General features: G+C 73.7%; 48 protein-coding genes and 7 pseudogenes (2 of these 55 cut by a window edge). 27 read left to right on the top strand and 28 right to left on the bottom strand.

Annotated features, from left to right (window positions below; translation table 11 throughout):
• A protein-coding gene (locus tag OJ254_RS19755; RefSeq protein ID WP_265363385.1) for a penicillin acylase family protein crosses the window boundary here: on the bottom strand, window positions 1–1,080 show its 5' end (the start). Its footprint begins 1,743 nt before the window's first position; the window shows 1,080 of its 2,823 coding nt (coding positions 1–1,080); it begins with the start codon at window positions 1,078–1,080; its stop codon lies off the left edge, out of view.
• Between the two features lie 255 nt (window positions 1,081–1,335).
• Here OJ254_RS19755 and OJ254_RS19750 point away from each other — a divergent pair, with 255 nt between their 5' ends.
• Together OJ254_RS19750 and OJ254_RS19745 are read left to right on the top strand one after the other, a co-directional pair.
• A complete protein-coding gene (locus OJ254_RS19750; RefSeq protein WP_265363384.1) occupies window positions 1,336–1,950 on the top strand; it encodes a hypothetical protein in 615 nt (204 codons plus the stop codon).
• Between the two features lie 118 nt (window positions 1,951–2,068).
• On the top strand, window positions 2,069–2,824 hold the full coding sequence (locus tag OJ254_RS19745; protein ID WP_265363383.1) for a 3-keto-5-aminohexanoate cleavage protein: 756 nt from the start codon (window positions 2,069–2,071) through the stop codon (window positions 2,822–2,824).
• A 67-nt stretch (window positions 2,825–2,891) separates the two neighbouring features.
• Here OJ254_RS19745 and soxR read toward each other — a convergent pair whose 3' ends face one another.
• The gene (gene soxR, locus OJ254_RS19740; RefSeq protein WP_265363382.1) at window positions 2,892–3,488 is read right to left on the bottom strand and encodes a redox-sensitive transcriptional activator SoxR; all 597 of its coding nucleotides are present in this window, start codon (window positions 3,486–3,488) and stop codon (window positions 2,892–2,894) included.
• Window positions 3,489–3,641: 153 nt separating this feature from the next.
• Between soxR and OJ254_RS19735 the strand changes: the two genes are divergently transcribed.
• Entirely contained in the window at window positions 3,642–4,103 is a 462-nt protein-coding gene (locus OJ254_RS19735) for a MaoC family dehydratase (RefSeq protein WP_261952355.1), read from the top strand.
• 26 nt (window positions 4,104–4,129) lie between these two features.
• Here OJ254_RS19735 and OJ254_RS19730 read toward each other — a convergent pair whose 3' ends face one another.
• The 3 genes from OJ254_RS19730 to OJ254_RS19720 all read right to left on the bottom strand — a co-directional run bounded on the left by OJ254_RS19730 (window position 4,130) and on the right by OJ254_RS19720 (window position 6,683).
• Complete coding sequence (locus OJ254_RS19730) at window positions 4,130–4,624, bottom strand: NUDIX hydrolase (protein ID WP_265363381.1); 495 nt, start codon at window positions 4,622–4,624, stop codon at window positions 4,130–4,132.
• Between the two features lie 153 nt (window positions 4,625–4,777).
• Complete coding sequence (locus tag OJ254_RS19725) at window positions 4,778–5,401, bottom strand: TetR/AcrR family transcriptional regulator (RefSeq protein ID WP_265363380.1); 624 nt, start codon at window positions 5,399–5,401, stop codon at window positions 4,778–4,780.
• A 130-nt stretch (window positions 5,402–5,531) separates the two neighbouring features.
• On the bottom strand, window positions 5,532–6,683 hold the full coding sequence (locus OJ254_RS19720) for an acyl-CoA dehydrogenase family protein (protein ID WP_265363379.1): 1,152 nt from the start codon (window positions 6,681–6,683) through the stop codon (window positions 5,532–5,534).
• An 80-nt stretch (window positions 6,684–6,763) separates the two neighbouring features.
• Here OJ254_RS19720 and OJ254_RS19715 point away from each other — a divergent pair, with 80 nt between their 5' ends.
• Both OJ254_RS19715 and OJ254_RS19710 read left to right on the top strand, forming a co-directional pair.
• Entirely contained in the window at window positions 6,764–7,423 is a 660-nt protein-coding gene (locus OJ254_RS19715; protein WP_265363378.1) for a TetR/AcrR family transcriptional regulator, read from the top strand.
• A 54-nt stretch (window positions 7,424–7,477) separates the two neighbouring features.
• The gene (locus OJ254_RS19710) at window positions 7,478–8,449 is read left to right on the top strand and encodes an urea transporter (RefSeq protein ID WP_265363377.1); all 972 of its coding nucleotides are present in this window, start codon (window positions 7,478–7,480) and stop codon (window positions 8,447–8,449) included.
• Window positions 8,450–8,468: 19 nt separating this feature from the next.
• On the opposite strand, the gene OJ254_RS19705 is transcribed toward OJ254_RS19710, so the two are convergent.
• The 5 genes and pseudogenes from OJ254_RS19705 to OJ254_RS19685 all read right to left on the bottom strand — a co-directional run bounded on the left by OJ254_RS19705 (window position 8,469) and on the right by OJ254_RS19685 (window position 15,000).
• On the bottom strand, window positions 8,469–9,548 hold the full coding sequence (locus OJ254_RS19705) for a zinc-binding dehydrogenase (protein WP_265363376.1): 1,080 nt from the start codon (window positions 9,546–9,548) through the stop codon (window positions 8,469–8,471).
• Between the two features lie 67 nt (window positions 9,549–9,615).
• The gene (locus tag OJ254_RS19700; protein ID WP_265363375.1) at window positions 9,616–11,010 is read right to left on the bottom strand and encodes an aldehyde dehydrogenase family protein; all 1,395 of its coding nucleotides are present in this window, start codon (window positions 11,008–11,010) and stop codon (window positions 9,616–9,618) included.
• A gap of 126 nt (window positions 11,011–11,136) precedes the next feature.
• A pseudogene (locus OJ254_RS31895) lies at window positions 11,137–11,978 on the bottom strand (NAD(P)-dependent oxidoreductase).
• 352 nt (window positions 11,979–12,330) lie between these two features.
• A pseudogene (locus tag OJ254_RS19690) lies at window positions 12,331–13,769 on the bottom strand (CitMHS family transporter).
• Between the two features lie 595 nt (window positions 13,770–14,364).
• Entirely contained in the window at window positions 14,365–15,000 is a 636-nt protein-coding gene (locus OJ254_RS19685) for a TetR/AcrR family transcriptional regulator (protein WP_265363374.1), read from the bottom strand.
• A 102-nt stretch (window positions 15,001–15,102) separates the two neighbouring features.
• Between OJ254_RS19685 and hmgA the strand changes: the two genes are divergently transcribed.
• Window positions 15,103–16,428: a homogentisate 1,2-dioxygenase gene (gene hmgA, locus OJ254_RS19680; protein ID WP_265363373.1), complete on the top strand. Its 1,326-nt coding sequence runs from the start codon at window positions 15,103–15,105 to the stop codon at window positions 16,426–16,428.
• Between the two features lie 16 nt (window positions 16,429–16,444).
• A complete protein-coding gene (locus OJ254_RS19675) occupies window positions 16,445–17,194 on the top strand; it encodes a GntR family transcriptional regulator (RefSeq protein ID WP_265363372.1) in 750 nt (249 codons plus the stop codon).
• On the opposite strand, the gene OJ254_RS19670 is transcribed toward OJ254_RS19675, so the two are convergent.
• Window positions 17,169–18,095 (bottom strand): LysR family transcriptional regulator, encoded by a 927-nt coding sequence (locus tag OJ254_RS19670; protein ID WP_265363371.1) that lies wholly within the window; start codon window positions 18,093–18,095, stop codon window positions 17,169–17,171. The genes OJ254_RS19675 and OJ254_RS19670 overlap by 26 nt on opposite strands.
• Before the next feature lie 160 nt (window positions 18,096–18,255).
• Here OJ254_RS19670 and OJ254_RS19665 point away from each other — a divergent pair, with 160 nt between their 5' ends.
• Both OJ254_RS19665 and OJ254_RS19660 read left to right on the top strand, forming a co-directional pair.
• Window positions 18,256–19,134 carry an SDR family oxidoreductase gene (locus OJ254_RS19665; RefSeq protein WP_265363370.1) on the top strand — a complete coding sequence of 293 codons (879 nt, stop codon included), beginning with the start codon at window positions 18,256–18,258 and terminating at the stop codon, window positions 19,132–19,134.
• Complete coding sequence (locus OJ254_RS19660; RefSeq protein ID WP_265363369.1) at window positions 19,134–19,445, top strand: putative quinol monooxygenase; 312 nt, start codon at window positions 19,134–19,136, stop codon at window positions 19,443–19,445. The genes OJ254_RS19665 and OJ254_RS19660 overlap by 1 nt, the downstream gene beginning before the upstream one ends.
• Window positions 19,446–19,472: 27 nt before the next feature.
• Here the strand turns inward: OJ254_RS19660 and OJ254_RS19655 are convergent.
• Window positions 19,473–20,863, bottom strand: a pseudogene (locus tag OJ254_RS19655) (MFS transporter).
• Between the two features lie 250 nt (window positions 20,864–21,113).
• Here OJ254_RS19655 and OJ254_RS19645 point away from each other — a divergent pair.
• Window positions 21,114–22,391, top strand: a complete 1,278-nt coding sequence (locus OJ254_RS19645; RefSeq protein ID WP_265363367.1) for a type ISP restriction/modification enzyme — start codon at window positions 21,114–21,116, stop codon at window positions 22,389–22,391.
• Between the two features lie 76 nt (window positions 22,392–22,467).
• On the opposite strand, the gene OJ254_RS19640 is transcribed toward OJ254_RS19645, so the two are convergent.
• From OJ254_RS19640 to OJ254_RS19625, 4 genes are all read right to left on the bottom strand, one after another.
• On the bottom strand, window positions 22,468–23,196 hold the full coding sequence (locus OJ254_RS19640) for a TetR/AcrR family transcriptional regulator (protein WP_265363366.1): 729 nt from the start codon (window positions 23,194–23,196) through the stop codon (window positions 22,468–22,470).
• Window positions 23,197–23,390: 194 nt separating this feature from the next.
• Window positions 23,391–23,654 (bottom strand): hypothetical protein, encoded by a 264-nt coding sequence (locus OJ254_RS19635; RefSeq protein ID WP_030415749.1) that lies wholly within the window; start codon window positions 23,652–23,654, stop codon window positions 23,391–23,393.
• 285 nt (window positions 23,655–23,939) lie between these two features.
• Window positions 23,940–24,746, bottom strand: a complete 807-nt coding sequence (locus OJ254_RS19630) for an SGNH/GDSL hydrolase family protein (RefSeq protein ID WP_265363365.1) — start codon at window positions 24,744–24,746, stop codon at window positions 23,940–23,942.
• A 157-nt stretch (window positions 24,747–24,903) separates the two neighbouring features.
• Window positions 24,904–25,614 (bottom strand): YoaK family protein, encoded by a 711-nt coding sequence (locus OJ254_RS19625; RefSeq protein WP_265363364.1) that lies wholly within the window; start codon window positions 25,612–25,614, stop codon window positions 24,904–24,906.
• Between the two features lie 218 nt (window positions 25,615–25,832).
• On the opposite strand from OJ254_RS19625, the gene OJ254_RS19620 reads away from it, so the two are divergent.
• The 9 genes and pseudogenes from OJ254_RS19620 to OJ254_RS31105 all read left to right on the top strand — a co-directional run bounded on the left by OJ254_RS19620 (window position 25,833) and on the right by OJ254_RS31105 (window position 34,098).
• Entirely contained in the window at window positions 25,833–26,264 is a 432-nt protein-coding gene (locus OJ254_RS19620; RefSeq protein ID WP_265363363.1) for a hypothetical protein, read from the top strand.
• A 39-nt stretch (window positions 26,265–26,303) separates the two neighbouring features.
• Complete coding sequence (locus OJ254_RS19615) at window positions 26,304–27,398, top strand: GNAT family N-acetyltransferase (RefSeq protein WP_265363362.1); 1,095 nt, start codon at window positions 26,304–26,306, stop codon at window positions 27,396–27,398.
• A gap of 486 nt (window positions 27,399–27,884) precedes the next feature.
• Window positions 27,885–28,699: pseudogene (locus OJ254_RS19610) on the top strand (glycosyltransferase family 2 protein).
• 28 nt (window positions 28,700–28,727) lie between these two features.
• Window positions 28,728–29,795, top strand: coding sequence for a glycosyltransferase family 2 protein (locus tag OJ254_RS19605; RefSeq protein ID WP_265363361.1), 1,068 nt, complete (start codon window positions 28,728–28,730; stop codon window positions 29,793–29,795).
• On the top strand, window positions 29,792–30,598 hold the full coding sequence (locus OJ254_RS19600; RefSeq protein WP_265363360.1) for a polysaccharide deacetylase family protein: 807 nt from the start codon (window positions 29,792–29,794) through the stop codon (window positions 30,596–30,598). The genes OJ254_RS19605 and OJ254_RS19600 overlap by 4 nt, the downstream gene beginning before the upstream one ends.
• Window positions 30,599–30,759: 161 nt before the next feature.
• Window positions 30,760–32,253 (top strand): lipopolysaccharide biosynthesis protein, encoded by a 1,494-nt coding sequence (locus tag OJ254_RS31120; protein WP_341483630.1) that lies wholly within the window; start codon window positions 30,760–30,762, stop codon window positions 32,251–32,253.
• Entirely contained in the window at window positions 32,178–32,972 is a 795-nt protein-coding gene (locus OJ254_RS31115; protein WP_341483629.1) for a hypothetical protein, read from the top strand. The genes OJ254_RS31120 and OJ254_RS31115 overlap by 76 nt, the downstream gene beginning before the upstream one ends.
• Window positions 32,945–33,940, top strand: a complete 996-nt coding sequence (locus OJ254_RS31110; RefSeq protein WP_341483628.1) for a hypothetical protein — start codon at window positions 32,945–32,947, stop codon at window positions 33,938–33,940. The genes OJ254_RS31115 and OJ254_RS31110 overlap by 28 nt, the downstream gene beginning before the upstream one ends.
• Entirely contained in the window at window positions 33,937–34,098 is a 162-nt protein-coding gene (locus tag OJ254_RS31105; RefSeq protein ID WP_341483627.1) for a hypothetical protein, read from the top strand. The genes OJ254_RS31110 and OJ254_RS31105 overlap by 4 nt, the downstream gene beginning before the upstream one ends.
• Before the next feature lie 51 nt (window positions 34,099–34,149).
• Here OJ254_RS31105 and OJ254_RS19590 read toward each other — a convergent pair whose 3' ends face one another.
• Window positions 34,150–35,481, bottom strand: coding sequence for a glycoside hydrolase family protein (locus OJ254_RS19590; protein WP_265363359.1), 1,332 nt, complete (start codon window positions 35,479–35,481; stop codon window positions 34,150–34,152).
• A 230-nt stretch (window positions 35,482–35,711) separates the two neighbouring features.
• On the opposite strand from OJ254_RS19590, the gene OJ254_RS19585 reads away from it, so the two are divergent.
• The 3 genes from OJ254_RS19585 (at window position 35,712) to OJ254_RS19575 (ending at window position 38,336) form a co-directional block, all read left to right on the top strand.
• Complete coding sequence (locus tag OJ254_RS19585) at window positions 35,712–36,113, top strand: SH3 domain-containing protein (protein ID WP_265363358.1); 402 nt, start codon at window positions 35,712–35,714, stop codon at window positions 36,111–36,113.
• 140 nt (window positions 36,114–36,253) lie between these two features.
• Window positions 36,254–37,312, top strand: coding sequence for a phage baseplate protein (locus OJ254_RS19580; protein WP_265363357.1), 1,059 nt, complete (start codon window positions 36,254–36,256; stop codon window positions 37,310–37,312).
• Window positions 37,313–37,466: 154 nt separating this feature from the next.
• Window positions 37,467–38,336, top strand: a complete 870-nt coding sequence (locus OJ254_RS19575; protein WP_265363356.1) for a helix-turn-helix domain-containing protein — start codon at window positions 37,467–37,469, stop codon at window positions 38,334–38,336.
• Window positions 38,337–38,552: 216 nt separating this feature from the next.
• Here OJ254_RS19575 and OJ254_RS19570 read toward each other — a convergent pair.
• The 5 genes and pseudogenes from OJ254_RS19570 to asnB all read right to left on the bottom strand — a co-directional run.
• Window positions 38,553–39,095: pseudogene (locus OJ254_RS19570) on the bottom strand (GIDE domain-containing protein); the annotation flags it as partial.
• A 213-nt stretch (window positions 39,096–39,308) separates the two neighbouring features.
• Window positions 39,309–40,274: a pirin family protein gene (locus OJ254_RS19565; RefSeq protein ID WP_265363355.1), complete on the bottom strand. Its 966-nt coding sequence runs from the start codon at window positions 40,272–40,274 to the stop codon at window positions 39,309–39,311.
• 92 nt (window positions 40,275–40,366) lie between these two features.
• Window positions 40,367–41,143, bottom strand: a complete 777-nt coding sequence (gene ddaH / locus OJ254_RS19560; RefSeq protein WP_265363354.1) for a dimethylargininase — start codon at window positions 41,141–41,143, stop codon at window positions 40,367–40,369.
• Window positions 41,144–41,223: 80 nt separating this feature from the next.
• The gene (locus tag OJ254_RS19555) at window positions 41,224–41,613 is read right to left on the bottom strand and encodes a GntR family transcriptional regulator (RefSeq protein ID WP_265363353.1); all 390 of its coding nucleotides are present in this window, start codon (window positions 41,611–41,613) and stop codon (window positions 41,224–41,226) included.
• A 129-nt stretch (window positions 41,614–41,742) separates the two neighbouring features.
• Window positions 41,743–43,593 (bottom strand): asparagine synthase (glutamine-hydrolyzing), encoded by a 1,851-nt coding sequence (gene asnB, locus OJ254_RS19550; RefSeq protein WP_265363352.1) that lies wholly within the window; start codon window positions 43,591–43,593, stop codon window positions 41,743–41,745.
• A 247-nt stretch (window positions 43,594–43,840) separates the two neighbouring features.
• Here asnB and OJ254_RS19545 point away from each other — a divergent pair, with 247 nt between their 5' ends.
• Window positions 43,841–44,848 (top strand): GNAT family N-acetyltransferase, encoded by a 1,008-nt coding sequence (locus OJ254_RS19545; protein ID WP_265363351.1) that lies wholly within the window; start codon window positions 43,841–43,843, stop codon window positions 44,846–44,848.
• Here the strand turns inward: OJ254_RS19545 and OJ254_RS19540 are convergent.
• Complete coding sequence (locus OJ254_RS19540) at window positions 44,797–46,008, bottom strand: methyltransferase domain-containing protein (RefSeq protein WP_265363350.1); 1,212 nt, start codon at window positions 46,006–46,008, stop codon at window positions 44,797–44,799. The genes OJ254_RS19545 and OJ254_RS19540 overlap by 52 nt on opposite strands.
• A 334-nt stretch (window positions 46,009–46,342) precedes the next feature.
• Here OJ254_RS19540 and OJ254_RS19535 point away from each other — a divergent pair.
• Window positions 46,343–47,364 (top strand): annotated as a pseudogene (locus tag OJ254_RS19535) (lytic polysaccharide monooxygenase auxiliary activity family 9 protein).
• A 98-nt stretch (window positions 47,365–47,462) separates the two neighbouring features.
• Here the strand turns inward: OJ254_RS19535 and OJ254_RS19530 are convergent.
• Window positions 47,463–47,930: an Lrp/AsnC family transcriptional regulator gene (locus OJ254_RS19530; protein WP_265363349.1), complete on the bottom strand. Its 468-nt coding sequence runs from the start codon at window positions 47,928–47,930 to the stop codon at window positions 47,463–47,465.
• An 80-nt stretch (window positions 47,931–48,010) separates the two neighbouring features.
• Between OJ254_RS19530 and OJ254_RS19525 the strand changes: the two genes are divergently transcribed.
• A complete protein-coding gene (locus OJ254_RS19525) occupies window positions 48,011–49,303 on the top strand; it encodes an APC family permease (RefSeq protein ID WP_265363348.1) in 1,293 nt (430 codons plus the stop codon).
• A 6-nt stretch (window positions 49,304–49,309) separates the two neighbouring features.
• Here OJ254_RS19525 and OJ254_RS19520 read toward each other — a convergent pair whose 3' ends face one another.
• Window positions 49,310–49,792 carry an SRPBCC family protein gene (locus OJ254_RS19520; RefSeq protein WP_265363347.1) on the bottom strand — a complete coding sequence of 161 codons (483 nt, stop codon included), beginning with the start codon at window positions 49,790–49,792 and terminating at the stop codon, window positions 49,310–49,312.
• A gap of 121 nt (window positions 49,793–49,913) precedes the next feature.
• Between OJ254_RS19520 and OJ254_RS19515 the strand changes: the two genes are divergently transcribed.
• Window positions 49,914–50,501 carry a TetR/AcrR family transcriptional regulator gene (locus OJ254_RS19515; protein ID WP_265363346.1) on the top strand — a complete coding sequence of 196 codons (588 nt, stop codon included), beginning with the start codon at window positions 49,914–49,916 and terminating at the stop codon, window positions 50,499–50,501.
• A gap of 66 nt (window positions 50,502–50,567) precedes the next feature.
• Here the strand turns inward: OJ254_RS19515 and OJ254_RS19510 are convergent, their stop codons facing one another.
• Window positions 50,568–51,419, bottom strand: coding sequence for an esterase/lipase family protein (locus OJ254_RS19510; RefSeq protein WP_265363345.1), 852 nt, complete (start codon window positions 51,417–51,419; stop codon window positions 50,568–50,570).
• Window positions 51,420–51,846: 427 nt separating this feature from the next.
• Between OJ254_RS19510 and OJ254_RS19505 the strand changes: the two genes are divergently transcribed.
• Window positions 51,847–52,422 (top strand): pyridoxamine 5'-phosphate oxidase family protein, encoded by a 576-nt coding sequence (locus OJ254_RS19505; protein WP_265365234.1) that lies wholly within the window; start codon window positions 51,847–51,849, stop codon window positions 52,420–52,422.
• 35 nt (window positions 52,423–52,457) lie between these two features.
• Here OJ254_RS19505 and OJ254_RS19500 read toward each other — a convergent pair whose 3' ends face one another.
• Both OJ254_RS19500 and OJ254_RS19495 read right to left on the bottom strand, forming a co-directional pair.
• A complete protein-coding gene (locus tag OJ254_RS19500; RefSeq protein WP_423835925.1) occupies window positions 52,458–53,564 on the bottom strand; it encodes a DNA polymerase Y family protein in 1,107 nt (368 codons plus the stop codon).
• Window positions 53,561–55,905 (bottom strand): annotated as a pseudogene (locus OJ254_RS19495) (DNA polymerase III subunit alpha) (it continues 1,200 nt past the right edge of the window). The gene OJ254_RS19500 and the pseudogene OJ254_RS19495 overlap by 4 nt, the downstream one beginning before the upstream one ends.

The raw sequence follows: 55,905 nt of genomic DNA, 5'->3' as shown, positions 1-55,905 counted from the left end.
CCGGTCGAAGACCAGGGGCTCGGGGGTGACCGAGCCACGGTCGGGCAGTGCCGTGCCCTTGGCCTTGGCCGGTTTGACGGCGTAGGGGAAGCTCTGGCCGTCGTGCAGGGTCTTGGCGGCCTCGGGGTCGTTGCGCTCCCGGAAGGACTCCCAGACCTCGGTGCCCTTCTGGACGCCGTACTTCTGCTGGGCGGCGAGCAGGGACAGGGCGTTGGTGACCTCGCCGCCCCCGCCGTTGCCGAAGAGGCCGCCGACGACGGAGGCCAGGGCTATCAGGTCGGTGAGCTTGAAGGGCTGGATCTCCCCGGCGTTGGTGATCGCGTCGATGTGGCCGGTGAGAACGTATTCGCCGGGGAAGTAGCGGCCGTTCTTGGACTGTTCGCGGTAGGCGTTGATGCCGTCGACGTACGCCTGGGCGTCCGCCATGGCCTGCTTGCCGCGCTCCCCGTTGTGGTCCCTGATGTAGTCGACCTGCTCCTGGAGGTCCTGCTCGGTGTACGGCGCCTGCGGCCAGAACTCCTGCTCCAGGCCCTGGTTGGCGGGCGCGCCACCGGCGAAGGAGGTCAGCTCGCCGCGGCCGATGTGGCGGAAGAGGTCCATCAGCCAGAGCCGGTCCTGGCCCGCCGCGTAACCGGCGCCGAACTCGGTGCCGTAGCGGGTGGTGCCCTTGATGTGCGGCACACCGGTCTTCTTGTCGCGGGTGATGGTCACGTCGTCGCGGGGCGTGGTGACCTTGCCGACCTGTTCCGCCGGGACGCCGAAGGACGCGTCGTTGAAGAAGTTCGTCAGGGTGGCGTCGGTGAGCGACTGGTAGCCGCCGGCCAGGGCGGCGTACGGGCCGAGCTGGTCGGTGGAGTGCTCGGGGTGGGTGCCGAACAGCTTGTTGCCGAGGATCTCCACCAGGGTGGCGTTGCCGGTGGCGCCGGGCGGCAGGATGTCGGCGCACTGGCCCTGGCAGTAGTCGTGGGTCTCGTCGGCCGTGGTGGCGGTCGCGGTGGGGGGTGGCGCCATGAGCGTGGCACCCAAGGCGCACAGGGCTGCCACCGCGGCAGTCCTGAGCCGTCCGGTACGTCGTCGCATTCCTGCTCCTCGATGGGGGTCTCCCCCTCCTCGCAGGCGCGGGGGAGAGAGGGTGGGCGGGACGTTACCGGCGGTTATCCCCGGCCGGAAGATGAACAACCGTCATCTTTTCTTCTTCCCCACAGACACCGGCCGTTGACTGCCCGACACGTCGGAACATGGTTCGCGAAACCGCAAAAAAATTCGAGGGATCCGGGTGATGATCGGCTACGTCCCATCCCCGTCCAGTCGGGTCCTCCCCGGAGGTGGGATGAAATGGCCGGTTTCAGAGCCCTCGCAGAACAGGTCCGCAATCCACGACTCGTCGCGGCCCAGCGCCGCACCGCCCTGCGCAAGTGCCTTGAGCGGTTCGCCCCTTACGGGCACCGCGCCACCTGGCACCATCTGTGCACCCGGGCCGGTATCGCGACCCAGGACCGCGATCCGGACCCGGAGCGGCTGGTCGCCGCGCTCACCGAGCTGGAGGAGGCCCGTAGCCTCTGGCTCGCGTACGAGGAGGAGTTCGCCGCCCGGCGCCGCAAGGAGAAGCACGACGGTATCCGGCAGGTCGGCGCCCTCGACGACTGGCACCGCCGCACCTGGGGCGGCTGTGACATCGTGCCGTGCGAATCACCGCACCGGCATCCGGCGGCCCGGCTCGCGGTGGTGCTGCACCGCATGATCACGGCCATGGAGGCCGGCCGGCCGCGCCCGGACTGCCCCGTCTGCGGCTCCACCCGCTTCGCCTGGCTCCCGGAGACCGCGGACGCCCTGGCGCCCGGCCCGGCCTGCCGCCAGTGCGGGGTGCTGGCCCCGGTGTCCGTACTGGCCCCCGAAACGCTGCGGGCCGCCCACCGGGCGCACCACATGGGGGTGTTCGCGGCGGCCTGAGCGGCGTCGTTCGCGGCCCGCACCGCGGCCGGAGCCCGTGGCCGGATCCCGTTGTCCGGCCCGGCGTCGGACTGCGTCGCCGGCCCCGTTGTCGGACCCCGGTGTCATCCTGGGAGACATGCTGCAGGTATGTCTCAACGGGCCCCGGACCGCGGCCGATTCCGGGGCGGTGCCGATGTCGCCGGCCGCGCTCGCGGAGGCGGCGCGGCGGGCGGTGGCGGCTGGTGCCCAGGATGTCCATGTCCATCCCAAGACCCCGTGTGGCAGGGATTCGCTCTCACCGCGCGTGGTGGGCCCGGCCCTGGAGGCCATCAAGGCGGTGGTGGACGTGCCGGTGGGCGTGACGACCGGCGCCTGGGCCGAGCTGGATCCGCCCGACCCGTCCGACCCGTCCGACGGGCCCGGGACGGCCCCGGACCGCCGTGTGGAGCGGGTCCGGTCGTGGACGGTGCTGCCTGATCACGCCTCGGTGAACTGGCACGAGGAGGGCGCCGAGGCGCTGGCCGGCGCCCTGCTGGAGCGCGGCATAGGCGTCGAGGCCGGCCTCTGGTCGGGCACACCGGGCCCGGGGCGGTTCCTCCGCTCGCCGCTCGCGCCCCGGGTCCTGCGGGTGCTGGCCGAAATCACCGACACCGACGCCGGGTCGGCGCCGGCCACCGCCCGCGCGCTGCTCACCGAGGTGGCCGGCGGAGCGCACGGCCGTCCGGTGCTGCTGCACGGCTGGGACGGCGGCGCCTGGCCGGTGCTGCGGCTCGCCGTCGAGCTGGGCCTGGACACGCGGATCGGCATCGAGGACACCCTGCTGCTGCCGGACGGCCGCCCGGCCGCCGACAACGCCCAACTGATCGCCGCCGCGCTGGCTCCGGAGGGCTGAGGCAGTTCCTCAAAGGCCGGTGCCGCAGCTCCTCACGGGCCGGTGCCGCGCGCGCCGTGGCGCCGGCTCAGCAGCGCTGGTCGTCGGGCACGCACCCCTGCTCGCCGCCCGTGCCGCGCCGTGCGCCCTCCGCGGGTGCCCGGCCGGCGTTCTCGCGCGGCCGGTCCCCGTCCGCGCGGTGCCGGTCGTCCTCCGGGCCCCTGGTGGTGCGGTCGACCCGCAACCGCCGTGCGCCCGGCCCCTGTTCGCCCAGGTTGTCGTACGGATTGGACAGCGCGCAGCGCTCCAGCGACAGACAGCCGCAGCCGATGCAGTCGGTCAACCGGTCGCGGAGCTCGACGAGTTGGCTGATCCGTTCGTCCAGTTCGGTCCGCCAGACCTGGGAGAGCCTGGCCCAGTCGTCGCGGTTGGGGGTGCGCTCGTCCGGCAGCTCCGCCAGCGCGTCCCGGATCACCGCGAGCGGAATCCCGACCCGCTGGGCCGCCCGGACGAAGGCGACCCGGCGCAGCGCGTCACGGGTGTAGCGCCGCTGGTTGCCGGCCGTGCGAGTGCTGCTGATCAGTCCCTTGGACTCGTAGAAGTGCAGCGCGGAGACCGCGGCGCCGCTGCGCGCGGAAAGCTGGCCGACGGTGAGCTCGTGAACCTTGTAGGGAAGCTGGGGCACCTTTCCACCCTACGGGGTGCCTCCCGCCGGCTTTTCGATGATCGCCGCCCGGGCGTTGACAGCCGGCGGTCGCACTCCGCATCCTGAGCAAGCGCTTAGTAAGCGCCGGCCGGTGACGACGGCGGCGAACGGATCCCGAGGAGGCAGACGGAGATGGCAGAGCCCCGAGTGTTTGGATCGCTCGACGAACTGCGGGCCGCGGTCGGCGAGGAGCTCGGCCCCAGTGACTGGCTGGAGATCGACCAGAAGCGGATCGATCTGTTCGCGGACGCCACCGGCGACCACCAGTGGATCCACGTGGACCAGGAGAAGGCCGCCGCCGGCCCGTTCGGCACCACCATCGCGCACGGCTATCTGACGCTGTCGCTGCTGCCCGCCCTCGTCCCGCAGCTGATGCGGGTGGACAACGTGAAGATGGGGATCAACTACGGCACCAACAAGGTCCGCTTCCCCGCCACCGTCCCGGTCGGCTCCCGGCTCCGCGCCACCGCGAAGCTCGCGGAGGTGACCGAGGTGACCGGCGGCGTCCAGCTCACCACGCTCGTGACGATCGAGCGCGAGGGCGGCGACAAGCCGGTGTGCGTCGCGGAGTCGGTCAGCCGGTTCTACCTCTAGGCGCCCGCCCCCGGTGGTGTCTCCTCTCAGGTGCCGATCTCCGGGAGGCCGCGCACGACCTGTGCGATCAGGTCGTGGACCAGGAGCTCGCCGGGCGCGCGGTTCTCGGTGAGGCGGTGCAGGTCGGCGGGGCCGAACCAGCCGTAGGCGGAGTGCTTGGACCACTCCAGGGCCGGCCGGTCCAGGTCCCCGTCGACCTCGACGAGGTAATCGGCCTCGTGCCGGAGCCCGCCGCCGTCGTCCCCGGTCCAGGCACTGACGCCCAGCAGCGTGCGCACCCGGCACAGGCGCCAGCCGGTCTCCTCCGCCACCTCGCGCGCCAGCGCCGCCAGGAGGGTTTCGCCGGGCTCCACATGGCCGCCCACGAGGTCCCAGGTGTCGGGGAAGAGGCGGCGGTCGGCACTGCGCTTCTGTGCGAAGGCCTCGCCTCGTTCGTTCAGGATGACCGCGCCGACCGTCCAGAGCTCGCCCTGGGCGGGCACCGGCACGTCGACGCCCGGGTCCACGATGACGGATGACATGGGCGCCAGCGTACGGGCGGGAAGCCCGCGCCGGCCCCCCGTTTTCTCGTTCCTCCTCCCGGCCCTTCCGGTCAGGCTCATGCACCCGCTGACCACGATGCGCATGGGTGCCCTCGCCTTCTTCGCCGCTCGCGCCGCTGGGGGGACCGGGTCTTACTGGGCGCCCACCATGCGCAGCACGAGATCCGCGTAGAGGGCGCCGACCTCGTCGGGGGTGCGGGGGCCGTCCGCGGAGAACCAGCGGGCGACGTCGACGCAGAGGGACAGCACCGCGAGGGTCGTGCCCGGCACATCGTCGGCACGGAACTCCCCGCTGTCCGCGCCGTCCTGGATGATCTGCCGGAGCAGCCGGTCGGTGCTGCGGCGCAGCCCGGCGATCTCGGTGTAGTGCTCGGGGCTCAGCGCCTGCAGCTCGTACTGGATGACCCGGGCGGTGGTGTGGTGCTCGGCGTGCCAGCGGGCGAAGGTGCGCACCGCGTCGCGGAGCCGCTCGGTGGCGCTGCCCTCGGCCTCGGCGGCGGCGCCCATGATGCGCAGCGCCTTCTCGTGGCCGATGCCGCTGATGCGGTAGAGCAGCTCTTCCTTGGTCTTGTAGTGGATGTAGAGGGCGGCCGGGCTCATGCCGGCCCGGCCGGCGATGTCGCGGGTGGTGGTGGCGTGGTAGCCGCGCTCGCCGAACGCCTCGACGGCAGCGCTGACCAGCCGTCGCGCGGCGTCCGGGGTCACCCCGGCCCACTCCTCGCTCTCCTCAGCAGCCCGCTGTGCCGCCGCACCCATCGCGCACCCCGCTCCTCGATCCGCCAGGGACCTTCCTCTGACGGATCGAACACCATACCTGGCTGGTGAGCAAGCGCTTAGGGGCGGCCGGGGGTTCCGCCCCGGGTGCGGCGGCGTGCGGAACGGGCGTTCAGAAGGCCGAGACGCCGGTCAGCGCGCGGCCGATGACCAGCTTCTGTATCTGGCTGGTGCCTTCGTAGAGGGTCATCACCCGGGCGTCCCGGAGCAGTTTCCCGACCGGGTACTCGTCGATGTAGCCGTAGCCGCCGAAGACCTGGAGGGCGTTGTTGGCGGCGCGCACGGCGGCCTCGGAGGCGAACAGCTTGGCCTGGGAGGCGGCGGTGGTGAACGGCTCGCCGCGGTCGATCAGATCGGCGACCCGCCAGGTCAGCAGGCGGGCGGCGTCGACGTCCACGGCGATGTCGCTGATCAGCTCCTGGACGAGTTGGTGCCCGGCGATCGGCTTGCCGAACTGCTCGCGCCGGCCCGCGTAACCGAGCGCGGCGTCCAGGGCGGCCTGGGCGATGCCGACGCAGCCCGCGGCGACCGACATCCGGCCCTTGGCCAGCGCGGACATCGCGACCGAGAAGCCCTTTCCCTCGGGGCCGAGCATCGCGCCGGCCGGCACCCGGACGCCGTCCAGGACCAGTTCGGCGGTGGCCTGGCCGCGCAGCCCGAGCTTGCCGTGGATCTCGCGCCGTTCCAGACCGGGGGTGTCGGCGGGGACGAGGAAGGCGCTGATGCCCCGGTGGCCGGGGGCGTCGCCGGTGCGGGCGAAGAGCAGCACCACGTCGGCCCAGGTGCCGTTGGTGATGAACGTCTTGGCGCCGTTGATGACGTAGGTGTCGCCCTCGCGGACCGCCCGGGTGGCGAGGTGGGCGGCGTCCGAGCCGGTGCCGGGTTCGGTGAGGCCGAAGCAGCCGACCGCCTCGCCGGAGGTGAGCCGGGGCAGCCAGTCCTGCTTGTGGTGTTCGTCGCCCCAGGCGGCGACCGTCTTGGCCACCAGGCCGAGGGAGACCGAGACGATGCCGCGCACGGAGGAGTCGCCGCGGCCCAGTTCCTCGGTGACCAGGACGTAGGAGAGGTGGTCGCCGCCGGAGCCGCCGTACTCCTCGGGGACGGTGAGGCCGAGGAAGCCGAGGTCGCCGAGGGTCTTCACGATGCCGCGGTCGACCTGCTCGGCGCGGTCCCAGGCGGCGGCGTGCGGTGCGACCTCGCGGTCGACGAAGTCCCTGGCGAGCCGCCGGACCGCGGTCTGCTCCGCGCTGAGCTCCAGATTCATCTCGGACCCCTTGTGGACGAGGAGGAGGGCATTAAATTAGCACTGCTAGTTTTTGCGGAACAGCCTCTACTATGTGGCCCATGGCCCGACCCCGCAAGCCCCTGCTGAGCCGGGAGCGCATCGTCTCCACGGCGCTCGCGCTGATCGACTCCGAGGGGCTTTCGGCGCTTTCCACCCGGCGGCTCGCCGCCGAGCTGGGGGTCAGCGGCCCGTCCCTCTACAACCACTTCACGACCAAGGACGAGATCCTCGACGCGGTGGCCGACACGGTCATCGCCCAGGTCGACGTCTCGGCCTTCGCGGCGGCGGGCGGTGACTGGCGCACCGGGCTGCTCGGCTGGGCCCGCTCCTACCGCGCCGCGCTCGCCGCGCATCCGCACATCGTGCCGTTCCTCGCCCAGGGCCCCGGCCGCCGCCCGGCCGGGCTGAAGATGGCCGACGCGGCGTTCGGCGGGATGGTCGAGGCGGGCTGGCCGCCCGCGCAGGCCACCCGGATCTGCGCGATGGTCCGCTACTTCGTCGCGGGTTCGGCGCTGGGCTCGTTCGCCCGCGGCTTCGTCGACGACCCAGGCGCCTACGACCCGGCCGACTATCCGCACCTGGGCCAGGCGCACCTCCTGGTGGAGCATCAGCGCCAGGTCGACGAGGGCGCCTTCGAGACCGGACTGCTGGCGCTGGTGGACGGGCTGGCCCTGCAGCACCCCGAACGCGTACCGCCGGGTAGCGGACAACAGCTGTAAAGTGCGCACGCCTCTGGCGGGCAGGGGCAGGTGGGACATTTCCCAGGAGGCGGTGTGCACGAGTCGGGCACGGCCATCAGCGGCCCCTTCCGGGCCCCTTACGGCCGGTTCGTCGTCGAGGTGCTGCGCGGTCAGGCGCAGGTCGACTTCCTGCCGAACGCGCTGACCGGTGTGGTCTTCACGGTCGCGCTGTTCGCGGCGGGGTGGGAGTACGGGCTCTACGGACTGATAGGCACCGCGATCGGCACCGCCACCGCGCGCGGCCTCGGCGTGGACCGGAGCCGGATCACCGCGGGCCTCGAGGGCTTCAACGCCTGCCTGGTGGCGGTCGCCTGCGCGGTCTTCCTCGGCCCGGGCCACCTCTCCACCGCGCTGCTCGCGCTGGCCGGCAGCGCGCTGGTCACCGTCCTCACCGGCGCCGCCGGGCGGATCCTGGCGGTCTGGGAACTGCCGGCCTTCACCCTGCCGTTCTGCCTGACGGCCAGTGCGCTGACGCTGGCCGCACCCGGTTTCCGGCGGGTGTGGCACCAGGACGCGGGCCCGGCGGCGCTGCCCAGCCCGGCATCCGGCCCGGTGTCCCTCACCCTCACCGACCTCTGGCACGCCTTCTTCGCCAACGTCGGGCAGATCTTCTTCATGCCGCAGTGGTACGTCGGCCTGATCTTCCTCGCCGGCATCTTCGCCGCGTCCCGCCGGGCCGGGGCGCTGGCCTGCGTCGGCAGCGTGGTCGGGACCGGCACCGCGTGGGCCCTCGGTGCCCCGGCCGAACAGGTCGCCGAGGGCACCATGGGCTACAACGCGGTGCTGGTCGCGATGGCGCTGTGCGGGGTGTTCCTGGCCGCGGACGGCTGGAGCCTGGCCTACGCGGTGGCCGGTGCGGCCACCGCCACCGCCGTCACCCCGGCGCTGGCGGCCCTCCTCGCCCCGTCCGGCGGCCACACCTTCACCTGGCCGTTCGTGCTGGTCTCGCTGGTCTTCCTGGCGGCGGCACCGGCGTTCTCCCGGCTGCGCCGGACCCCGGCCTGACGCGGACCGCCGCGGGGTTTCAGAAGACCACCAGGGACCGGCCGCCCTTCCCCGCGAGCATCGCGTCGAAGGCGGCCGGGATGCCGTCGAGGCCGATGCGGTCGGTGACCAGCTGCGACAGGTCGAGCGCGCCGGAACGCACGTGCCCGGCGATGACCGGCAGATCGCGGGCCGGGTCGCTGTTGCCGTAGACGCAGCCGGACAGCGTCCGCCCGAAGTAGAAGAGCTCCAGGGCCGAGAAGGTCACCTGCTGCTCCTGGCCGCCGATGCCGACGACCGTGGTCCGGCCGCCGCGCCGGGTGGCCGACCAGGCCGTACGGATGGTGTCGGCGCGGCCCACGCACTCCACCGCGACGTCGGTGCCCACCCCGCCGGTGAGCTTGCGGATCTGCCGGGCGGTGTCCTCGCCGGCGGTCACGAAGTCGGTGGCGCCCGCGGCCCGGGCCAGTTCCTCCTTCGCCGGGGAGACATCGACCGCGACGATCGCCGCGGCGCCCGCGATCCGGGCCGCCTGGATCGTGGCCAGCCCCACCCCGCCCACGCCGAAGACCGCCACCGACTCCCCCGCCCGCACCCGGGCGCTGTGGTGGACGGCGCCCCAGCCGGTCAGCACCGCGCAGCCGAGCAGCGCGGCGTCCGCGAGCGGCACCCCGTCCGGCAGCGGCAGCGCGGCCCGCGCGGGCACCACGGTCTCCTCGGCGAAGGCGGCGGTGCCCAGCCCCGGGTAGAGCTCGGTGCCGTCGGCGGTGGTGGCGTACGGGGCGTTCGCGGCGAGGCCGGAGTTCACGCACAGCCAGGGCTCGGCGAGCCCGCAGAAGTGGCAGTCGCCGCAGGACGGCGCCCAGTTGAGGACGACCCGGTCGCCCGGCGCCACCGAGGTGACGCCGGGGCCCACCGCGGTGACCGTGCCCGCGCCCTCGTGCCCGAGGACGGCCGGCGCGGGCTGGCGCAGGGTCCCGTTGGACAGCGAGAGGTCGGAGTGGCAGACCCCGGCCGCGGCGAGCCGGATGCGGACCTGGCCGGGGCCGGGCTCGGGCAGGTCGATCTCGGTGATCGTGAGCGGGGCGTTGACGGCGGGAAGGACGGCGGCGCGGACCACGGGATCTCCTCGGGGCCAGGACGGGGGCGGGACAGCCGGAACGGAGCAGCCGGAACGGTGCGGACGCTCAGAACTGCAGGGACTTGGTCTGAAGGTATTCGGCGAGGCCGTGCCGGCCCAGCTCCCGGCCGACGCCGGACTGCTTGTACCCGCCGAACGGGGCGAGCGGGTTGAAGCGGCCGCCGTTGATGTCGACCTGACCGGTCTCCAGCCGGCGCGCGAAGGCGACCGCCTCGGCCTCGTCGCCGGCCCAGACCGCACCGGCCAGCCCGTAGACGGTGCCGTTGGCGATCCGGGCGGCGTCGTCCTCGTCCTCGTAGCGGAGGACGGACAGCACCGGCCCGAAGATCTCCTCCTGGGCGATGGTCATCTCCGGTGTGACGTCCGCGAAGACGGTCGGGCGGACGTAGTAACCCGCCTCCAGGGGCGCCTCGGGGCCGCCGGCGACGAGCCGTGCGCCCTCGGCCACGCCCCGCTCGATGTAGCCGCGCACCCGGGCCTGCTGGCCGGCGTTGACCAGCGGGCCGATCTTCTCGCCGGGGACGTACTTGGCGGCCGCGGCGGCCGCCAGCTCGACGGCCTCGTCGTACCGGTCCCGGTGCACCAGCATCCGGGTCCAGGCGCTGCAGGTCTGGCCCGAGTTGGCCATGACGTTGGCGACGCCGACGCCGACCGCCTTGGCGAGGTCGGCGCTGGGGAGGATGACGTTGGCGGACTTGCCGCCGAGCTCCAGCGCCACCCGCTTGACCGCGGCACCGGCCAGCGCGCCGATCTTCCGGCCGACGGCCGTGGAGCCGGTGAAGGAGACCAGGTCGATCCCGTCGTGTTCGGCGAGCGCCTGGCCGGCGACCGGGCCGAGGCCGGTGACGAGGTTGAACACCCCGGCGGGTATCCCGGCGGCGTCGACGCACTCGGCGAACAGCTGGGCCACCAGCGGGGTGTCCTCGGCCGGCTTCAGCACGATCGTGCAGCCCGCCGCGAGCGCCGGCGCGACCTTGGCGACGACCTGGTGCAGCGGGTAGTTCCAGGGCGTGATCGCCCCGACCACGCCGACCGGTTCGTGCAGCACCGTGGAGTTGCCGATCTTCTCCTCGAAGGCGTACGTACCGGCGAGTTCGGCGTACGAGCCGCAGACCGCGATCGGCGCCCCGGCGTGCACCGCCTTGCTGAAGGCGAGCGGGGCGCCGAGCTCGGCGGTGACGGTGGCGGCGATCTCGTCGGCGCGCGCCACCAGTTGGTCGCGCAGCGCGGCCAGCCGGGCAGCACGCTCCCGCGGCGGGGTGGCGGCCCAGCCGGGGAGCGCGGCGCGGGCGGCGCGCACCGCGGCGTCCACGTCCGCGGCGGACCCGGCCGGGACGGTCGCGATGACCTGTCCGTCGGCCGGGTTGACGACCTCGATCGTTCCGCCGCCCTCGGCGGGCCGCCAGCTTCCGTCGATGTACATCGCGTCGTGCTGCTTCACGTCGTGGTCCTCCCGCGCCGCCGGTGGTCGTCGCCCCCAAACTAGCGCCGGTAGTTTTCCGCCGCCAGGGAGCCCCGCCGCCTCCCCCGGTGACGGTCACCACGAGCCCAGGAGCACCGACGGGTGTCACGCGCTTGTCGAGGACTTCCGCATTTCCTCGATGACGCTGATGAATCCGGCGTTGCCGTGGCCGGCCGCGATGGTGCGGTCCGCGAGCCCCTTGACCGCGTCGAGCACCTCGGTGTTGAGCCCGCGGTGCCGGGCCGCCTCCAGCACGTGCGCGATGCCCGTCGCCTCCATGACGATGTTGTCCTGGTCGCCGGAGTAGGCCCCGCGCTCCAGGTCCTCGGCCATCCCCGCGGCGATGGGCGGCAGGATGCCGGCGATCGTCCCGGTGAACGGCGCGAAGTCCTTCGCCGCCACGCCCTCCGCCTCCGCCAGCGCGAAGCCGTGCACCAGCCCGGCCATCGCCGAGAAGAAGAAGCCGAGCAGCGAGAGGTCGTAGACCGCCGCCGTGCCGTGGTCCTCACCGAGGAACGGCGCCCGGCCGCCCAGCGCCTTCAGCGTCGTCCCGTACGTCTCGAACGCCTCGCGGGCGCCACTGTAGAGGACGGTCGCCTCGGGCTTCCCGATGACCGGGGTCGGCACCATGATCGAGCCGTCGAGGTAGTCGATGCCGTGCCCGGCCGCCCAGGTGGCGGCGGCCCGGGCCCGCTGCGGGTGTCGGAGGTGAGGTTGACCAGCACCCGGCCGGACAGCCGGGCACCGATCGGCTCCAGGATGGCGTGGGCCGCGTCGTAGTCGAGCACGCAGACGATCACCAGCGGGGCGGCGGCCACCGCCTCGGCCGCGGTGTCCGCCGGCGTCGCGCCCTGGGCGAGGAGTTCACCGGCCCGGCCCGGGGTGCGGTTCCAGACGGTCGTGGGATGCCCGGCCCGCAGGAAGGCGGCGGCCAGCGCCCGGCCCATGGCACCGAGGCCGAGGACGGTGACGGGGGTGCGGGCGTCGTTCTGGGTGTCGTTCGGGGCGTTCACAACTGCTCCTCGTATGCCGCTGCCGGTCCGGCCCGGTGCCGGTCCCGCGCTGCACACCACCCTGCCGACCTGCGCTTACGGTTCCCTTCGGGTCCGCTTACGGTCCCTTCGGGCAGCCTTGCGACCACCACCCGCCACCCGCCCGCCGCGCCCCTGTCCGGTACGCGGCGACCGCCCCGGAAACCAGGAGCCGGCGCACCGACCGTGGTCGGAACGCCGGCCGAGCGGCACCGCGACCGGCGGCAGTGCGGAGCCGCCGCCGGTCACGCCGAAGGCGCGCCCTTCTCTAGAGGATGCCGAAGAGCAGAGAGGCCCCCAGGACGACCAGGGACGTCAGAGCCGCCCACTTGACGGTGAACCTGGTGTGGTCGCCGAACTCGACCTTCGCCATGCCGACGAGGACGTAGACGGCGGGGACCAGCGGGCTGGACATGTGCAGCGCCTGCCCGACGAGGGACGCCCGGGCGATCTCCACCGGCGCGACACCGTGTGCGGCACCGGCCTCGGCGAGGATCGGCACGATGCCGAAGTAGAAGCCGTCGTTGGACATGAAGTACGTCAGCGGGATGCTGAGGACGCCGGTGACCAGGCCCATGTGCGGGCCGAGCGCGTCCGGGATGCCCGACACCAGCCAGCGGGCCATGTGCTCGACCATGCCGGTACCGGTGAGCACGCCGGTGAAGACGGCGGCGGCGAAGACCATGCCGGAGACGTTGAGCACGTTCTCGGCGTGCGCCGCGACCCGAGCCTTCTGGTCCTTCATGTGCGGGAAGTTGACGGTCAGCGCGAGCGCGGCACCGAGCAGGAACAGCACCGGGATCGGCAGCGTCTGCAGGATGAGCAGGGTGAGCAGCGCGACGGTGAGCGCGGCGTTGAACCAGTAGAGCTTGGGCCGCAGGGTCGCCCGGTGCGGGTCCAGTCCCTGGAGGCCGTCGCTGCCACCGTCGCCGGCGTCCGCTCCGGCGTCCGCTCCCGTGCCCCCGGAACCGCCGGCGCCACGCGGCACGCCCGCCCCCGCACCCGTCCCGCCGACGCCCGCGCCGACCAGGACCTGCTCGGTCTCCTTCTCCTCGACGGTCTCCTCGACCACCCGGGTCTCCCCGAGCGTCAGCACACCGAGCCGCTTGCGCTCGCGCCGGCCGAGGACGTACGCGAGGGCGAAGACCGCGACCAGCCCGACGGCCAGCGCCGGGATCATCGGCACGAAGATGTCACCGGCGTCCAGCTTGAGCGCGGTGGCGGCACGGGCGGTCGGCCCGCCCCACGGGAGGGTGTTCATCACGCCGTTGGCGGTGGCCGCGACGCCGGTCATGACGACCAGGCTCATCTTCAGCCGCTTGTAGAGCGGGTAGAGCGCCGAAACGGTGATCATGAAGGTGGTGGAGCCGTCACCGTCGAGCGAGACGATCGCGGCGAGCAGCGCGGTACCGACCACGACCCGGACCGGGTCCGCCTTGCAGAACCGGAGGATGCCGCGGACGACCGGGTCGAAGAGCCCGACGTCGATCATCACTCCGAAGTAGATGATCGCGAACATCAGCATCGCGGCCGTGGGGGCCAGGTCTCCGATGCCCTTGAGGACGTAGTCGCCAGGTGCGCGCCCTGTCCGACCAGGACGCAGAACAGCGCGGGAATCAGCACCAGCGCTGCCATCGGGGACATCTTCTTCATCATGATCAGCAACAGGAATGCGCCGATCATGACGAATCCGAGGATCGTCATCATTTGGGGTACCTCACGTTCGCCCTTGAACATCTGCCGGGGGTGGCGGTCCAGGCACGTTAGGACCCGCAAACTTTTGTTAACAAGACCTTGACACGCGAGCAATAAGCGCAAAACTGCAGGTCACTCGCACGTACCCGCTGCGCTTTGCGGCGCCTCCCACGTACCTGGCCGTCCCGCCGCGGGTCTTGCTCGCCGTTGCGCCTGGCGGCGGGCGTTTGTGTTTTGGGTGCGGTGCCGGCCCTCCAGACTTCGTCCTCCGGTCCAGCCCCTCCCGTGAGTGGGAGTTTCTGAGCTGGTCGGGGGCGAGCCTGGTCTGTTGCCTGCGCGCATGTGGACGGTTACGTGCACCCCCACCGGCCCCAACTTTCCCTCTCACGGGAGGGGACGGGCCGGAGGGGCCGGTTGTGTGGACGTAAAGCGTCAGCAGTCCACACAACCGGCCCCGGAGGCCCGTCACCGCACCCAACAACCCCCAGCCCGCCGCAGGCGCAACGGCGAGACGACCCGCGGCGGGACAGACAGGTACGTGCGGGGCGCCGCAAAGCGCAACGGCGAGCAAGACCCGCGGCGCCGCAGACAGGTACGTGGGAAGACATCAATCCAGGTGCTGGGACAGATACGCCCGCAGCAGCGACTTCGCCTCCGCGACGATGGCCGGGTCACCGGCCGAGTCGACGCGGAACGCCAGCTGCAGCAACGCGTCCGCCGTTTCGACGCCGACCAGGAAGGCCGTGCGGAGCCGTGCGTCGGCCGGGTCCAGGCCGAGGCGTCCCGCGAGGAGGGCCAGGAGGCGGTCCGCGACCTCGTAGTTCGCCTGGCGGGACTCGCGCGGGGCGGGGACCGTGAACTCGACCAGCGCGAACCCCGGCACCGTCCGCTTCATCGCGAGGTACTCGTCGACCACGACGTCCATCGCCCGGCGCCACTCCAGCCGCTGCCCCTCCGGTGCGGTCAGCCGGGCGGTGATCCGGTCCGCGTAGGCGTCGAGGTTGCGGTGGGCGAGCGCCTCCGCCATGGCCCGCTTGTTGGGGAAGAAGCGGTAGACCGAGCCGATCGGGACGCCGGCCCGGCCGGCCACGGCCCGGGTGCTCAGTTCCTCGTAGCCGGTCTCGTCGAGGAGTTCGGCGCAGGCGTCGAGGATGCGGGCCAGGCGCTGGGCGCTGCGCCGCTGCACGGGGGCGCGGCGCAGGGAGCGGGGCGGCCCGTCGGGGCGCGGGGTCGGCTGCTGCACCCGTCCATCCTGCCCGGCCTTCCGGCCGGGAGTGTCCGTTGACGGCCCTCCCGCGCAATCCTAAGGTCTTCCATAGGATTCCTTGAGCGGCGGGAGCGCGCGATGACAGGCACGGCCAACGAGCAGGCGAGGAAGACGGCCGAAGGGCTGGTGTACGCCACCGGGTTCGGCAACGAGCACAGCTCGGAGGCCGTCCCGGGCGCGCTTCCGGTGGGCCGCAACGCGCCCCAGCGGGCCCCGCTCGGGCTGTACGCCGAGCAGCTCAGCGGCTCGGCGTTCACCGAACCGCGGGCGACCAACCACCGCTCCTGGCTGTATCGCATCCGCCCGTCGGCCGCGCACCCGCCGTTCGTCCGCGCCGAGCCCCGCGCGGTGCGCTCGGCGCCGTTCACCGAGTGCGTCCCCGACCCCAACCGGCTGCGCTGGAACCCGCTGCCCGCTCCCGAGGGCCCGACGGACTTCCTGGACGGCCTGTGGACGCTGGGCGGCAACGGTGACGCGACGCAGCGCAGCGGGATGGCCGTGCACCTCTACCACGCCAACTCCGCCATGGACCGGCGGGTGTTCAGCGACGCGGACGGCGAGCTGCTGATCGTCCCCGAGCGGGGCGGGCTGCTGCTGCGCACCGAGCTCGGGCTGCTGCGCGCCGTACCGGGCGAGGTGGCGCTGATCCCGCGCGGGGTGCGGTTCCGCGTCGAGCTGCTGGACGCCACCGCTCGGGGCTACGTCTGCGAGAACTACGGGCAGCCCTTCCGGCTCCCCGACCTCGGCCCGATCGGCGCCAACGGCCTGGCCAACGCCCGGGACTTCCGGGCCCCGGTCGCCGCCTACGAGGACGTCGAGGGCCCGGTCGAGGTCGTCAACAAGTTCTGCGGCAACCTCTGGACCGCCACCTACGACCACTCGCCGCTGGACGTCGTCGCCTGGCACGGCGACCACGTCCCGTACGTCTACGACCTGCGGTGCTTCAACGTCATCGGGTCGATCAGCTACGACCACCCGGACCCGTCGATCTTCACGGTGCTGACCTCGCCGTCCGACACCCCGGGGCTGGCCGGTGTGGACTTCGTGGTCTTCGCACCGCGGTGGCTGGTCGGCGAGGACACCTTCCGGCCGCCCTATTTCCACCGCAATGTGATGACCGAGTACATGGGCCTGATCGAGGGCGCCTACGACGCCAAGGCGGAGGGCTTCGTGCCCGGCGGTGGATCACTGCACAACATGATGTCGGCGCACGGGCCCGACCGGGAGACCTTCGACAGGGCGAGCGCCGCCGAGCTGGTGCCGCAGAAGATCGACGACGGGCTGGCGTTCATGTTCGAGACCCGGTGGCCGCTGACGCTCACCGCCCAGGCCCGGGACGCCGGCCACCTGCAGCGCGGCTACGACGACGTATGGCAGGGTCTCCAGCGCCACTTCCGCCCGTGACACCCGGGGACCGCTCGTGACCACCTTCGCTCCCGACTCGCTCGCCCTGAACCGCAAGCTGCCGCTGTGGTACCAGGTCTCGCAGTCGTTGCGCGCCTCCATACTGGGCCGCTCCCCCGACGCCCCGCTGCGGCTGCCCACCGAGGACGCGCTCGCGGCGCACTACGGCGTGAGCGTGCTGACCATGCGGCAGGCGCTCAAGGAGCTGGAGGCGGAGGGGCTGATCAGCCGGCACCGGCGCCGCGGCACCTTCATCGAGCCGGGTGCGCGGCGCGGTGCGCCGGTGCGGCTGCTCGGCTCGGTGGACGCGATCGTGGCCCAGCAGTCCGGGATGACCACCGAGCTGCTGGACCACGGTCCGGTCGCGGTCCCCGCCGAACTGGCCGAGTACTTCCCGGAGTTGACAGAGGTGGCCGGGTTCCGCCGGCTGCGCAGCGACGAGAAGACGGGCGAGCCGACCAACCACGCGCGCAACTACGTACGCCCCGACGTCGCGGACCGGATCGACCCGGCGGACCTGCTGCGCTGGCCGATGACGAAGGTGCTGCGGGACGCGGTGGGCGTCCGGATCAGCCGGATCACCGACACGGTCGAGGCCCGCCTCGCCGACCCGGAGACCGCCCGCCTCCTGGAGGTCCCCCTGCTCAGCCCGATCCTCGACTACACGGGCGTCACCTACGACGCCGACGGACGGCCGGTCGACGTCGCCCGGATCCATTACCGGGGGGACCGCTTCTCCTTCACGGTGACGCTGGACGCGCACTGACGCCGTCGGCCCGCTCTCCGGGCCAGAGCTCCGCGCATCCGTCGAGGACGCGGGACACCGCCGGATGTGGATGCTCGGCCCGCCAGACGGCGTCCAGGCGGAGCACCGGCGCGGGCTCCGCGAGCGGCACGAGGGTGATGCCGCGCGGGAGTTGGCGGGCGAGCGAGCCCACCACGAGGTTGACGCCGCGCCCGGCGGCGATGCCGGCCCAGGCGTTGGACCCGGAGGCGGTCTCGTCGAGCACCGGCTCGAACCCGGCGGCCCGGCAGGCGCCGGCCACCGCGTCGTAGTAGCCGGGCGCCATGTCGCGCGGCCACAGCTGGAACGTCTCGTCGCGCAGCCCGGCGAGCTCCACGGCCGGGGCGCCGGCGGACGGATGGCCGTCACCGACCGCCGCCATCAGCGGCTCCCGCCGCACGGTCCGCCGGGCGATCCCCTTCGGGTAGCCGGCCCTGGGCGCGAGCGCGAGGTCGCAGCGCTCGTCCCGCAGCATCCGGCAGACGTCGGAGGCGAAGATCTCCCGGGTCTCCACCTTCAGCCGGGGCGCCCGGGCCGCGAGGTGGGCGGTGAGCGCCGGCAGGGTCTCGTACACCGCGGTGACCGTGTAGGCGATGCGCAGCTTCCCGGCCTCGCCGTCCGCCACCGCCCGGGCGTGCTGGGCCGCGCGGCCGGCGGCGGAGAGCAGCCGCTTGCAGTCGGCCAGGTAGGCGGCGCCGGCCGGCGTGAGCTCGACCCGGCGGGAGGTGCGGTCGAGCAGCCGTACGCCGAGGGTGTCCTCCAGCGCCTTGATCTGCTGGCTGAGCGCCTGCTGGGCGACGTACACGTCCTCGGCGGCGCGGGTGAAGCTGCGGCGCTCGGCCACCGCCACGAAGTACCGCATCTGGCGCAGCTCGGGTTCCATGCGACGGCATCGTACGGCCGCCCGGCACCCCCGTCGACAAGCCCGCCTTGTCGACCGACAACAAGCTGCGCTTGTTGACCGGCGGTGCCGCCCATAGCGTGGGCCGGGCTGAACGACCAAGCAGAGCAAGCCCGTTGACCCTGGGGGATGCATGATTCTGGTGACAGGCGCGACCGGCACCGTCGGCCGGCCGCTGGTGCGCGCGCTGCGCGCCCGCGGCGCCGCGGTCCGTGCGCTGGTACGCAACGCGGGTGAGGCGCCCGCCGAGTGGGACGACGGCGTCGAGCCGGTGGTCGCGGACCTGAACGACCCCGGCTCGCTGGCCGCGGCCGCGGCCGGGATCGAGGCGGTCCACCTGCTGACTCCGGTCGGCCCGGACGCCGCCCGGCAGGCCCGGAACGTGATCGACGCGGTCGCCGGGGCCGGCCGTCCCAAGGTCGTCCTCCAGGCGGCGATCGGCGTGCGGCGCCGGACCGTCCCGGTGCGGTTCTTCGACGCGCACACCGCGGCGCTCGACCACCTTGAGAGCAGCGGCCTGCCGTGGACGGTGCTCGCGCCGAACGGGTTCCTGCAGAACTTCCTCGCGCTGCTGCCGGACCTGCGGCGCACCGGCACGCTGGCGCTGCCCGCCGGCGACGCCGCGGTGTCGTACGTGGACGCCCGCGACATCGCCGAGGTCGCCGCCACGGTGCTCACCACGGGCGGCCACGAGGGCGCGGTCCTCGATGTGACCGGCCCGCGGGCGATGGACCACGACGAGGTCGCCGAGCGGCTCGGCGCGGCCCTCGGCCGGCAGCTGACCTGCCGTGCCCTCACGCCGGAGCAGGCCCGTACCGCCCTGCTCGGCACGGGCATGTCCACGTGGCAGGCCGACGGGCTGGTCGAGCTCTACGGCCGCTACGCGTCCGGTGCGGCCCGGACGGTCTCCGACACCGTGCCCCGGTTGCTCGGCCGCCCGGCCCTCCCGATCGAAACCTTCCTCGCCGACCACGCGACCGCCCTGCGGGCCGGTTCCGCCCCCTCTCAGGAGAACCGCTGATGACCACCGAGTACATCCGTTACACGATCACCGACCCCGCGCGACGGGCCGCCTTCGAGCAGGCGTACGCGGCGGCCTCCGAGCAGCTCGACGCGGCGCCCGAGTGCCTCGGGTACGACCTGGCACACGGGGTGGAGGAGCCCGAGCACTACATCCTGCGCATCGAGTGGACCTCGGTGGAGGACCACCTCAAGGGCTTCCGCGGCGGCCCGCACTTCCCCGCCTTCCTCGCCCACGTCAGGCCGTACATCGGTGACATCGAGGAGATGAAGCACTACGAGAGCACGCCGGTGACGTCCGCCGGCGGATGAACGGCAGCGGTGCGGGGCGCGGCCCGGTCAGATCCGTTCCAGGCTGCGTCCCGTGCTGCGTGGTCCCAGCGCCGCCACATTCGCGCACAGCAGCAGCATCAGCGCGGCGGACCCGGTGAAGACCGCGGCGGGGCCGAGATCCGTGAGGACGGGGAGGGCCACGAACGGCAGGACGACCGAGGTGAGCCGGGAGAGCGAGTAGGCGATGCCGATCGCGCTGCTGCGCAGGCCGGTCGGGAAGATCTCCGTCTGGTAGACGTGGAAGGCGTTGGAGAAGACGTTGCTGGCCACCGTCAGCAGGAAGCCGAAGGCGACGATCGCCCAGGTGGCGTCGGCGAAGCCGAAGGCCAGCCCGCAGCCGGCGATGGCCAGGGCGGAGGCGATGATCAGGGTGCGGCGCTCGATCCGGTCGATGAGCGGGACGGACAGCGCGGAGCCGAGCGGGTAGCCGCAGAAGCTCAGGGCGGCGTAGAGCAGCGACTCGGTGACGGTGTGGCCCTTCGCGGTGAGGACCACCGGCGCCAGCGCCCCGAAGCCGTAGTAGCCGACGGTCTGCAGGACCTGGAAGATCCACCACATGACGGTCCGGCGGCGGAGGTCGCCGCGGAACATCGCGGCCAGCGGCACCCGCCGCTCGGGGACGGTCTCGGTCTCCGGTACGGAGGGCAGGCTGCCGCCGGTCTCCCGGGCCACCCGTTCCTCCAGCCCGGCAACGATCCGCTCGGCTTCCTCGTGCCGCCCGTGCACGGTCAACCACCGTGGCGATTCGGGGAGTTGGCGGCGCATGAGCTGGATGAAGGCGGCGCCGAGCGCACCGGCCACCAGCAGCCAGCGCCAGCCGTCGACGCCCAGCAGCCGGTGGGCGGCCACCAGCCGGGCGCCGAGCAGTGCGGCGACCGGGACGCCGACGAAGCCGAGGGTGTAGGCGTGGGCGAGGTACCGGCCGCGGACCGCCCGGGGCAGGAACTCGGCGAGGTAGGTGTCCACCAGCACGAGTTCGGCCCCAGCCCGAGGCCCGCCAGGAAGCGCAGCGCCAGCAGCCACGGCAGGTCCGGGGCGAAGGCGGAGGCCAGCGAGAACACCGAGTAGGCGCCGAGGTTGACCAGGAACATCCGGCGCCGCCCCAGGCGGTCGGCGAGCACCGAGAGCAGGTTCGCGCCGACGAACATGCCGAGGAAACCGGCGGCGATCACCCAGGACTTCGCGGTGTGGCCGAGGTGCCACTGCTCGGCGAGGACGGCGGCGAGCACACCGCCGAGGAAGATCTCGTAGAGGTCGAAGAAGGCGCCGATGCCGACGACGAGGGTGATCCGGCGGTGCCACCGGGACGGTGGCAGCCGGTCCAGCCGTGCGGCGGCCCGGTTGCCGATGGGGGTACCCCCGCGCCGTTCAGGCGTGGAGGAGGTGGTGTCCGTCATGGCGGTCGGTCCTCCCCTGAGCAGGTCCCGGCGCGATGGGGGTCCCCCGCGCCGTTCGGGCACGGGGGAGGACGACGTCCGCACCGCGGCGTCGGGCGTACGGCGAGGACCGTACTCCGCCAAGATCAGTAAGCGGAAGACCGCGTCGGGATCGCCCCGGAGGGTGGATCAGGCCCGGCCGGCCGGGCGGACCGGCGGGAGCCGTCGCTACCATGCCGGGGTCAACCGAACGGTCCGGGAGGGGCTCCGCGTGACGGCGAAGCAGGACGCGCCACGGCTGTCCGATCTCATGCCGTGGTCCGTGGCGCCGCTGCGGCTCGGCCGTTCCTGGGTCCGGTCGCCGGATCCGGCGGCCCTGCGGGCCCGTTGGCGGGCGCTGGTGGCCGCCGAGGACACCGCGGCCCGCGAGCGGCTGTTCCGGCCGTCCCGGGCCCGGACCCTGTACTCCGCGGTCGGCCAGCTGCCGGGCCAGCGGACCGCCACCGGGCGGCTGTACCGCGCGGACGGCCCGTGCCCCGAGCCGGTGCGGATCCAGCACGGCCCGTTCGACCAGCAGTGGCTGCTGCCCGACCACCGGCTGATCGACGCGGCCCGGCCGGAGCTGTGGCGGGTGGCGGACGCCCGGCAGCTGTACGCGGTCGAGCCGGGCCGGCTGCCGCAGCCGTCCGGGCCCGCGGTGGTGTGCGCGGCGCTGCTGCCCGACGGGCGGTCACCGGCCGGGCGTCCCGGCCGGATCCACCCGCTCTACCGGCGGCCCGGCGGCCGTGAGCCGAACCTCGCCCCCGGGCTGCTCGCCCTGCTCGCCCGCCGGCTGGACCGCCCGGTGGACCCGGCCGAACTGCTCGCCTGGGTGGCCGCGAGCGCCCGCCACTCCCCCGACGGCGCCGTGGTGCCGCTGACCGCCGATGCCGGGGTGTGGACGCGGGGCGTGGCGCTGGGCGAGCGGCTGCTGTGGCTGTCCACCCGGGGCGCGTACGTGCCCGGGGACGGCCCGCCCGAGGGCTGCGCGGGACCCGGCGGGCGGCCCCGGATGCCGGGCGGCCGCCGCCCGTACGTCCGCGCCGCGCTCCCGTCCCGCGGGCTGCCGCGGACCCTGGCGTACGAGCCGGCGGACGAGGCGCTGCTGCTCGGCGACGGCGGGCGGATCTCCCCGGTGCCGCAGGGCGCCTGGGACTTCTCGGCGGGCGGGGTGCGGGTGCTGGCGGACTGGTTCGCCGGCCGCACCGGCGGGGCGGAGGACGGTACGGCGACACCGCCGGAGGCCGGTTCGCTGGCCGCACTGGGCCCCGCGGACTGGCCGCGGGAGTGGACCTCGGAGCTGCTGGAGCTGATCACCGTCCTGGCCCTGATGGCCGAACTGGTGCCGGAACAAGCTGAGTTGGCGGCGGCCGCCGCGGACGCGCCGCAGCTGCCGGCCGTCGAGCTGCGTGCCGCGGGCGTGCTGCCCCCGCCGTCCTCGGCCCGGCGCCCGGCGTCCGTGCTGGACCACCACGAGGAGGGCCCGGACGGGCAGTTCGCCCTGGTGTGACCGCCGTGCGCCGGTGGCCCTTGGGTGGTGCCCGTTCGCCGGTGCCCGTTCGCCGCCGTGGGCACCCGGCCCGCGGCTACCCGGCCGCCGGGCCCGCGTAGGCGTCGAGGACCCGGCCGATGAGCCGGGCGAAGACCTCGTCCGGGTCGCCGACCGGTCCGCTGCCGGCCAGCACCCGGGCGACGAGCGGGTACTGCCCGGTGGCCACCGCCGACTTCAGGTAGCCGGCCTGGGCCGCCTGTCGCTGTTCCGGGCTGTGGCCGGATTCCTTGGCGCGCTCGGCGGCCGCCTGCTCGGCGGAGGCCATGGCGATGACGGTGCCGTTGAGCATCGAGATCAGTTCGAGCTTGAGCGCGTCATCGAGCCCGGAGTCCTCCAGTACGGCGAGGCAGTGCTCCATGTAGCGCAGCGCGTTGGGCCCGAGGGAGGTGTGGGACAGCACGGCGCCCGGCAGCCAGGGGTGCCGGCGCATCATCGCGCGTGCCTGGCGGGCGAGGTGGAGCAGGTCGGCGCGCCAGTCGCCGGACGGGCGGTCGGGCAGCCGGTATTCGCCGACGGCCAGGTCGACCATGAGGTCGATCAGATCGTCCTTGCCGGGGACGTAGTTGTAGAGCGACATGGTGCCGCAGCCGACCGCGGTCGCCACCCGCCGCATGGAGACCGCCGCGAGCCCGGACTCGTCGGCGATCCGCACCGCGGCCGCGGCGATCTCGTCACGGGTGAAGGCGGGCCGGGGGCCGCGGCCGGCCCGCTCGGGGCGCGCCCAGATCACCTCGGGTACGGCCGCGCGGCCGCTTGCTGCCATGGATCGATCACCTCGTCACCATCCTAGTGACGTGCGCGGTACGCGGGGCGGGGCGGTGCCGGCGGGAGGTCCCGGTGCGCTGCGGCGGGCGGGCGGGCACGAAAAAACCACCCGTCACGTCGTGACGGGTGGTCGGGAGCGGACCGGCCGGGCGGGGACGGGCCGGCCGCCCGAGGTGCCGTGTGACGAACGGCTCAGCCGTGTCCGCCGAAGAGCGAGCGCCGCAGCCTGCGCAGCGGTGCGAACAGCGACACCCTGGCGCCGCGGCCGTTCCTCGTCCGCAGGTGGTCGCGCGCCGTGAGCTCCTGCATCAGCGAGGTCGCGCCTTCCGCCTCCCGCTGCGGGATGGCGGGGCCACCCAGCACCGCGAGGTGGCGGTCGAGGCGCGCACTGGACGCACCGCTCCCGCAATTGATCGCAGGGACTCTGGCCCTGCTACGCACTGTTATCTGTTCCATGACTCTCCCCACCCTTACGAGGGCACCCGGCCCGGGCAGGGTAACCCTATCTCTCTTGGAGGACACGCGTGCAGACCGGTCAACGGATTCACCTGCCTCGCCATGACGTTGACGCACACCATACGGAATGTCACCTACAGGCCGTGTCCCAGGGGGAGTTGACGGAGCGGAAGTTTCCGGAGGGAGGGCTTCCGGACAGCTGACGGGCCGCCGGATCCGCCGGGGAGAGACCGGGATCTCACGGACACTCCCCGGCGCCCGGGACGCGCCCCCGGGTGCGGTTCCTCAGGCGGCGGAGCCGAACACCGGCAGATAGCCGCCGGAATGGCCGGCCGAGGTCGGGTGGTAGGACTCGTCGACGGGATAGGTCACGCTGTGCAGCCAGGCGCTGCCGGAGCACAGCTCGTGGCCGGCGAAGGTGGTGTTGACGTCGGCGAAGGCGAAGCCGTGGTCGGCGGCCCGCTTGGCGATGACGCCGTTGATGTCGTCGGCCGCGGCGTCGATGGCGGTGCGGGACTTCTCGGAGAGGCCCGCGATGCAGCTTCCGCCGATCTTGTAGAAGCGCGGATAGCCCAGGACCACCACGTGCGCGGCCGGGGCCTTCTGGGAGATGGCGCTGTACACGGTGTCGAGCTTGCCGGGGAGGGTGTTGTCGATGTACGTCCTGGCCTGCGCGACCCGGGCCAGGCAGGCGCTCTCACCCTGGAGCGCACAGGTCGTCATGGTGTCGGCGAATCCGGCGTCGTTGCCGCCGATGGTGATGCTGACCAGGCCCGTGGAGCTGTTGAGCGGTCCGAGCTGTCCGCTGACAACATCACCCGTTCGGGCGCCGGAACAGGCGGTGAACTGGAAGGAGGAGGGGGAGTGCGCGGCGGCCCACAGGGCCGGGTACGCCTTGCTGCTGCGCTTGCAGGAGCCGCTGGCGCTGTCGTAGCTGCCGGCCCCGACGCCGGAGGAGTAGGAGTCGCCGAGTGCCACATAGCCGGTTGCGGTGGGGAGTTGGGCGGACGCAGCGGCGCTCGCGCCGGTGAGCGCGAGCGCCGTGGTGACGAAGAAGGCGGACGTCAAGGCCGCGAATCGGGACAGTCTCATGGAACCTCCCTTAGCAGGATCTCTGCCACATCCGTCGTAGCAAGACTCGCGGGTAACCGGAAGTGTCCATGCCAAAAGTCGTTTCATGTTCACGGTAAATGTGCCGATCCGGGCGGATGTTCACCGCCATGTCGTTGCTTCTGCCCCTGGCGGGGCGTCAGCCCCCGGCGTGGTGCTCGCACCTGACCAGTGCGGGCACCACCGCCGCGGTGCCCGCCAGGAACACCGCCACCAGCAGGATCACCAGCGCCGGCCGGGTGCCCAGGCCGAGCAGCTCGGCCCCGAGCAGACCGCCCGCGAACAGCGCGCCCACCGACAGCAGGCGCCGGACGACCGTGTGCCCGCCGTATCCCAGCCGCTTGTCGTGCCCCAGCACCGAGCCGCTGACCAGCGCCGTCATCGTGCGGGTCGCCACCGTGGTGGTGAGGTCGGGCGAGGCGGACCGCATGGCGGTGACGTTGCGCATGCCCATCGCCAGCGCCATCAGCCCGATGACCGCGTAGCGCCGGCCCGGCGGCAGTCCGGGGACCGGATCCATCCCCCAGGCGACCGCCCCCGCGACGGCCAGCAGGGCCGCCTCCGTGAACAGGCCGGCGGGGAACCACGACTGCTCCCGCGCGGCCAGTCCGGACTCCCACCGGGCCCCGAGGGCCGCGCCCAGGACGAAGGCACCGAGCGAGACGGCCGTCGCCAGCACGGGCAGTCCGCCCTGGCCCGCCACACCGAAGCCGAGGAAGAGGAGGTTGCCGGTCTGCATGGCGGAGAAGACCTGACCGAGCGTCAGGAAGGTGACCGCGTCCACGACGCCGGTGATCACGGTCAGGCACACCATGATCGCCGTCAGGGCGATTCCGCTCGGCGGCTCCACGGGCCCGGCTCCTTCCCGCGGGCACACCCGCGCGGTCTCGCCCCAGTCTCCGCGGGCCCCGCCCCGGCCACGGTCATTGCGCCGTCTGTGGGCGGCCCGTCGGGCCCCTCCCACCGCCCGGGTTGCGGCTGTTTCCGGCCTTCTTCGCGCCTTGACGGTGCTCCGGGCGTTACGCGACATTGAGCCCGGCATCCGGCCGGGGGAGGGCAGAGCCGCTCATGCAGACGGACACCATCCGCGGGGACGGCCCGTACGAGCCGTCCCCGACCGTGCCGCAGGCGCCGCCGGGCGGCGTGGCCCGCTCGCTGGCCCTGGGCGCCGCGGTCGCGGCCGGCGCGATGGGGGCGGTGCTGGCGCTCACCGGTCTCGATTCGCCGTTGCGCGCGCCGTTCACGCTGTTCTTCCTCCTGATGGCACCGGCCGGCGCGCTCGCGGTGGCGCTCGGCCGGATGGATCCGCTCGGCCGGGCGGTGGTGGCCGGCGCGGGGGCGCTCGCCGTCGACCTGCTGGTGTCCCAGGTGATGCTGGCGCTGCATCTGTGGTCGGTGCGCGGCGGGGTGCTCGCCGTGGCGGCGTTCAGCGGGGCGCTGCTGCTGGGCTGCGCGGTACGGCGCCGGACCGGCCGGGCACGCCCACGCCGTACGGGCTGACCGTACGGACGCACCGGAGAACAGGGGGAGCGCACGGACATGGAGATCACGGTGCACCGGCCCGGCGAGCTGACCGGGGCCGAACGCGACGCCTGGGCCGCCCTGCAGACCGGAGCGCGGGCGGCCGGGGCGCCGCAGCTGGCGAACCCGTTCCTTTCCCCCGCCTTCGCGCTGGCCGTCGGCCGCTGCCGGAGCGGCGTGCGGATCGCGGTGCTGCGGGAGGACGGCCGCCCGGCCGGGTTCCTCCCCTTTCAGCGGTCCGCGCTCGGGGTGGGCCGGGCGATCGGGCTGGGCCTGTCGGACGCGCAGGGGCTGGTGCACCGCCCGGGACTGCGGTGGGACGCCCGGGAACTGCTCCGGGCCTGCGGGCTGTCGGTGCTGGAGTTCGACCACCTGGTGGCGGGCCAGGACGCCTTCGAAACCCGCTCGTTCGGACGGTTCGCCTCGCCGGTCATCGACGTGGACCAGGGCTTCGAGGCGTATCTGGCCGGGCTGCGGGCACGGTCGCCGAAGTTCGCCCGGACCACCCTGGCCAAGGAGCGCCGGCTCGGCCGGGACCTGGGGCCGGTGCGCCACGTCCACGACGAGCGCGACCCGGCGGCGCTCGTGACACTGCTGCGGTGGAAGTCCGCGCAGTACCGCAGGACCGGCCGCAGCGACCGCTTCGCGCACCCCCGGATCGTGCGGCTGGTGCAGCAGCTGTTCCACACGCGTACCGAGTCGTGCACCGGGCTGCTGTCGGTGCTGTACGCCGGGGAGCGGCCGGTCGCGGCGCATTTCGGGCTGCGTTCGGATTCCGTCCTCGCCTGTTGGTTCCCGGCGTACGACCCGCAGTTCGCGAAATATTCGCCAGGGCTCGTCCTGCATCTGGGCATGGTGCGGGCGGCGGCCGCGGAGTCGCTCGGATATCTCGATCTGGGGCGCGGCGCGAAGGATTACAAGGATTCTCTCAAAACCCGTGAACTCGTGGTGTCCGAGGGGTGGGTGAGGCGCCGGCATCCGGCCGCAGCGGTGCATTGGGCGCGGCGCGCGCCGGTGCGTGCGCTGCGCAATGCGGTGCTCGCCCGCCCCGAGTGGTTCGATCCCGCGGACCGCCTGCTCAAGCGGGTCGGGCGGCTCCGGACCGGGCGCTGATTCCGGCACCCGTAAGGGCCTTTCGGCCCGGTATTCCGCGGCCTTTTCCCAAGACTCGGAAGGGCGTACGCCGGTGCATGAATACAGGCGTACATCAGTACGTGGTGGCCAATTGCCCTAAAGGGTATTTGACATGCAACGTCTTGCCTTAGAGTCCTCCTCGTCCATTCCGTCGCACTTCATTTCCGACGCACTTCCAGCCGCATCGAACGATCACCGCCGTGCTGTTCCGGGGGAGGAGCAGGGGGCGGCGGCGTCCGGTGCGGTGCGCGGTGGGGGGTCTGGTGCACCTGGTCCTCGCCGGCCGACCGCGGTCTGCCGGGGCCCGGTCACGAGCCGCGCTTTCGTGGTCACGCATATCGGCTCGCCCTGTCCGCACGGTGCGCCGCGCCGTGCCGGACGGGGTGCGAACCCCCTGTCGGACCCGGATCTCAGCACGGACCGCCCGGGGGCGGGCGGTCCACCGGACGAGAGGGAAAACAACCCATGAGTGCGTTCCTTCGCCCGGCCGATGCGGACGAACCGCCGCTGACGCTGCTGCCGGAGCAGGCCGTCTACCGTCCCGTCTCCTCACACCTGGCCATCGCTCCGCCCGTCAGCGTCGTCATCCCGGCGATGAACGAGGCGGCGAACCTCCCGCACGTCTTCAAGACCCTCCCGGACTGGATCCACGAAGTGGTCCTGGTCGACGGGAACTCCACCGACGACACCGTACGGGTCGCCCGCGAACTGTGGCCGGGCGTCACCGTCGTACCGCAGCGCGGCAAGGGCAAGGGGGACGCGCTGATCAGCGGGTTCGCGGCGTGCACCGGCGAGATCATCGTGATGGTCGACGCGGACGGCTCGGCCGACGGCGGCGAGATCGTCAGCTATGTCTCGGCACTGGTGTCCGGCGCCGACTTCGCCAAGGGCTCGCGGTTCGCCAACGGCGGCGGCACGGACGACATGACGTGGATCCGCCGGCTCGGCAACCGGATGCTGACCGCCCTCGTCAACGCCAAGTTCGGGTCCCGCTACACCGACCTGTGCTACGGCTACAACGCCTTCTGGCGCCGCTGCCTGGACCCACTCGCCCTGGACTGCGCGGGGTTCGAGGTCGAGACGCTGATGAACATCCGGGTGGCCCAGGCCGGCCTGCGGGTGCAGGAGATCCCAGTCACGAGTACCCCCGCATCCACGGCGACAGCAATCTGCGGGCGGTCCGCGACGGGTTGCGGGTGCTGAAGGTCATCGCCCGCGAACGGGGGGCCGGGCGGAAACGGGTGCCCCGGCCGGCGCTGCTCACCGGGGAGGCCCGATGACCCCGGCAGACCGGTGGCCGGACCGGCGGTGGGACCGGCGCTGCGGTTCTCCGTCGTCATCTGCGTGCACACGGAGGACCGCTGGGACGACATCCTGGCCGCGGTGGCCTCGGTCCACGGCCAGTCCCACCCCGCCCATGAGGTGCTGCTGGTGGTCGACCACCACGCGAAGCTGCTCGACCGGCTCCGGGAGCACTTCGGGGGCGCCCGCACGGGCGCGCCCGCTCCCGGTGCGCCACCGGTCCCCGTGCTGATCATGGCCAATTCCGGCCCCCGCGGGCTGTCCGCGGGCCGGAACACCGGGATCGCCTCGGCGGACGGCGAGATCATCGCGTTCCTCGACGACGACGCGGTGGCCGAGCGGGACTGGCTGCGCCACTTCGCCGCGGCCTACGCGGACCCGGCGGTGCTGGCGGTCGGCGGGCGCACCGAGCCGGTGTGGGCGGCCGGCCGCCGTCCGGTGTGGTTCCCCGAGGAGTTCGACTGGGTGGTGGGCTGCACGTACCGCGGTCTGCCGCCGGGGAAGGTGCGGGTGCGCAACGTACTCGGCGGCAACGCCTCGTTCCGCAGGATCGCCTTCGACCTCGTCGGCGGGTTCCCGATAGGGATCGGGCGGGACGGTGACCGGCGGCCGCTGGGCTGCGAGGAGACCGAACTGTGCATCCGGATCAGCCGGACCCTCCCGGACGCGGTGCTGCTGATCGACGACCGGGCGGTGATCCACCACCGGGTGCCGGCCGAGCGGCAGCGGTTCGGCTACTTCCGCCGCCGGGCGTACGCGGAGGGCCTGTCCAAGGCGCTGGTGACACGGAGCGTCGGCGCCCGGGACGGGCTGGCGGCCGAGCGGCGCCACACGGCCCGGGTGCTGCCGGTGGGCGTGCTGCGCGGGCTGCGCGACGCGCTGCTCGGGCGGCCGGGCGGGGCCGCCCGGGCGGGCGCGATCCTGGCCGGCACGGCGGCCGCCGCGGCCGGCTACGCGCGGGGCACCCTCCGCACCCGAAACGCATCAAGTACCCGGCAGAACAAGGGAGTTGATACCTTCGCCGACGACGGCACGACAGCCGTGACCGCCGCGCACGAGGAGGCGGCGGTATGAGCGACGACCGCCCTCCGAGAGTGCCGATCCTCATGTACCACGCGGTGGCCTTCGCCCCGACCCCGGCGGTACGGGCGCTCTCCGTCACCCCCGACGCGTTCGCCGAGCAGCTCGCCGCGCTCGCCGACGGCGGTTTCACCCCGCTGACGGCCGCCGCCCTCGCCACGGCCTGGCGGCGCGGCGGCCCGCTCCCGGACCGGCCGGTGCTGATCACCTTCGACGACGGCTACGAGGGCGTCCACCGCCACGCCCTGCCCGCCCTCGCCCGGTACGGCTTCCCGGCCACCCTCTTCCTCTCCACCGGCTGGCTGCGCGGCCCGTACGACACCGGGGACGCGCCGGACACCATGCTCGACTGGCGGCAGGTGCGCGAACTGGCCGCGGCCGGTGTGGAGATCGGCGGGCACAGCCACGGCCATCCCCCGCTGGACGGCCTCGACGACCGGCGGCTGCGGCACGAGGTGCTGCGCTGCCGGGAGCTGATCGCCGAAGAGGTGGGCACCGCGCCGGAATCCTTCGCGTACCCCTACGGCCACTCCGACCGGCGGGTGCGGCGCACGGTGCGCGGGCTCGGCTTCCGGCAGGCGCTCGCGGTCGGCAACGCGCTCGCGGCCCGTGCGCAGGGCCCGTACGCGCTGGCCCGGCTGACCGTGCGGCGGCGTACCGGCACTGAGGAGTTCGCCCGGCTCGTCGAGGGCCGCGGGCTGGTCCGTGCCTACGCCGCGGACCGGGTGCTCACCAAGGGCTACGCGGTGGTCCGCCGGGCCCGTCAGGCGGTGCGGCCGTGTCCGCCGGGGTCCTGACGCCGAGCCCGTCGTGGCCCCGCCGCGGCGGAAGAAGGAGCAGCCACGCCGGTGTCTGACACGACCACCCGGGCCGCGGAGCGCCCGGCCCCGGAACCGAGGCGCGGGGGTCCGCCGGCCGCGCGCCGGGCAGTCCGCTGTTCCGCAACGCCTATGCGCTGATGCTGAACACCGGGGTCTCCGGTCTGCTCGGCCTGGGGTTCTGGCTGGTCGCGGCCCGTTACTACACCGAGTCCGCGGTCGGTCAGGGGTCGGCGGCGATCGCCGCGATGAAGCTGCTGGCCGGGCTGACGGCGGTCACTCTGACCGGTGCGCTGGCCCGCTTCCTGCCGGTCGCCGGCCGCACCACCGGCCGGCTCGTGCGGCACACCTACACCGGCAGTGCGGTGGTGGTGGCCCTCGCCGCCATCGGCTTCCTCCTCACCCTCGGCCTCTGGGGCCCCTCGTATCACTTCCTGCACGGCCCGCTGGCCGGCCTCGGCTTCGTCGTGGCGGTGGTGGCCTGGTCGGTGCTCACCCTCCAGGACGGCGTGCTGACCGGGCTGCGCCGCGCCTCCTGGGTGCCGGCCGGCAATCTGGCCTTCTCCACCGTGAAGCTGGGGCTGCTGGTCGTCCTCGCCGCCGCGTTCCCGACCGCCGGGGTCTTCGTGTCCTGGGTCGCGGCGATCGCGGTGTCGGTGCTGCCGCTGGGCTGGCTGGTCTTCCGGCGGCTGATCCCGCGTCACGTACGGGCCACCCACCGGACCGCCCGGCCGCCGTCGCCCGGCGAACTGGCCCGCTTCCTGGCCGGCGACTCCACCGGCTCGCTCTTCTCCCTCGCCGTGGTCTACCTCGTCCCGGTGCTGGTCGCCTCGCAGGTCGACGCGGCGGACAACGCGTACTTCTACGTCACCACCACCATCGGCGGCACGGTCAATCTGCTGGCCCTCAACATGGGCGCCTCACTGACCGTGGAAGGGGCGCACGATCCGGCGGAGCTGGCCCGGCACACCCGGGCCGCACTGCGCCGGATGGCCCGCATCATGCTCCCGGTCTGCCTCGGCCTGTTCCTCTTCGCGCCGTGGATCCTGGGCGTGTTCGGCCCCGGGTACGCACGGGCGGCGACGCCGCTGCTGCGCTGGTACGCGGTCGGTGCCGCGCTGCGGGTCGTGATGGAGGTGCACTTCGCGGTGTTGCGCGCCCGCAGCCGCACGTCCGGACTGGCCGCGCTCCAGGGCCTGTTGTGCGTCCTGGTGCTCGGGCTGACCCTGGTGCTGCTGCCGCACCGGGGTCTGACCGGTGCCGGGATCGCCGAGGTCGGCAGTCTGACGGTGATCGTCGCGCTGGCCGCGCCGCGGCTCCGGCGGGTGCTGCGCGGCGGCACCGCCCCGGCGCCGCCGTGCCGGGTCCCCCGGACGGCCGCGCCCCGGACGGCGATCTGGCGGACCTGGCGGCCTACGGGGACCTGGGCGACGGGGCGTACGGCATACCGCGGGAGGCGGCCGTACGCCCGAGTCCCGCTCAGCGGACCGGGCCCGCGCGCCGCGGCCGGGCCCGCACCCGGCGCCGCACGGGCCGGGTGGTCACCGCCCTCGTCTGGGTGCTCCTGGCCGCCGCCGTGGCCCTCTTCTGGCTGCCGTTGCGCGGCACGGACGACACCGCCCTGGACCGGATGAACGGCCTCGGCCTGATCTCCGTCCTGCCCGGGGCGACCCTGGCCGGGGCGGCCCTGCTGGTGGCCGCGTTCGCCGCGGCGCTCCGGCTCCCCCGGCAGCACCGGGCACTGCTCACGTCCGTCCTCCTGCTGACGGTGGTCGCGCTGCACGCCCTGCCCGCCGTGCTGGAGGCCGAACCGCGCTTCCCGACCGCCTGGCAGCACCTGGGATTCCTGGACCACCTCGCCCGGACCGGGGCGGCCGTACCGGACCTGGACGCGCGCTGGAGCTGGCCCGGTTTCTTCGCCGGGGCGCAGTTCCTCGCCGGCGCGTGCGGCGTCACCGACCTCACCGCGCTCCTCCGCTGGTGGCCGCTCGTCCTCCAACTCCTGTACCTGGCACCGCTGTTCCTCCTACTGAAGGCGGTACGGGCCGGGTGGCGGGCGAAGTGGTGCGCGGCCTGGCTGTTCGTGCTGTGCGGCTGGGTCGGCCAGGACTACTTCTCCCCCCAGGGGTTCACCTACCTCCTCCACCTCTGCTTCGTCGCGATCCTGCTGGTGTGGTTCCGGGCGCCGCACGGGGAGCCCGGCCGCCGCCGCCCGGGCGAGGCCGCCGTCCTGCCGGCCGGCCCCGGCCACCGGGTGATCCTGCTGGCCGTCCTGCTGGCCCTCTTCACCGCGTCCGTGGCGGGCCATCAGCTCACCCCTTCGTCATGCTCGGGGTGCTCACCGCCCTGGTGATCGCCCGCCGCTGCACCCTGTCCGGGCTGCCGCTGCTGCTCGGGGTGCTGGTCGCGGGGTGGGTGGGGTTCCTGGCCGAGCCCTACTGGTCGGGCCATTTCGACGAGTTGTTCGGCGGTCTGGGCGGCGTCGGCGCCAACGTCACCTCGTCCGTCACGGACCGGATCGCCGGCGGCGACCCCACCCATCAGCTCGTCCTCTACACCCGGGTGGCGCTGGCGGGCGGGGTACTGGCGCTGGCCTGCTGGGGCGTCCTGCGCCGGCGCGCGGCCGGCTTCACCGAACGCCCCCTGCTGGCCCTGGCCTTCGTCCCGTTCCTGGCCTTCGGCCTGCAGTCGTACGGCGGCGAAATGGCCCTGCGGGTCTTCCTGTTCGCCCTGCCCGGCGCCTGCACGCTGGCCGCCCTCGCCTTCTTCCCGCACGGTACGGCCGTCCGGCCCGGCATCCTCGGCCCGCTCGCCGCGCTGCTGACCGGTCTGCTCCTGTCCGGCGGCTTCCTCGTCGCCCGGTGGGGCAACGAGCCCTTCGAGCGCGTCCGGCCGGGCGAGGTGGCCGCCATGGACTACGTCTACGCGCACGACCGCCCGACGGTGCGGCTGCTGTGGCTGAGCGACGACCCGGTCAACAGCGTCACCCCGGCGATGCCCTGGGGCGCCAAGGACATGGAGCGGGTGGCGTACGTACCGACCCCGGCGCCCCGCGACCCGGCCGGGGTGGCGCCGCTCGTCACCGCCCTCCGGAAGGCCGGTCCGCAGTCGTATCTGATCGTCAACCACGGCCAGGCGGAGTCGCTGCGGCTGGACTCGGCGTACCCGCGGGGCTGGGAGCAGCGGCTGCGCACCGCCCTCGACCGGCGCCCCGACCTCCGCCGGGTGCTCGGCAACGCGCACGCCGCGCTCTACACACTGCGGCAGCGCCCGCCGGGCACGGCCCCCGCCCCCACCCGGGCCCCGCCGGCCCCCGGGTGACCTGGACCCGCTGGTCGGTGCTGGGCGCGCTGGCACTGCTCGCCCTGCTGGCGGTGCTCACCACCCGCGAACTGCTGCGCGCCTCCGCCCCTCCCCCACGCTCCGGCAACGCCGGCGGCTCCAGGCGCTCTTCTGGTTCGCGGTACCGCTGCTGCTGACGTTCCTGGCGTCGCTGGTCCAGCGTTTTGTCACGATGTCGTAGCCGGCACTCACTCCGCGAGGGAAACCCACACCACCCCGTAGCCGTCCACCACGCGCTCCTTTCCGCCCACCCGCACCGCCCCCGGCCGGTCCGCGGTGTTCACCAGCAGCGCCGTCCGCCCGTCGCTCAGCCCCAGGACGTGGTTGCTGCCGGTGGCCATTTCCCGCGGATGCGCGTCCGGCGGAAAGGCCCGGGAGAACCGCGCCAGCAGGGTCCACATGGGCAATTCCCGCCCGCCGTCCGCGGATTCGGTACTGCTCCACAGGCACCCCGGGCAGGCCTTGCCGCCCTGCCCCTTCCCGTCCCTCTCCGGATTCCAGTAGAAGCCGCCGGACGCCCCGCCCTCCGCCATCTCGATCAGCGCGGTGGCCTGGGCGGCGACCCGCTCGCGCTCGCTCCAGCCGCGCCGGCCGCCCTGCTCGTCCGCGACTTCGACGTACCACTCCGCCCACCACAGCGGCAGTCCGCTCGTCCTCCGCAGCCACTGCCCCACCTCGGCGAACTTCCGGGCGGCGGTGAAGACGCCGGGGGCGTAGCGGTCGTCCTTGCTGTAGCTCGACCCGTCGACGACCAGGAAATCCGCCCCGGCCTTGTGCCGGTTCCAGTAGGCGAACGCGTCCAGTGTCCGCTGGTCGACATGTCCCCATGTCCCCTTGAGCGCCGACGGATACCGGTCGTCGCCCGGCACATAGCTGTCCATCACCAGGTAGGGGCCGCCCACCTGGTTGTGCGGGTTGACCTTCTTCAGTTCCTGGTACACGAGGTTGTACAGCCGGGTGTAGTCCTCGGCGTCCCACCGGCCCTTGCCGTCGTCGAAGAACCCCTTGAATTCGTTCCAGACGACGAAGTGCCGGATCTCCGGGTAGCGCCGGGCGACCTTTCCGGCGAGCGCCGCGAAGTCCGGGTAGTGGTCCGGTTCCGGGGCCTTCTCCAGCCGGCTCCAGTCCGTCCGGCCGGGCGTCCCGCCCTTCATCCAGTCCGGCGCACAGCACAGCGTCAGTACGGGCGTGCCGCCGGTGCGCCGGATCAGCGCCATCCGCCGGTCCAGATCGTCGAAGTCGTACCGCCCGGGGCTCGGTTCCGGATTCCCCGCGCCCCAGCCCATGAGGTGCTGGTTCTGCGCCATCGGCTGGCCGGCGAGCACACGGGCCGCCCGTTCCACCGCCGCGTCCGCGCCCCGGTCCGCACTGAACTGGGTGTGCGTGAACCCCCACCCGACCGCCGGCCCGGCCGCCCGTTCCCGCGCCGGCCCCTTGGCGTCCCGCTGCCCGCCTCCCGGAGCGCTCCACAGGACGAACAGCAGCCCCACGCCCAGCACCACCGCCCCGGCCACGATCATCCAGGCCGTACCCTGACGTTCCCCACCACGACGTAGCACACGGGCAGATTAACGAACCAACTGCCCAGTACATGCCGTTTCCGGGCAACGGGCGGCGGCTTCCCGGGCCGCGCCGGGGTTCCACTTCCTCCCTGGGACGGCTGGGACGGCATCGACGGGTGACCGGCCGGAAACGCTGAGCGACGCAGGGCACGTTCCGGTGCCGCTGCCAGTCGTTCGAGGAGGTTCCGATGAACCGACGCCAGTTCCGCAGCGGTGTGGTCGCCCTGGTGGCCGCTCTCGCGATGGTCCCCGCGGTGGCGGTGGCCGACTCCGGCCCGTACCGCCATTCCGGGCGGCATGCGCACGCGGTCCACCACGGCAGGGGTGTGCCGGTGGTGGCGGGCCGTCATGACGGGGACGCGCGCGGGGAGGTGGTGACGCCGCCCGGGGTGCCGCTGAACGTCCGCTCGGGGCCGGGCGTCACGTACCGGGTGATCGACCAGCTGCGTTCGGGGAGCGTGCACGGGCTGCGGTGCACGACGACCGGCAGCCGCGTCCACGGCAACCCGTACTGGTACCGGCTCGCGCACCGGCCGGGCTATGTCTCCGCCCATTACATCCATGCGTTCCGCACCGTTCCGTGGTGCTGAACCCCGTGGTGCCGACGTCCGTGGCGCTGATACCGCCACGACGGGCGCCGCGCGGCTAGCGGCGTCCGGATGACCTCCGGCCGCCCGCCGGTCCACGACGGTGGGCGGGCGAGCGGCCGGACCGATTGCCTGGAGGCTTGATGAGCACGGACTTCTCCGCGGCGGGGCCGGGACGCCGGGCGGTTCTCGGGTGGCTCGGCGGTGCCGCGGTCGCGGGCGCGGTCGTCCCGGGGCAGCGGGCCCGCGCGGCGGCCGGTCCCCCGCGCACCGCGCAGGGGCGGGCGGTGGCGCCGCCGGACCGGGCGCTGCCCGCACTGGCCGCGGCCGGGCGGCAGTTCCTCGCCGGGCGGCTGCGGCACACCACCGTGCTGCAGTCGTTCGTCTTCGACGAGCGCCGGGGGCACGTCTATGCGCTGCAGGTGGTGGCGGGCGGCGTCCGGCTGCCGGGCGAGGGCGCGGCCGTTTCGCACGCGATGCGGGTCCGGCGGGGCGATCTGTGCCTGAACCGGCTGGCGCTGGACGGGTCGCCGGCCGGGCACATGTATCTGAAGGGGTTCGGGCACGGCGGTTCGATCGGCCTGGAGGAGTCCTGGGACGGCGTCAGGCTGTGGACCGAGTGGGACGCCAACCCGGCGTCCGGGTACGGGCGCGGGCTGTGCCGTTTCGGGTTCGCGGACGGCCGGGTGCTGTCACGGGCCGCTTACGGCCCGCGGACCTACCGGCCGCTGACCGGCTCCACCAGCAACTCCCCCGCCGTCGACCCGGTGTACCGGCGCCTGCTGCTGCGGTACAAGAGGAGGGGAGTACCGCACTTCGCGCTGCACGATCTCGACCGGTTCCGGGCCGGGGTGTTCCGGCCGCTGATCACCTTCGCCCAGCCCGGGGCCCACCTGGGTCTGCCCTTCCAGGGCATGGCCCTGTACGGCACCTCCGCGTACCAGCTGCTCGGCAGTGCGTACGGCGCGGGCAATCCGCCGTCCTCGGGCGGCAACGCCCGCCTCTACCGCATCGATCTGCGCACCGGCCGGGCGGTGTGGCAGCAGATCGACCGGACGGCGCCGGAGTTGTCCCCGCGCGAGCCGGAGGGGCTGGCCGTGTGGCGGGGCGGCGACGGCGGTCCGCCGCGGCTGTGTCTGGGCTTCACCGAGGGCCCGGCGGGCGCCCGCACCTTCCGCCTGTACGAAAAAGCGCTCAACTGACCTTTCACTCCCTTTCCGCACGGTGTGTCATCAACCCCTGGTCATGGGTACACATTCCGCCATCCAGGAGGAATCAGACGCCCCGGGCAACCGGTTGGGGCCTCTGCGGGGGAACCACTGCCGCAACACAGGCAGGGCGGTAAGGGAGGCGCACATGGTGTCCCGCTGGCGGCCGCTGCCCGACACACTCGATCCGGCCGGGCGGCTCCTGGCCCAGGAGCTGCGCGTACTCAAGGAGCGGACCGGGCTGAGCCTGGACGGACTGGCCCGGAAGACGCCGTACAGCAAGTCCGCCTGGCACCGCTACCTCAACGGCGAGAAGCTGCCGCCGCGCGCCGCGGTCGAGGCGCTGGGCCGGGTGGCCGGGGCGGACCAGCTCCGGCTGCTCGGGCTGTACGACGCGGCGCACCGGGCCCGCACGGCACCGGCGCCCGCCGGGAACCCACCGGCCGCGACGGAGAGCGGGCAGCCGGCGCCGCCGACCGGCCCCGCCCGGCGGAAACTCCGCGGCGCCGCCGCACTCATCGCCCTGACGGCCGTGGTGGCCACCATGGGGGCGGCGGCCTCGATCGCGAGCATCCCGGCGCACGCGGTACGGGCCGAGTGGACGGCGCCCGACACCTGCCACGGCCACCGGTGCCAGGGCCGCTTCCCGAGACGGTTCGGCTGCCACCGCGACGCCCGGGCGGAGAGCACGATCACGGACGACACCTACACCGTGCGGCTGCTGTTCAGCCCGGCCTGCGGCACGGTCTGGTCGGAGGTGCAGCCGCGTTCCGGCGGCGCACAGAAGGTGTCGATCTGGGTCGGCCGGGACGCCCGGCTCACCTCGCACCCGGGCGGCCGCACGGGACGTGCCGTCAGCCCGATGCTGGCCACGGAGGACCTGCACAGCGCGGTGGCCTGCGCCCGGGTGGCCGACCGGGTCGCCTGCACCGGCGCGCTCGAACTCAGGACCCCGGCCCGCCCCGACCCCGACCACGACCTCCCGGACCCCACCTTCCTGCTCCACGCGGCCCGCTGAGGCCGCCCCGAGCGGGGACGGGCGCTCAACCCACCGCCCCCGGCACCGAGGTGGGGGCGGGCGCTCAGCCGATGATCCCCAGCACCAGGAACACGATCCCCGCGACGGCGGTGATCCCCGCCCCAGCCCGAAGATCCACACCTTGTTGTTCTCGCCGCGGAGCAGTTCCTCCTCGGACTTCACCGACATGACGAAGACCCCGCCCTCGGCCGGCGCACCGACCGCCAGCCGGCCGTCCCCGTCGGCGGCCTCACCGTGCACGTAGAACCGGCTGCCGGAGCGGACGACCCACTCCTCGCGCCGGTACCCGATCGTCCCGTCGCCGCCCCCGAGATCGAGGCTCAGCGGCCCGATCTGCAGGCGCCTCCCGCCTCCCTGGGCATGCGGATCGAACCGGTCGAGGACCTTCTCCGCCCCGACGACCTCGGCGTCCCCGGGACGGACCACCATCCGTCCGGTCGCGTCCTCCACGAAGAACGCGGTGGAGCTGGAGTGTTCGGACAGCACGTCGGTGCACGTCCGGCGTCTCCGGTTGCCGCTGCCGTCGCGGTAGACCTCCTCGTACTTGCGCGTGATCTTGTGCTTGTGCCACACGCAGTCCACGCCCTCCAGCTCGGAGCGCAGCACCCCGTCCTTGTGGGGGCGGGCCTGTCCCACGACCTCGCAGCGGTACCGGAAGTGCCCGGCCCCGGCGGCCTCCGCCGCCGCCTCGTGCAACGCCCGCAGATCCGCCACCGGCAGGGTCTCGGTGCTCTCCATGGCCCGCGCCCGCGCATGCGACACCCGCACCACATACGCGCAGACCACCGCGACGACCAGCCCGCCCAAACCTATCCAGATCACACCGAACCCTCGCTTCGCCCGCCCCCCTTCCGACCGCGCGACCCTATCCGGGGCGTCCTGGGGCGGGGCAAGCGGTCGGCAGCGGCGGCGTAGGGGGCTCGCCTCCGGGCGGACCGGTCGTGCGTCCGGTCAGCGCTCCCGTCCCCGTGGCTTCAGCACCACCGGGGGGAGGTCGGGGGCCGGGAGGCGGGGGCCGGCGTAGCCGTGGACGGTGCCGAAGCGGGTGGTGTCCATCCAGTCGGAGCGGGCCTCGGCGATCTCGTCGTGGGTGCGGCCGACGAAGTTCCACCACATCACGATCTGCTCCTCGAACGGCACGCCGCCCAGCAGCATCAGGCTGCTGTCGGAGTGGGCGCGGAGCGGGAGGTCGGTGCGGCCGCAGCCGAGGTAGAGCAGGGCGCCGGGGGCCAGGCGGACGCCGTCGACCTCGGTTTCGCCGGAGATGGTCAGGGCGGCGTACTCGAAGTCGGGGTCGAGGGGGAGGCGGGTGTCCGTGGTGGCGGTGAGGGCGAGGTCGGCGCCGACGAGGGGCGAGTAGGTGGTGCCCGGGGACACCGCGCCGTCCAGTGCGCCGAGGATGACCGTGGCGGTGAGGCCGCCGTTGCCGCCGGTGACCCGCGGCAGGTCGGCGTGGTGCTCGAAGTGCGCCGCGGTGTGGCGGTGTTCGGCGGGGAGGGCGACCCACAGCTGGGCGCCGTGCAGCAACGGGCCGTGACCGCTCGGGGATTCCTCGGAGTGGGCGATGGCCCCTCCGGACGTCATCAGGCCGAGTTCGCGCGGGCGGACGGTCTGCAGGCTGCCCAGGCTGTCGCGGTGCAGCACCTCGCCCGCGTGCAGCCAGCTGACGGTCTGCAGGCCCATGTGCGGGTGCGGCGGCACCTGCATGCCGGGCTGGTCGACGATGTCGTCGGGTCCGTAGTGGTCGACGAAGCACCAGGCGCCGACCATCCGCCGGCCGAGGTTGGGCAGCAGCCGGCGGACCACGGTGCTCTCACCGAGCGGCACCTGCTTGCCGGGCTGGAGGTCGCGGACCGGGCCGGTGCGGCCGGTGCCCCCGCACAGACTCGGCGCGGGTCTGGTATCGAGGTTGCTCATGGCGTCACGATAGGCCGGGTGCGGGGGCGGACGGCGGCAGGCGCGAGGGGCCCGGGTGCGGCGCCGGGGACCCGCCCGGCGCACCGCACGGCTCAGTCGTAGAGTCCGCGCAGCCGTACCGAGAGGCAGGTGACGCAGCCCTCCAGCTTTTCGAACTCGGAGATGTCCACGGGGACGGGCCGGTAGCCGAGGTCGGTGAAGAGGGCGGCGGACCCGGGGGCGCCGGCGGACATCAGGAGGGCGTCGCCACCCAGGTGGACGACGTGCGCGCCGGCCTCCTCGGGGACCGGCAGGAAGCGCGGGAAGGCGGCCGGGTCGTCGACCAGCGGCGGGTGGCCGATGACGGTGCCGTCGGGGAGCGCGGTCACCGCGGACTTGAGGTGCAGCACCCGGCTGACCGGTACGGCGATCACGCGGGCGCCCAACGGCTCGAAGGCGGCGCGGAGTTGGCGCACCCCCTCGGCGTTGGTGCGGCCGCCGCGGCCCACGTAGACGGTGTCGCCGATCTTCAGGACGTCGCCGCCGTCCAGGGTGCCGGGCGACCGGATCGCGTTGACGGAGCAGCCGAGCGCCTCGACGGCCTCCCGGGCTGCCGGTATCTCGGGCCTGCGGGGGTCGGCACCGGGGCGGGCGAGCAGTGCGACGTTGCGGAACATCACCATGGTGTCCTCGACGAACACCGCGTCGGGGCAGTCGTCGGCGGGTGCCACCTCGGTGGTCCGCCAGCCGTGGTCCCGCAGTGCCTGGACGTAGCCCTCCCATTGGCGCAGGGCGAGCCCGGGGTCGACCGGGCGCCGGGCGATATGGGTGACCAGGCCCTCGGCGAGGCGCGGGCCGGGGCGGCGGACGAGGGCCTGTTTGCTGGGCATGGGGGTGGGCGGTCCTTTCGGGAGGCGGGGTGCGGATTGCCGTAGGGGCCGGGCGTTCCGGGCCCCCGTGGTCGTGCCCGTCAGTCCTCGGCTCCATACGTGGCGCGCAGGGCGTTCTCGACGGCGGTGCGGGCGGCGCGCCGGTCCAGGCCGAGGCGTTGGACGCGCCGGGCGTAGCTCTCGGCGGCCGCGGCGGCCTCCTTGTCCGCGGCGTCGCCGGCCGCCGCGATGAAGCTGCCGTTGCGGCCGCGGGTCTCGATGACGCCGTCGGTCTCCAGGGCGCGGTACGCCTTGGCGACGGTGTTGGCGGCCAGGCCGAGGTCGTCGGCGAGGCCGCGGACGGTGGGGAGCTTGTAGCCGACCGGCAGGGCGCCGTCCCGGGCCTGGTCCGCGATCTGGGTGCGTACCTGCTCGAAGGGCGCGACGGCCGAGGCCTGGTCGATGGTGATGCTCACGGTCTGGGGGGACACGGGGCGCTCCTGGTGGTGCCGTGATGTGTTTGTGGCACCCATTGTGCGCCAGGAGCGCCCGGCCTGCCGGGAAGCAGGGGAGGAGGCGCGCGCGGCGGGAGCCCGTGGGAGGCGGGCCGGCAGGGCTGGTTACACGTCCAGTGTCGTGCCCGTGGTCCGCAGCCAGGCGTTCATGCCGAGGGCCAGTTCGGCGCCGGGGCGGATGTCCTGGGTCGCGCCGTCGGCGGTGACCTCGGCGAGCCTGCCGGGGTCCAGCAGCGGCCGGACGGGGGCGTTCCGGTCGGCGGCCAGTTCCCTCAGTTCGGCGCGCAGTGCCTCGCCGTAGCGGGGGTCCTGGGTGCTGGGGTAGGGGCTCTTGACACGGTCGGCGACCACGTCGGGCAGGACGTCGCGGGTGGCGGCGCGCAGCAGCGACTTCTCCCGGCCGTCGAAGGTCTTCAGCGACCAGGGGGTGTTGAAGACGTAGTCGACGAGGCGGTGGTCGCAGAACGGAACCCGGACCTCCAGGCCGACGGCCATACTGGCGCGGTCCTTGCGGTCGAGCAGGATCTGCACGAAGCGGGTGAGGTGGAGGTAGCTGATCTCGCGCATCCTCCGCTGGTGGCCGGTGTCGCCGTCGAGGTACGGCACTTCGGCGAGCGCCTCGCGGTAGCGGCGGGCCTCGTAGCCGGGCAGGTCGAGCTTGGCGAGCAGGCCGGTGTCGAGCAGCGCCTCACGGACCGCCTTGCCGCCGGCGAAGCGGCCGGAGAGGCCGGCGGCGATCCAGGGGAAGGTGTCGGCGTGCACGGCCTCGGGGTCGTGGAACCAGCGGTAGCCGCCGAAGACCTCGTCAGCGGACTCGCCGGACAGGGCGACGGTGGACTGTTCGCGGACGGCCTTGAACAGCAGGTAGAGCGAGGTGTCGCCGTCGCCGAAGCCGTTCGGCAGGTCGCGCGCGGCGAGCACCGCGGCGCGGTGGCCGGGGTCCATCAGGGCGGCGGTGTCCAGGACGATGTCGCGGTGGTCGGACCGGACGTGTGCGGCGAGGGCGTGGGCGTACGGCCCGTCCGGGGTGCCGCGCAGGTCGTCGGGGCGGAAGTTCTCGGTGTAGCCGGTGAAGTCGACGGCGAACGAGCGCACCGGGCCGCGGCCGGCCTCGGCCAGCGCCTTGGCGGCGAGCGCGGTGATGGCGGAGGAGTCCAGTCCGCCGGAGAGCAGGGTGCACAGCGGCACGTCGGCGATCAGCTGGCGGGCGACGATGTCGTCGAGCAGTGCACGGATGTGCGCGACGGTGGTGGCCCGGTCGTCGGTGTGCTCGCGGGCTTCGAGGGCCCAGTAGCGGCGGACGGTCAGGCCGCTCCGGCGGGCCCGGACGAGGTGGCCGGGGCGGACCTCGTGCATGCCCTGGTAGACGGCGTGGCCGGGGGTCTTGGTGAAGGTGATCAGCTCGGCGAGGCCCTCGGCGTCGACGGTGGGGTGGACGTCGGGGTGCGCCAGGATCGCCTTGGGCTCGGAGCCGAACAGCACGCCGTCGGGGGTGGGGTGGTAGTAGAGCGGTTTGATGCCCATCCGGTCGCGGACCAGGAGGAGTTCCTCGGTGCGGGGGTCCCAGAGCGCGAAGGCGTACATGCCGTTGAGACGGTCGGCGAACGCCTCGCCCCATTCGAGGTAGGCGTGCAGCACCACTTCGGTGTCGCTGCTGGTGCGGAAGGTGTGACCCGACCGCTCCAGTTCGGCGCGCAGCTCGCGGTAGTTGTAGACCTCGCCGCTGTACGTCGTGACGAGCACGGTGCGGCCGTCATGGTCGACGGGCATGGGCTGCTTGCCGCCGTCGATGTCGATGACGGCGAGCCGGCGGTGGCCCAGGGCGGCGTGGCTGCCGAGCCAGACGCCGGCGGCGTCCGGGCCGCGGCAGGCCATGGTCCGCGTCATCGCTTCGATGGTGGGGCGCTGGGTGGTGAGGTCGTTGTCGTAGGCGATCCATCCGGTGATTCCGCACATGAGGCGGCTCCTCCTTCGTGGGCGGCCGGGCGCCGCATCCCGGCGGCGGCCGACACGATGACCGTACGCCCGGATAGATGTATCGACCACTGAACCCGTCGGCGGGCCGTCCGGAATGAGCCAACGGCGTGCTGCCGTGCGGAACGTGACGGTCCGGGTGAGCGGCCGCCTGCGTCGGCGGGGAGCGGCCAGCGACCACCGAAAAAGGAGCGGCACGGCACCGTGACGGCGCGTACCGTGCGCCGTCATGACCGTTACCGTGCGCGATTTCCGCCCCGCCGACGCCAAGGCCGTCGCCGATCTGCGGCGGCTGGCCCTGCCCCATCTCCTCGCCACCCCGCAGAGCGTCGCCTGGGAGGTCTCCGCCGCCGCGGCGGCACAGTGCCTGCGGCTGTTCGTCGCCGAACGGGACGGCGGGGTCGTCGGCTCGGTCCGAGCGCAGCTGCTGCACGAGAGCAGCCGGCCGGGGCAGGCCACGGCCACCCCGCACGTCCATCCGGACCACCGGGGCCGGGGCGTCGGCCACGCCCTGCTGACCTCGGCCGAGAACCACCTCGCCGCGGCCGGCGCCACCCGTCTCCTCGCCTGGGCGGTCGACGAACCCGGTGCGGTGGCCTTCGCCGAACGCCACGGCTACCGGCGCACCCGCGCGGCCGACTTCCTCCGGCTGGACCTCCCGACGGCAGACCTGCCGCCGCTGCCCGCCGCACTGCCGCCCGGCGTCCGGCTGCACTCCGGCACGGAGTGGGAGGCCGATCCGCGTCCGCTCTTCGCGGCGTACGCCGAGGTCAGCGCGGACGAGCCCGGTGACGTCCGGACGGACACGATGGGCTACGACGACTGGCTGCGGCACACCTGGGAACACCCCCTCATCGATCCGGACCTCACCTCGGTGGTGACCGTCGACGGCGGGATCGCCGCCCTCAGCCTGGCCGCGACGGACGGCCTGGGCCGCTACGGCTCGGCGATGACCGGCAGCCTCCGCGCCCACCGCGGCCGGGGCCTGGCACGGCTGGCCAAGACCGCGTCCCTGCACCGCGCCCGGGAGGCCGGCTGCCGGGTGGCCCTCACCGGCAACGACTCCTCCAACGCCCCGATGCTCGCGATCAACCGGGCCCTGGGCTACCGGTCGTTCACCAGGGAGTGGACCTACGCCGGGGAGCTGGGACCCGGGCGGCGCGGCGGCACGGAGGGCCGGGCGGCTCATGGCGAGGCGTCCAGGGGCACCGCGCGGCCCGGCGACGCGGGGTCGTAGGCGATCGGGTCGCCGGGCCGGTGCCAGTGGAGCAGGAAGCGGTGGCCGGCGCGCAGGCCCTCCAGACCGGCCCGGCAGTAGGCGACCATGTCGTCCGGCAGGGCGTCCAGGCGGTGCCACGCCAGGCCGGCGCACTTGTCCGGCTCGCGGTTCCACGGCTCGCCGCCGGTGCCGTACGCCACCTCGAAGAACCAGCCGATCCGGGGCCGGGCCGGGGGCGGTGCGCGGTGCTGCATGACCAGGGCGGCCCGGACGTCCTCGGGCGCCAGCCGCAGCCCGAGCTCCTCCGCGGCCTCCCGGACCACCGCCTCGCGGACGTCCTCACCGTCCTCGGCATGGCCCGAGGGGCAGTTGAGGAGGCCGTCCGCATAGCCGGTCCCGGCCCGCCGGGCCAGCAGCACCTCGGCACCGCGCCGCACCACCAGATGGACGTCGACGACTTCGGTGTGCCGGCGCGGCAGGTCGGCGAGCAGGACATACCGCTCGTCACGGACCTCCTTGCCCCACAGCACCGCCTCGCGCGTGAGGTCCTGCACGGCCGTGCGCTCCGCCAACGGGCCGACGAGGCGGGTCAGTTCGTCGGCCGGGATGCCGATCGGGTCCGCTTCGCCCCAGCGGCCCTCCACCAGGACCAGCCGCCCGCCGGGCACCAGCAGACCTGCCCACCGGCGCAGCGCGGCCGCCGGATCGGGCAGCGCCCACAGCAGATGGCGCACCAGCACGACGTCGAACCGCCGCTCCCCCACGGGTGGTTCGGCGGCGTCACCGACCAGGAAGGCGGCGTCCCGCCCGGCGAGCTTGGCGCGGGCCCGCTCGATCATGCGCGGGGACCGGTCGACGCCCAGGACGCGGTGCCCCTGCTCCGCGGCGAGCAGGGCCAGACTCCCCGTGCCGCAGCCCAGATCGAGCACCTCGGCGGGCCCGGCCGGCAGCCACGTCCGCAACCGGGCGGCCCAGGCCGCGCGCACGGCCGGGTCGCGCAGCCCATGGTCCGGCTCGTCGTCAAAGGTCTCGGCGGCGGCCTCCCAGTAGGCCGCGTCGGCCACCGGAAGGCCGGCCGGTCCCTGCCCGGCCGGTCCCGGCCCGGCGGGACGGCCGGGATCGTCGGGGGTCAGGTCGCGGGGCTGCGGGGACGGGTCGGCGGGCGTCTGCGTGCTCATGCCCCGATGCTGCCATCGACCACTGACAACGGCCCGGGACGACCGCCCCGGCCCGCCACGCCCGTTTCCTCCCGGCCTGCCTGTGGCCCCGCTTAGCGGTCCCTTAAGTGCGCCATAAAGATCCTCACCAACCGGCTTCCGGGGGCGAATTGGCTGTTCAGCGGGGCTAGCGTGCTTCTCGCAAGGCGGCATTGCGGGCCGCCGGCGCCGGTCACCGGGGGGCGGCGCCGGTGTCTGCGTCCGACCCCCCACCCTCGGCTGCCTCCTGCGACAGCTGCTTTCCCCCGCTGTTGCCCCCCACTGCTCGACGCACCTGATGAAGGAGACCCCCACCATGACCGCTCGTCGCAAGGCCACCGGGATCGCACTGGCCGGTATCGCCCCGCTGGCGCTCACCGTGCTCGCCGCGACTCCGGCTGCCGCGCACGGCTCGATGTCGGACCCGGTCAGCCGGGTGATGGCCTGTTACGCGGAGGGGCCGGAGAGCCCAAGTCCGCGGCGTGCAAGGCGGCCGTGCAGGCCGGCGGGGCGCAGGCGTTCTACGACTGGAACGGGGTGCGGGACGGCAACGCCGGCGGCCGGTCCAAGGAGAAGATCCCGAACGGCAAGCTGTGCAGCGCCGGCAATGCCGAGTTCAAGGGCCTCGACCTGCCGCGCGCCGACTGGCCCGCGTCGAAGATGCAGGCCGGCAAGCACACCTTCCGCTACAAGGCCACCGCTCCGCACAAGGGTTCCTTCGAGCTCTACCTCACCAAGCCGGGCTACGACCCGAGCAAGCCGCTGAAGTGGTCGGACCTGGAGTCGAAGCCGTTCGCGAAGGTCACCGACCCGAGGCTGACGAACGGTGAGTACGTCTTCGACGGCACCGTCCCGCAGCGGTCCGGGCGGCACCTGATCTACAGCATCTGGCAGCGTTCGGACAGCCCCGAGGCGTTCTACACCTGCTCGGACGTGGTGTTCGGAAAGGGCAGCGGCGGTACCCGGACCGCCACGGCGCCCGCGCCGGCCGCCTCCGCGCCGACCGACGGCCAGCTCGCGGCGGGCGCGGACAAGTCCTCGATGGACATGAGCGCCCACGGCCGGCACGGTGACGGCAACGACGCGATGACGATGTCGGACCAGGCGGACGGGGCCGGTGCGACGGCCTCCGGCCATGGTGCGGCCGCCCCGAAGAGCGACGGCAACGCCGCGCGGACGAACGGGGACGCCAAGCCGGTCAACGGGCAGCAGTTGGCCGAGACCGGTGGTGACTCCTCCACCGCCCCGCTGGCCATCGGTGGTGCGGCCGTGCTGGCCACCGGTGCCGGGGTGCTGTTCGCCACCAGCCGTCGCAAGGCCGCCCGCCACCACGGCTGAGCCCCCACAAGCCCCCCACAGGCCCGGCTGACGCCGGGAGTGCCGCCGCCCCCTCCGCGTGTGGGGGCGGCGGTGTGCTGTGTGGGCGGTGCCCCGCACTACGCGCCGTTCGGGGGCAGCGGTTCGATGACGTCGCTGGCGACGTGCTGGTAGATGAACGAGCTGCGGCAGTCCACCACTTCGCGGCGTTTGAAGACCTGGTCCATCAGGAGTGCGTGCAGCCGGTCGACGTCCGGGACGGCGACGTGGACGAGGAAGTCGTCGCCGCCCGCGACGACGTAGACGCTGAGCACCTCGGGCAGCGAGGTCAGGAACTTCTTGAAGCGCTCGATGACCTCGCGGCCCAACGGGCGGATGCGGATGGCCAAGAGCGCCTGTACGGGGCGGTTGAGGGTGCGCAGGTCCACGGTGGCGCGGTAGCCGGTGATCACACCTCGGGCACGCAGGGCACGGACCCGCTCCAGACAGGTGGAGGGCGCGATGTTGAGCCTGCGGGCCAGTTCGCGGTTGGTCTGCCGTGCATCGCGCTGCAGTTCGCGGACAATCGCCGAATCAATGTCGTCCATGAGGACCATGGTGGCGCAGCCGCCGAATTTCGTTCGGTGTGAGCCCTTCTTGATCACGTGGACGATTACCTTCGGCGACTGTGACCGCACAACAGACTTCTCTTCCTGCTTCGATACGCTCGGATGTTCGGCGGCTCGGCGTCGGCGGCGGTACCGCGTTGTGCGCCGGTGCGGTGCTCGGCCCCGGCGTGCTGACCCTGCCGTCGCTGGCCGCCGCGGCGGCCGGCCCGGCCTCGCTCCTGGCCTGGGTGGTGCTGCTGGCCCTGTGCGTACCGGTGGCCGCGTCGTTCGCGGCGCTCGGCGCGCGGTTCCCGGACGGCGGGGGTGTCGCGACGTACGTCCACCGGGCGTTCGGTCCGCGGGCCGCGGCCGTGGTGGGCTGGTGGTTCTACGGGGCGGTGCCGATCGGCGTGGTCGCGGCGGCGTGGATCGGCGGGAAGTACGTGGCCGGCGCGGTGGGTTGGGGCGAGGCGGGTGCGGCCGGCGTCGCCGGGGTGGTGCTGGCCGGTTCGCTGGCCTCCAACGCGGTGGGGCTGCGGATGTCGGGCCGGGTGCAGCTGCTGCTCGGCGGTCTGCTGGCGGCGGTGCTGTTGTGCGCCGTGGTGGCGGCCGCCCCTGAGGTGTCGGCCGGGAATTTCACCCCGTTCCTGCCGGGAGGCTGGACGTCCGTCGGGTCCGCGGCCTCGGTGCTGTTCTTCGCGTTCGCCGGGTGGGAGGCCGCCAGCCATCTGGCGGGCGAGTTCGCCGATCCGGTACGGGATCTGCCGCGGGTGACGCGCCGGACGCTGGCCGTGATCACGGTGCTGTATCTGGGGCTCGCGGTGACCACGATCGGGGCGCTGGGGCCGGACGCGGCCCGGACCGACACCCCGCTGACCGAGCTGCTGGCCCGCAGTGTGGGCTCCGCGGCCCGTCCGGTGGCCGCCGCGGCGGCGGTCTTCCTGACCTTCGGGGCGGTCAACTCGTATCTGGCCGGGGCCTCCCGGCTCGGGGCCGCGCTCGGCCGGGACGGGGCGGCGCCGCGCTGGCTGGCCAAGGGGGGCGCGCCGGGGCAGGTGCCGCGGCGTTCGCTGGCGGTACTGGGGGCGGCGGCCGTCGGCCTCGGTGTGCCGGCCGGCGCCGGGAACGCCGATCTGGACGTGCTGATGCGGGCCACCGCCACCTGCCTGGCGGCGGTGACCCTCGCCGGCCTGGCCGCCGCACTGGTGCTGCTGCCGCGTCGCACTCCCCTGTGGTGCGGCGTGGGCGCGAGCGCCGTGCTGACGGCCGCGGTCCTCGTCTTCTCCGGCCGGCTGCTGGTGATCCCGGTGGTCCTCGCCGGTGCGGCGCTCGGCTTCCTGACGCTGCGCCGGGCGCGGGTCCGCGGGCGGTGAGGCCGCTCAGCGGACGAGGCGGCGCAGCAGGCGGACGGAGCGGCTCCAGCGGGCGGGCCGGGCGACGCGGCCGGTACAGGCGCGTTCGGCGCGGTCCAGGCTGTCCTCCAGGGCCGCGTCGTGGAGCCGGCGGAAGGCCAGCGGCCAGCTGAGCCGGGCCGGGCCGCGGGCGCGCATGGCGAGGGTGTGGCGCAGCAGGGTGCGGTCGGGTCCGAGCGGGTGGACGGTGTACTCGTGGAAACCGTCGAAGCCCCGCGGACCGGTGAAGGCGAAGCGGACCCAGCGGCCCGGGACGTAGGCGGCGACGGTGTACCGGACCGGGCCGTGGCCGCCGGCGGCGCCCGCCGCGAGCGGGCCGTCGAGCACCATCGGGGCCCAGTCGCGGCCCGGCCAGAGCCGGTCGCCGGTGCCGGAGAGGCCGTCGATCAGCAGGCCGGCCTCGGCGTCGGGGACGGGCAGCACCCGCTCGTGCACGTTGTAGACACCCATCGGACGGCCTTTCCGTGAGGCGTGGGGCGGACGCCGGCCCACGGGGCGACGTGGGCGCAGCGCAGGGTGAACAGGTTTTGGAGGGATGCCTCCAATTGTTATGGAGAGTACCCTCTAGAACATGGCCAGGCCACCCCGTTTCGAGATTTCGCAGCTCCTCGACGCCGCCGTCCGGCTGGCCGCCGAGCACGGCCCCTCGGGCGTCACGATGTCCGCGGTCGCCCAGGCCGTCGGCGCCCCCAGCGGCTCGCTGTACCACCGTTTCGCCGGCCGCCCGGCACTCCTCGCCGAGGTGTGGCTGCGTACCGTCGAGGGCTTCCAGGAGGGCTATTTCGCGGCCCTGCGCTCGGGGGACGGGCCGCGCGCCGGGGGCCGGGCGGCCTCCCGGCACGTGGTCGCGTGGAGCCGTACGCACCCCCAGGAGGCCGCGCTGCTCCTCTACGGGGCGCACGAGTTCGGCCGGGACGACTGGCCGGAGGAGCAGCTGCGCCGCGCGGACGAGGGGAACATGCGGGTCCGGGCGGCGGTGGCGGCGCTCGCGGGCGCGCTGGGGCTGCACGGCGAGCTGGGCCTGGAGCGGGTGTCGCTCGCCGTCGTCGACCTGCCGCTGTCCCTGGTGCGCCGCCATCTGCGCGGCGGGGAGCCGCTGCCCGCGCATGCCGAGGAGCTGGCCGAGCAGTGCACCGACGCCCTGCTGACCGCGGACTGAGACCGCGCCCCGGGGAATGCGTACGGCCCGGCCCCCGCGCGGGAGCGGGGGCCGGGCCGGCCGTCGTCAGCCGTTGAGGCAGGTGGTCGGGGTGGCGTGGGCCGGGTCGAGGGCGTTGGCCGTCTCGTGGAAGGCCACCGGGTCGGCGATCCCGATGGCGACGTGCTCGGAGAGGTCGACCGCGCACAGGTCCTGGAGCAGGACGTTGTGCACGTCGGGCCCGTCCAGGTAGCCGCTCCGGTAGGGCGTGACAACCTCGTCGTACTTGGTGGCGATCACGGTGTAGTGCACCCCGGGAACGGTGTCGCCGCCCGCGTTGAGGCGGTTGAGCACGTCCGAGCCGACGATCTGGTCGGTCAGCCCCGGGGTCAGCTTGCTCAGGTACTGCTTGGCACCGGGGAAGTGGGCCAGCAGGCGGGTCAGGCCGTCGAGATCGGTGCCGTGGTTGTCGGGGGCCAGCCCGACCAGCGTGTTCACCTTGCCGGCGCCACCGTGGAACTTCAGGTAGACCCGCGCCATCATGCCGCCCTGCGAGTGGCCGACGAGGTCCACCTTGTCCGTCCCGGTGGCGGCGAGCACCCGGTCCACATAGGTGGCGAGCTGCCCGGCGGAGGCGTCGACCGGACCCAGGCCGTGGAAGAGCGGTACGCCGGGGAGTTGGCCGTAGTCCAGGGAGAAGACGCAGTAACCGCGGGCCACCAAGTAGGGCGCGAGACCGAGCCAGTTGTCCACGGAGTTGCCGAGCGTGCCGTGCACCAGGACCACCGGCCGGGGGTGGGCGGCGGAGGGCTTGCACGAGAAGTCGTTCCAGCCGCTGCGGACGGTGGGGGCGTCGGCGGAAGCGGGAGCGGAGGCGAAACCAAGGGCGAGGGCGAGGGCGGGCAGCAGGGTGAGCGTTCGGGACCAGCGCAGCTTCATACGAGGCTCCTTGCGGGGGGTGTGAGGGGGTGAGGGACTCCGAGGTGCTCGGTGAGCCGTTCACCTGCGATCCGGATCGCAAGGGCCAACGCAGTTGACTGGCAAGTAAGTTACGGCCGGGTAAGCAAGAAGGACCAGTCGTGTGACGGTGAAGGAAAACGCACACAACCCTCACGAGACGCACGGGGGTCGAACCTCCCGTTCCGTGCTGCCTCGCCCGCCGTGTCGGATACCTCACTCATGCGCCCGGTCCGGGCCGGTTGTCGGACCCGTCGCGTACCGTCGATACCGCGTTGACCAGGCAGGTGACGGAGGGGAGACACCCATGGAGACGACGGCGGACGGCGCGGGGGCGGCGGGCCACCCGGGAACGGCGGACCTCGCGGGCATCGCGGAGATCTCGTCGGAGGCGGAGCTGCGGGAGCTGATGGGCCACCCGAATTCCCATGCCGCCAACAAGACCCGCCACCGGCTGCACGACCTCGACCGCCAGTGGCTGGCCCGCTCACCGTTCTGCGTGATAGCCACCTCGGACGCCGAGGGCCGGTGCGACGTCTCGCCCAAGGGCGACCCGGCGGGTTTCACCCTCGTCCTGGACGACACCACCCTCGTCATCCCCGACCGCCCCGGCAACAAGCGCATGGACGGCTTCGTGAACGTCCTCGCCAATCCGCACGTCGGGCTGAACTACGTCCTTCCGGGGCGCGGCGACACCCTGCGGATCAACGGCCGCGCCCGGCTGCTGCGGGATGCACCGTTCTTCGACCGGCTCCTCGTCAAGGGCAACCGCCCGCGGCTGGCGCTGCTGGTGGAGGTCGAGGAGGTCTTCTACCACTGCTCCAAGGCGTTCCTGCGCTCGGAGTTGTGGCGGCCGGAGACCTGGGAGCCGGATGCGGTGCCCTCGCGGGCGCGGATCGTCAGGGGCGTCGAGGCCCAGGACAAGACGCTGGCGGAGCTGGAGGAGCACTACGGCCCGCGGTACGCCGAGCGGCTCTACGGCTAGGACGGGCCCTTCGGACCGTCCCGGGCCCGTGCGGCTCAGTGCCGGCCGGCGCCCGGGCCGGGGGGCTTGGTGCCGTGCCGGGGCGGGGGTGTGCGGCGGGCGGCTCCGCCGAGGGTCGCCGCGGGGCGTACGGCGCCGGCGCCGAAGCGGGCCCGGGCCCGGTCGGCGGCCGCCTCGATGCGGTGGGCCTTGTCGTCGGACGGGTCGAAGCTCAGCTGCCGCGCGGCGAGTTCGGCGCGGCACAGGTCCTCGGCCCGCAGCGCCACGGACCGCACCCGGGCCCGCTGCAGTCCGAGCGCGGCGTGCAGCGCGTAGGCCGCCTCGGTCAGCGCGGGGCCGTGTGCGGTCGGTTCGGCGAGCCGGCGGGTGCGGGTCGTCGTGGAGCGGTCGGCGTAGCGGACGGTGAGGGTGAGCGCGCGGGCCACCTGCCCGGTCGTGCGCAGCCGGGCGCCCAGGTCGTCGGCGAGCGAGAGCAGCGCCCGGCGGCGCCGGTCCGGGTCCAACTCGTCGTGCTGGAAGCGGTGTTCGGCGCCCATCGAGCGGGCGGCGGCATTGGGCACCACCGGCGTGGGATCGATACCGCGGGCCCGTTCGTGGACGAGCCGGCCGGTCCGGGCACCGAGGATCCGCTGCAGGGTCCCGGGCGGTGCGGCGGCGATCCGGCCGACGCTGTCGAGTCCGTACGCGGAGAGCGCGCGGGCGGTCGCCGGGCCGACGCCGTGCAGCGCGGAGGCGGGCCGGCGGTCGAGGAAGGCGGTGACGGCCTCGGCCCGGTCGGGGACGGTCCGGATCTCGCCGGGCGCCGCGGCCTGCGCCGCCATCCGGGCGAGCAGCGGGTTGGCGCCGATCCCGATCGTGCACCGCACGCCGTGCCAGGCCAGCGCGCGCAGCCGGACCAGTTCGGCGATGCCCGCCGCGTCGCGGTCGAAGTAGCGCAGCGCACCGCGGACGTCCGCCAGCGCGGCGTCCGGCGGCAGCGCCTCGACCATCGGCGTGAACTGCGCGAGCAGGCCGAGGAGTTGCTCGAACTGCCCGGCGCTCACGGGGGTGTCGTGGGCGTTGCGGAAGCGGACGTGGAGCATGCCGGGCGGCCGCGTGGCGCCCGGCGGCCGCGGCGGCGTGGTGCTGCTGCCGAAGGTCATCCCGCGCTCCCGGGACTCGCGTGCCACAACTTCCGCCCGGTGGCGGCGCGGTCGCCCGGGGGCTGGAGGTCGGCCCACGGGTGCATCTCGTAGCCGGTCTCCATCCGGATGGTGCGGCCCGGTCCGGCACCGGCCGGTTCGGGCTCCGCCCCTCGGCGGGGCTCTCTCCGGGCTCTTCGCCGGGGCCCGCGCCGGCCGCCGCGTCCGGTCCGGCCGTGGGCCGGTCCGGCTCCGCGGCGAGCCGGGCGGCGACCGCCTCCAGGCCGCCCTCGCGGCGGAGTTCGGCCAGTTCGGCGAGGTTCCAGGCGGCGCTGCCGACCACACTGAGGCTGCGCGGGCCGCGCCGCTGGACCGTGCCGCGGACCAGCAGCAGCCAGGAGTGGAAGACCGTGTGGGCACAGGCCTCGTGACTGTCGTCGAAGAAGGCGCAGTCGACCAGACCGGTGCTGTCGTCGAGCGTGGTGAAGATGACCCGGCGGCCGGAGCGGATCGGCGGGGTCTGGGTGGCCGCCTTGGCCCCGGCGACCAGCACCGTCTCGCCGTGCCTGGCGTTGCGCAGCAGCCGGGCCGGCAGCGCACCCAGTTCGGTCAGGAACTCCCGGTGGTCGGCCATCAGATGGCGGGAGGCGTCCATGCCGAGCACGCCCAGCTCGGCGCTGAGCCGTTCGACGTCGCTGAGGTCGGGCAGTCCCGCGGGCTCGACGGGGTCGGCCCGCCGCTCCTCCAGGTCCGTGTGCAGCGACAGCTGGCCGCCGGTGGCCTGCCGTCCGTGGTGGTGCAGCTCGGAGACGTACAGCAGCAGGTCCCGGCGGTTCGCGCCGAAGGCGTCCAACGCGCCCACCCGGGCGAGGCGTTCGGCGACCGGACGGGACGGCCGGGCGCGCTGCCACAGGTCCTGGAGGGAGTGGTAGGGCTGCCCGTCCGCGATCCGCCGCGCCTCGGCCTCGCTCATGCCGTGGACGTCACCGAGCGCGAGCCGCAGTCCCCAGGCGTCCGCGGAACCCTCCCGACCGGACACCAGTTCGATCCGGTGGGTGACCGCCGAGCGGTTCACGTCCAGCGGCAGCACCGGCACCCCGCGCCGCCGGGCGTCCGCGAGCAGCAGCCGCTTGGGGTACATCCCCGGCTCGTGGGTGAGCAGCCCGGCGTAGAAGGCCGCGGGGTGGTGCGCCTTGAGCCAGGCGGACTGGTAGGTGGGCACCGCGAAGGCCACCGCGTGCGCCTTGCAGAAGCCGTACGAGCCGAAGGCCTCGACGATCTCCCAGGTCCGGGCGATCACCTCGGGTGCGTAGCCGCGCCGTTCGGCGCGCTGGGCGAACCAGGCGCGCACCCGGCCCTGCAGCTCCGGCTCGGACAGGGCGCGCCGCATCTCGTCCGCCTCGTCCCGGGCGCAGCCGGTCATGATCCGCAGCACCTCGATGACCTGCTCGTGGAAGACCACCACGCCGTAGGTCTCGCGCAGCGGCTCGGTCAGGTCCGGGTGCGGATAGCGGACGGGTTTGCGGCCGTGCCGGGCGTCGATGAAGGGCCGGACCATGTCGGCGGCGACCGGGCCCGGGCGGAACAGCGAGATGTCGACGACCAGGTCGTGGAAGGTGTCGGGCTGCAGCCGGCCGATCAGGTCGCGCTGGCCCGGCGACTCGATCTGGAAGCAGCCGAGCGTCTCGGTCGAGCGGATCAGGTCGTAGGTCGCCGGGTCGCCGGGCGGCACCTGTGCGGGGTCGTCGAGGTCGAGCCGGCGGCCGGTGGCCCGGCCGATCTCGGCGACCGCGTGCGCCATCGCGGACTGCATGCGGACGCCCAGCACGTCGAGTTTGAGCAGCCCCATCTCCTCCACGTCGTCCTTGTCGAACTGGGACATCGCGAAACCCTCGCCGCTGGTCGGCACGACGGGCGTGCGGTCCAGCAGCGTGGCGTCGGAGAGCAGCACCCCGCACGGGTGCATGGCGATGCCGCGGGGCAGTGCGTCCAGCGCCTCGACCAGTTCCCACAGCCGTTCGCCGCCGGCCTCCCGGACCCCGCGCAGCTCCGGCAGCTCGGTCAGTGCGGCCCGGGCGTCGCGGGCGCGGATGTGCGGGAACGCCTTGGCGAGCCGGTCGACCCGCGCCGGGTCCATGCCCAGCGCGGCGCCCACGTCCCGTACGGCATGCCGGACGCGGTAGGTCTCGGGCATGGAGACCGTGGCGACCCGCTCGGCGCCGAAGCGGTCGAAGATCGCGCGGTAGACCTCCAGCCGGCGGGCGGACTCCACGTCGATGTCGATGTCCGGCAGCGCGGCCCGCCGCTCGGACAGGAAGCGCTCCATCAGCAGCCCGTGCTCGACCGGGTCGGCGTGCGCGAT

Origin of the sequence: Streptomyces endophytica, from assembly GCF_026153355.1 — a bacterium.
Lineage (GTDB): Bacteria > Actinomycetota > Actinomycetes > Streptomycetales > Streptomycetaceae > Streptomyces > Streptomyces endophytica.
This window is presented reverse-complemented; position numbering and strand designations above follow the sequence as displayed.

Coding starts and splice junctions, on each gene's coding strand:
- OJ254_RS19730 (WP_265363381.1), bottom strand. CDS start 4,624: ATGTCATCCGTCATCGTGGACCCGGGCGTCGACGTGCCGGTGCCCGCC.
- OJ254_RS19725 (WP_265363380.1), bottom strand. CDS start 5,401: ATGGGTGCGGCGGCACAGCGGGCTGCTGAGGAGAGCGAGGAGTGGGCC.
- OJ254_RS19600 (WP_265363360.1), top strand. CDS start 29,792: ATGAGCGACGACCGCCCTCCGAGAGTGCCGATCCTCATGTACCACGCG.
- OJ254_RS19660 (WP_265363369.1), top strand. CDS start 19,134: ATGACCACCGAGTACATCCGTTACACGATCACCGACCCCGCGCGACGG.
- OJ254_RS19500 (WP_423835925.1), bottom strand. CDS start 53,564: ATGACCTTCGGCAGCAGCACCACGCCGCCGCGGCCGCCGGGCGCCACG.
- OJ254_RS19745 (WP_265363383.1), top strand. CDS start 2,069: ATGCTGCAGGTATGTCTCAACGGGCCCCGGACCGCGGCCGATTCCGGG.
- OJ254_RS31120 (WP_341483630.1), top strand. CDS start 30,760: ATGCTGAACACCGGGGTCTCCGGTCTGCTCGGCCTGGGGTTCTGGCTG.
- OJ254_RS19630 (WP_265363365.1), bottom strand. CDS start 24,746: ATGAGACTGTCCCGATTCGCGGCCTTGACGTCCGCCTTCTTCGTCACC.
- OJ254_RS19620 (WP_265363363.1), top strand. CDS start 25,833: ATGCAGACGGACACCATCCGCGGGGACGGCCCGTACGAGCCGTCCCCG.
- OJ254_RS19585 (WP_265363358.1), top strand. CDS start 35,712: ATGAACCGACGCCAGTTCCGCAGCGGTGTGGTCGCCCTGGTGGCCGCT.
- OJ254_RS19530 (WP_265363349.1), bottom strand. CDS start 47,930: ATGGACGACATTGATTCGGCGATTGTCCGCGAACTGCAGCGCGATGCA.
- OJ254_RS19590 (WP_265363359.1), bottom strand. CDS start 35,481: ATGATCGTGGCCGGGGCGGTGGTGCTGGGCGTGGGGCTGCTGTTCGTC.
- OJ254_RS19565 (WP_265363355.1), bottom strand. CDS start 40,274: ATGAGCAACCTCGATACCAGACCCGCGCCGAGTCTGTGCGGGGGCACC.
- OJ254_RS19670 (WP_265363371.1), bottom strand. CDS start 18,095: ATGGAACCCGAGCTGCGCCAGATGCGGTACTTCGTGGCGGTGGCCGAG.
- OJ254_RS19615 (WP_265363362.1), top strand. CDS start 26,304: ATGGAGATCACGGTGCACCGGCCCGGCGAGCTGACCGGGGCCGAACGC.
- OJ254_RS19720 (WP_265363379.1), bottom strand. CDS start 6,683: ATGAATCTGGAGCTCAGCGCGGAGCAGACCGCGGTCCGGCGGCTCGCC.
- OJ254_RS19635 (WP_030415749.1), bottom strand. CDS start 23,654: ATGGAACAGATAACAGTGCGTAGCAGGGCCAGAGTCCCTGCGATCAAT.
- OJ254_RS19520 (WP_265363347.1), bottom strand. CDS start 49,792: ATGGGTGTCTACAACGTGCACGAGCGGGTGCTGCCCGTCCCCGACGCC.
- hmgA (WP_265363373.1), top strand. CDS start 15,103: ATGACAGGCACGGCCAACGAGCAGGCGAGGAAGACGGCCGAAGGGCTG.
- OJ254_RS19545 (WP_265363351.1), top strand. CDS start 43,841: ATGACCGTTACCGTGCGCGATTTCCGCCCCGCCGACGCCAAGGCCGTC.
- OJ254_RS19750 (WP_265363384.1), top strand. CDS start 1,336: ATGGCCGGTTTCAGAGCCCTCGCAGAACAGGTCCGCAATCCACGACTC.
- OJ254_RS19540 (WP_265363350.1), bottom strand. CDS start 46,008: ATGAGCACGCAGACGCCCGCCGACCCGTCCCCGCAGCCCCGCGACCTG.
- asnB (WP_265363352.1), bottom strand. CDS start 43,593: ATGTGCGGAATCACCGGATGGATCGCCTACGACAACGACCTCACCACC.
- OJ254_RS19715 (WP_265363378.1), top strand. CDS start 6,764: ATGGCCCGACCCCGCAAGCCCCTGCTGAGCCGGGAGCGCATCGTCTCC.
- OJ254_RS19640 (WP_265363366.1), bottom strand. CDS start 23,196: ATGGCAGCAAGCGGCCGCGCGGCCGTACCCGAGGTGATCTGGGCGCGC.
- ddaH (WP_265363354.1), bottom strand. CDS start 41,143: ATGCCCAGCAAACAGGCCCTCGTCCGCCGCCCCGGCCCGCGCCTCGCC.
- OJ254_RS19510 (WP_265363345.1), bottom strand. CDS start 51,419: ATGAAGCTGCGCTGGTCCCGAACGCTCACCCTGCTGCCCGCCCTCGCC.
- OJ254_RS19505 (WP_265365234.1), top strand. CDS start 51,847: ATGGGCCACCCGAATTCCCATGCCGCCAACAAGACCCGCCACCGGCTG.
- OJ254_RS19515 (WP_265363346.1), top strand. CDS start 49,914: ATGGCCAGGCCACCCCGTTTCGAGATTTCGCAGCTCCTCGACGCCGCC.
- OJ254_RS19575 (WP_265363356.1), top strand. CDS start 37,467: ATGGTGTCCCGCTGGCGGCCGCTGCCCGACACACTCGATCCGGCCGGG.
- OJ254_RS19735 (WP_261952355.1), top strand. CDS start 3,642: ATGGCAGAGCCCCGAGTGTTTGGATCGCTCGACGAACTGCGGGCCGCG.
- OJ254_RS19580 (WP_265363357.1), top strand. CDS start 36,254: ATGAGCACGGACTTCTCCGCGGCGGGGCCGGGACGCCGGGCGGTTCTC.
- OJ254_RS31110 (WP_341483628.1), top strand. CDS start 32,945: ATGCTCGGGGTGCTCACCGCCCTGGTGATCGCCCGCCGCTGCACCCTG.